The sequence below is a fragment of the Streptococcus sp. FSL E2-3494 genome, assembly GCF_038007085.1.
GTDB classification, from domain to species: domain Bacteria; phylum Bacillota; class Bacilli; order Lactobacillales; family Streptococcaceae; genus Streptococcus; species Streptococcus thermophilus.
Genome location: NZ_JBBOWN010000001.1, coordinates 1038088 through 1095758 on the forward strand (window position 1 = coordinate 1038088; position 57671 = coordinate 1095758).

55 protein-coding genes, 10 pseudogenes and 1 other annotated feature (2 of these 66 only partly in view) are annotated in these 57671 nt (G+C 37.4%); of the genes and pseudogenes, 56 read left to right on the forward strand and 9 right to left on the reverse strand.

All coding sequences use genetic code 11. The features are described from left to right. The 6 genes from NST05_RS05405 to NST05_RS05430 all read left to right on the forward strand — a co-directional run. A protein-coding gene (locus tag NST05_RS05405) for a hypothetical protein (RefSeq protein ID WP_223899678.1) crosses the window boundary here: on the forward strand, positions 1–240 show its end. 573 nt of this gene lie to the left of the window's left edge; the window shows 240 of its 813 coding nt (coding positions 574–813); its start codon lies beyond the left edge, outside the window; its stop codon occupies positions 238–240. Between the two features lie 14 nt (positions 241–254). Then, complete coding sequence (gene galE / locus NST05_RS05410; protein ID WP_014621668.1) at positions 255–1268, forward strand: UDP-glucose 4-epimerase GalE; 1014 nt, start codon at positions 255–257, stop codon at positions 1266–1268. 187 nt (positions 1269–1455) lie between these two features. After that, positions 1456–1692, forward strand: a complete 237-nt coding sequence (locus NST05_RS05415; protein WP_002946959.1) for a DUF1146 family protein — start codon at positions 1456–1458, stop codon at positions 1690–1692. Positions 1693–1761: 69 nt separating this feature from the next. After that, positions 1762–3033, forward strand: a complete 1272-nt coding sequence (gene murA / locus NST05_RS05420) for a UDP-N-acetylglucosamine 1-carboxyvinyltransferase (RefSeq protein WP_082308982.1) — start codon at positions 1762–1764, stop codon at positions 3031–3033. A 1-nt stretch (position 3034) separates the two neighbouring features. Beyond that, positions 3035–3223: a DNA-directed RNA polymerase subunit beta gene (locus NST05_RS05425; protein ID WP_011226090.1), complete on the forward strand. Its 189-nt coding sequence runs from the start codon at positions 3035–3037 to the stop codon at positions 3221–3223. Positions 3224–3284: 61 nt separating this feature from the next. Continuing rightward, positions 3285–4166, forward strand: coding sequence for a DNA/RNA non-specific endonuclease (locus NST05_RS05430; protein ID WP_084828863.1), 882 nt, complete (start codon positions 3285–3287; stop codon positions 4164–4166). A 70-nt stretch (positions 4167–4236) separates the two neighbouring features. Here the strand turns inward: NST05_RS05430 and NST05_RS05435 are convergent, their stop codons facing one another. From NST05_RS05435 to NST05_RS05450, 4 genes are read right to left on the reverse strand one after another with little or no spacing between them, the layout of a single operon-like run. Continuing rightward, the gene (locus NST05_RS05435; protein ID WP_014608375.1) at positions 4237–4887 is read right to left on the reverse strand and encodes an amino acid ABC transporter permease; all 651 of its coding nucleotides are present in this window, start codon (positions 4885–4887) and stop codon (positions 4237–4239) included. An 11-nt stretch (positions 4888–4898) separates the two neighbouring features. Next, positions 4899–5597, reverse strand: coding sequence for an amino acid ABC transporter permease (locus NST05_RS05440; RefSeq protein WP_014608374.1), 699 nt, complete (start codon positions 5595–5597; stop codon positions 4899–4901). A gap of 17 nt (positions 5598–5614) precedes the next feature. Next, positions 5615–6448 (reverse strand): transporter substrate-binding domain-containing protein, encoded by an 834-nt coding sequence (locus NST05_RS05445; RefSeq protein WP_011681208.1) that lies wholly within the window; start codon positions 6446–6448, stop codon positions 5615–5617. Between the two features lie 11 nt (positions 6449–6459). After that, the gene (locus NST05_RS05450; protein WP_011681207.1) at positions 6460–7227 is read right to left on the reverse strand and encodes an amino acid ABC transporter ATP-binding protein; all 768 of its coding nucleotides are present in this window, start codon (positions 7225–7227) and stop codon (positions 6460–6462) included. Positions 7228–7753: 526 nt separating this feature from the next. Between NST05_RS05450 and yycF the strand changes: the two genes are divergently transcribed. The 4 genes and pseudogenes from yycF (at position 7754) to NST05_RS05470 (ending at position 11041) form a co-directional block, all read left to right on the forward strand. Then, positions 7754–8461, forward strand: coding sequence for a response regulator YycF (gene yycF / locus NST05_RS05455; RefSeq protein WP_011681206.1), 708 nt, complete (start codon positions 7754–7756; stop codon positions 8459–8461). Next, on the forward strand, positions 8454–9794 hold the full coding sequence (gene vicK / locus NST05_RS05460; RefSeq protein WP_084828862.1) for a cell wall metabolism sensor histidine kinase VicK: 1341 nt from the start codon (positions 8454–8456) through the stop codon (positions 9792–9794). The genes yycF and vicK overlap by 8 nt, the downstream gene beginning before the upstream one ends. Before the next feature lie 8 nt (positions 9795–9802). Further along, positions 9803–10612, forward strand: a complete 810-nt coding sequence (locus NST05_RS05465) for an MBL fold metallo-hydrolase (protein ID WP_100262465.1) — start codon at positions 9803–9805, stop codon at positions 10610–10612. Between the two features lie 76 nt (positions 10613–10688). Further along, positions 10689–11041: pseudogene (locus tag NST05_RS05470) on the forward strand (YbaN family protein). A gap of 51 nt (positions 11042–11092) precedes the next feature. On the opposite strand, the gene NST05_RS05475 reads toward NST05_RS05470, so the two are convergent. Continuing rightward, positions 11093–12307 (reverse strand): aminoacyltransferase, encoded by a 1215-nt coding sequence (locus NST05_RS05475; RefSeq protein ID WP_084828861.1) that lies wholly within the window; start codon positions 12305–12307, stop codon positions 11093–11095. Between the two features lies 1 nt (position 12308). Beyond that, positions 12309–13118, reverse strand: a complete 810-nt coding sequence (gene yidA, locus NST05_RS05480; RefSeq protein WP_011226081.1) for a sugar-phosphatase — start codon at positions 13116–13118, stop codon at positions 12309–12311. A 207-nt stretch (positions 13119–13325) separates the two neighbouring features. Here yidA and NST05_RS05485 point away from each other — a divergent pair. The 4 genes and pseudogenes from NST05_RS05485 (at position 13326) to NST05_RS05500 (ending at position 18489) form a co-directional block, all read left to right on the forward strand. Beyond that, positions 13326–14240 (forward strand): annotated as a pseudogene (locus NST05_RS05485) (GNAT family N-acetyltransferase). 57 nt (positions 14241–14297) lie between these two features. Beyond that, entirely contained in the window at positions 14298–14684 is a 387-nt protein-coding gene (locus tag NST05_RS05490) for a DUF1934 domain-containing protein (protein ID WP_084828860.1), read from the forward strand. 265 nt (positions 14685–14949) lie between these two features. Continuing rightward, positions 14950–17634, forward strand: coding sequence for a calcium-translocating P-type ATPase, PMCA-type (locus NST05_RS05495; RefSeq protein ID WP_084828859.1), 2685 nt, complete (start codon positions 14950–14952; stop codon positions 17632–17634). A gap of 108 nt (positions 17635–17742) precedes the next feature. Then, the gene (locus NST05_RS05500; protein WP_064355898.1) at positions 17743–18489 is read left to right on the forward strand and encodes an NADPH-dependent oxidoreductase; all 747 of its coding nucleotides are present in this window, start codon (positions 17743–17745) and stop codon (positions 18487–18489) included. Positions 18490–18512: 23 nt separating this feature from the next. On the opposite strand, the gene NST05_RS05505 is transcribed toward NST05_RS05500, so the two are convergent. Next, complete coding sequence (locus NST05_RS05505) at positions 18513–19370, reverse strand: metallophosphoesterase (protein WP_023909690.1); 858 nt, start codon at positions 19368–19370, stop codon at positions 18513–18515. A gap of 93 nt (positions 19371–19463) precedes the next feature. On the opposite strand from NST05_RS05505, the gene queG reads away from it, so the two are divergent. From queG to NST05_RS05555, 10 genes are all read left to right on the forward strand, one after another. Further along, on the forward strand, positions 19464–20582 hold the full coding sequence (queG, locus tag NST05_RS05510; RefSeq protein ID WP_002953100.1) for a tRNA epoxyqueuosine(34) reductase QueG: 1119 nt from the start codon (positions 19464–19466) through the stop codon (positions 20580–20582). 52 nt (positions 20583–20634) lie between these two features. Further along, a protein-coding gene (prfB, locus tag NST05_RS05515; RefSeq protein WP_144239083.1) for a peptide chain release factor 2 occupies positions 20635–21733 on the forward strand; the annotation gives its coding sequence in 2 pieces (ribosomal slippage) (positions 20635–20706 and positions 20708–21733; 1098 coding nt in all). A gap of 87 nt (positions 21734–21820) precedes the next feature. Then, entirely contained in the window at positions 21821–22513 is a 693-nt protein-coding gene (gene ftsE / locus NST05_RS05520) for a cell division ATP-binding protein FtsE (protein ID WP_084829221.1), read from the forward strand. Continuing rightward, complete coding sequence (gene ftsX / locus NST05_RS05525; protein WP_084828856.1) at positions 22506–23435, forward strand: permease-like cell division protein FtsX; 930 nt, start codon at positions 22506–22508, stop codon at positions 23433–23435. The genes ftsE and ftsX overlap by 8 nt, the downstream gene beginning before the upstream one ends. Positions 23436–23590: 155 nt before the next feature. After that, positions 23591–24073: an NUDIX hydrolase gene (locus NST05_RS05530; protein WP_011226072.1), complete on the forward strand. Its 483-nt coding sequence runs from the start codon at positions 23591–23593 to the stop codon at positions 24071–24073. Positions 24074–24083: 10 nt separating this feature from the next. Then, positions 24084–25262, forward strand: coding sequence for an AI-2E family transporter (locus tag NST05_RS05535; protein ID WP_023909688.1), 1179 nt, complete (start codon positions 24084–24086; stop codon positions 25260–25262). Continuing rightward, positions 25252–26481 (forward strand): tetratricopeptide repeat protein, encoded by a 1230-nt coding sequence (locus tag NST05_RS05540; RefSeq protein WP_340742911.1) that lies wholly within the window; start codon positions 25252–25254, stop codon positions 26479–26481. The genes NST05_RS05535 and NST05_RS05540 overlap by 11 nt, the downstream gene beginning before the upstream one ends. A 122-nt stretch (positions 26482–26603) precedes the next feature. Beyond that, on the forward strand, positions 26604–27161 hold the full coding sequence (gene lepB / locus NST05_RS05545; RefSeq protein WP_084828854.1) for a signal peptidase I: 558 nt from the start codon (positions 26604–26606) through the stop codon (positions 27159–27161). Positions 27162–27367: 206 nt separating this feature from the next. Beyond that, a complete protein-coding gene (gene pepT, locus NST05_RS05550) occupies positions 27368–28591 on the forward strand; it encodes a peptidase T (RefSeq protein WP_340742912.1) in 1224 nt (407 codons plus the stop codon). Between the two features lie 56 nt (positions 28592–28647). Further along, positions 28648–29148 carry an EbsA family protein gene (locus NST05_RS05555; protein WP_084828852.1) on the forward strand — a complete coding sequence of 167 codons (501 nt, stop codon included), beginning with the start codon at positions 28648–28650 and terminating at the stop codon, positions 29146–29148. On the opposite strand, the gene NST05_RS05560 is transcribed toward NST05_RS05555, so the two are convergent. After that, entirely contained in the window at positions 29132–29329 is a 198-nt protein-coding gene (locus tag NST05_RS05560; RefSeq protein WP_011681189.1) for a ferredoxin, read from the reverse strand. The two genes, NST05_RS05555 and NST05_RS05560, sit on opposite strands and share 17 nt — an antisense overlap. Positions 29330–29374: 45 nt before the next feature. Here NST05_RS05560 and NST05_RS05565 point away from each other — a divergent pair, with 45 nt between their 5' ends. The 7 genes and pseudogenes from NST05_RS05565 (at position 29375) to NST05_RS05595 (ending at position 33313) form a co-directional block, all read left to right on the forward strand. Next, the gene (locus tag NST05_RS05565) at positions 29375–30004 is read left to right on the forward strand and encodes an SAG1386/EF1546 family surface-associated protein (RefSeq protein WP_084828851.1); all 630 of its coding nucleotides are present in this window, start codon (positions 29375–29377) and stop codon (positions 30002–30004) included. Positions 30005–30024: 20 nt separating this feature from the next. Beyond that, complete coding sequence (gene cmk, locus NST05_RS05570; protein WP_014621653.1) at positions 30025–30705, forward strand: (d)CMP kinase; 681 nt, start codon at positions 30025–30027, stop codon at positions 30703–30705. Between the two features lie 23 nt (positions 30706–30728). Further along, positions 30729–30851: a sequence feature (ribosomal protein L20 leader region), on the forward strand. Between the two features lie 13 nt (positions 30852–30864). Further along, positions 30865–31395 (forward strand): translation initiation factor IF-3, encoded by a 531-nt coding sequence (gene infC, locus NST05_RS05575; protein ID WP_084828850.1) that lies wholly within the window; start codon positions 30865–30867, stop codon positions 31393–31395. A 38-nt stretch (positions 31396–31433) separates the two neighbouring features. Then, positions 31434–31634, forward strand: coding sequence for a 50S ribosomal protein L35 (gene rpmI, locus NST05_RS05580; protein WP_011226064.1), 201 nt, complete (start codon positions 31434–31436; stop codon positions 31632–31634). A 56-nt stretch (positions 31635–31690) separates the two neighbouring features. Then, a complete protein-coding gene (rplT, locus tag NST05_RS05585; protein WP_002885090.1) occupies positions 31691–32050 on the forward strand; it encodes a 50S ribosomal protein L20 in 360 nt (119 codons plus the stop codon). A gap of 166 nt (positions 32051–32216) precedes the next feature. Beyond that, a pseudogene (gene tnpA / locus NST05_RS05590) lies at positions 32217–32686 on the forward strand (IS200/IS605 family transposase). A 154-nt stretch (positions 32687–32840) separates the two neighbouring features. Then, positions 32841–33313, forward strand: a pseudogene (locus NST05_RS05595) (GNAT family N-acetyltransferase). A 75-nt stretch (positions 33314–33388) separates the two neighbouring features. On the opposite strand, the gene NST05_RS05600 reads toward NST05_RS05595, so the two are convergent. Next, entirely contained in the window at positions 33389–33574 is a 186-nt protein-coding gene (locus NST05_RS05600; RefSeq protein ID WP_002950885.1) for a 4-oxalocrotonate tautomerase, read from the reverse strand. A 229-nt stretch (positions 33575–33803) separates the two neighbouring features. Between NST05_RS05600 and pepV the strand changes: the two genes are divergently transcribed. The 25 genes and pseudogenes from pepV to NST05_RS05720 form a co-directional block, all read left to right on the forward strand. Further along, entirely contained in the window at positions 33804–35210 is a 1407-nt protein-coding gene (pepV, locus tag NST05_RS05605; protein WP_340742913.1) for a dipeptidase PepV, read from the forward strand. Positions 35211–35246: 36 nt separating this feature from the next. Then, positions 35247–35831, forward strand: a complete 585-nt coding sequence (locus tag NST05_RS05610) for a uracil-DNA glycosylase family protein (protein ID WP_340742914.1) — start codon at positions 35247–35249, stop codon at positions 35829–35831. Between the two features lie 356 nt (positions 35832–36187). After that, positions 36188–36502, forward strand: a complete 315-nt coding sequence (locus NST05_RS05615) for a hypothetical protein (RefSeq protein WP_011681183.1) — start codon at positions 36188–36190, stop codon at positions 36500–36502. A gap of 799 nt (positions 36503–37301) precedes the next feature. Then, positions 37302–37559: a hypothetical protein gene (locus NST05_RS05620; RefSeq protein ID WP_011681181.1), complete on the forward strand. Its 258-nt coding sequence runs from the start codon at positions 37302–37304 to the stop codon at positions 37557–37559. A 290-nt stretch (positions 37560–37849) separates the two neighbouring features. Further along, positions 37850–38530: a ribose-5-phosphate isomerase RpiA gene (gene rpiA / locus NST05_RS05625; protein WP_002950867.1), complete on the forward strand. Its 681-nt coding sequence runs from the start codon at positions 37850–37852 to the stop codon at positions 38528–38530. A 125-nt stretch (positions 38531–38655) separates the two neighbouring features. After that, positions 38656–39867: a phosphopentomutase gene (locus NST05_RS05630; RefSeq protein ID WP_002948787.1), complete on the forward strand. Its 1212-nt coding sequence runs from the start codon at positions 38656–38658 to the stop codon at positions 39865–39867. 1 nt (position 39868) lies between these two features. Further along, positions 39869–40376: pseudogene (locus NST05_RS05635) on the forward strand (DUF1697 domain-containing protein). Between the two features lie 20 nt (positions 40377–40396). Further along, positions 40397–41206: a purine-nucleoside phosphorylase gene (locus NST05_RS05640; protein WP_011681179.1), complete on the forward strand. Its 810-nt coding sequence runs from the start codon at positions 40397–40399 to the stop codon at positions 41204–41206. A 3-nt stretch (positions 41207–41209) separates the two neighbouring features. Next, positions 41210–42459: pseudogene (locus NST05_RS05645) on the forward strand (chloride channel protein). Continuing rightward, positions 42456–43171, forward strand: a pseudogene (locus NST05_RS05650) (type 1 glutamine amidotransferase). Before NST05_RS05645 ends, NST05_RS05650 begins: the two co-directional pseudogenes overlap by 4 nt. Before the next feature lie 338 nt (positions 43172–43509). Continuing rightward, entirely contained in the window at positions 43510–44220 is a 711-nt protein-coding gene (deoD, locus tag NST05_RS05655) for a purine-nucleoside phosphorylase (protein WP_084828847.1), read from the forward strand. 343 nt (positions 44221–44563) lie between these two features. Next, positions 44564–46024 carry an LCP family glycopolymer transferase CpsA gene (cpsA, locus tag NST05_RS05660; protein WP_014621641.1) on the forward strand — a complete coding sequence of 487 codons (1461 nt, stop codon included), beginning with the start codon at positions 44564–44566 and terminating at the stop codon, positions 46022–46024. Continuing rightward, positions 46025–46756 carry a capsular polysaccharide biosynthesis protein Cps4B gene (gene cps4B / locus NST05_RS05665; RefSeq protein ID WP_014621640.1) on the forward strand — a complete coding sequence of 244 codons (732 nt, stop codon included), beginning with the start codon at positions 46025–46027 and terminating at the stop codon, positions 46754–46756. An 8-nt stretch (positions 46757–46764) separates the two neighbouring features. Next, entirely contained in the window at positions 46765–47457 is a 693-nt protein-coding gene (locus tag NST05_RS05670; RefSeq protein ID WP_340742915.1) for a capsular polysaccharide biosynthesis protein, read from the forward strand. A gap of 9 nt (positions 47458–47466) precedes the next feature. Then, on the forward strand, positions 47467–48207 hold the full coding sequence (locus NST05_RS05675) for a tyrosine-protein kinase (RefSeq protein WP_340742916.1): 741 nt from the start codon (positions 47467–47469) through the stop codon (positions 48205–48207). A gap of 56 nt (positions 48208–48263) precedes the next feature. Continuing rightward, complete coding sequence (locus NST05_RS05680; RefSeq protein ID WP_014608348.1) at positions 48264–49631, forward strand: sugar transferase; 1368 nt, start codon at positions 48264–48266, stop codon at positions 49629–49631. 32 nt (positions 49632–49663) lie between these two features. Next, positions 49664–50836 carry a beta 1-4 rhamnosyltransferase Cps2T gene (gene cps2T / locus NST05_RS05685; RefSeq protein ID WP_260224000.1) on the forward strand — a complete coding sequence of 391 codons (1173 nt, stop codon included), beginning with the start codon at positions 49664–49666 and terminating at the stop codon, positions 50834–50836. A 2-nt stretch (positions 50837–50838) separates the two neighbouring features. Beyond that, positions 50839–51984, forward strand: a complete 1146-nt coding sequence (locus NST05_RS05690) for a glycosyltransferase family 4 protein (protein ID WP_340742917.1) — start codon at positions 50839–50841, stop codon at positions 51982–51984. 44 nt (positions 51985–52028) lie between these two features. Beyond that, positions 52029–52668: pseudogene (locus tag NST05_RS05695) on the forward strand (DUF1919 domain-containing protein). 24 nt (positions 52669–52692) lie between these two features. Then, positions 52693–52782 (forward strand): annotated as a pseudogene (locus NST05_RS11070) (glycosyltransferase); the annotation flags it as partial. Next, positions 52769–52921, forward strand: a complete 153-nt coding sequence (locus NST05_RS05700) for a hypothetical protein (RefSeq protein WP_223899719.1) — start codon at positions 52769–52771, stop codon at positions 52919–52921. The pseudogene NST05_RS11070 and the gene NST05_RS05700, both read left to right, overlap by 14 nt. Before the next feature lie 545 nt (positions 52922–53466). Next, positions 53467–54447 carry a glycosyltransferase gene (locus NST05_RS05705; RefSeq protein WP_340742918.1) on the forward strand — a complete coding sequence of 327 codons (981 nt, stop codon included), beginning with the start codon at positions 53467–53469 and terminating at the stop codon, positions 54445–54447. Between the two features lie 180 nt (positions 54448–54627). After that, positions 54628–55320 (forward strand): annotated as a pseudogene (locus tag NST05_RS05710) (stealth family protein); the annotation flags it as partial. A 287-nt stretch (positions 55321–55607) separates the two neighbouring features. After that, a complete protein-coding gene (locus tag NST05_RS05715; protein ID WP_340742919.1) occupies positions 55608–56537 on the forward strand; it encodes a glycosyltransferase in 930 nt (309 codons plus the stop codon). A gap of 101 nt (positions 56538–56638) precedes the next feature. Further along, positions 56639–57671: the 5' portion of a hypothetical protein gene (locus NST05_RS05720; RefSeq protein ID WP_340742920.1), read on the forward strand. Its footprint extends 347 nt past the window's final position; only the first 1033 of its 1380 coding nucleotides appear in the window; the start codon lies at positions 56639–56641; its stop codon lies off the right edge, out of view.

Genomic DNA, 57671 nt, shown 5'->3' on the forward strand with positions numbered 1-57671 from the left:
GAAAGGGTTTTTCAAGCCCAACAACTTGAGTGTCGTTTGTCTGAATTGCTTCCAGATCAAACAACTGAACTTAAGGCAAGTTTCGCCTATTCCAAAGATCAGAACTATCAAGTGAAGCTAGGAATTCTATCTCCAATGACACAAGTGCCTTCTGTTCATTTTGCCATGAATGGTTTCGAAGGAGAAGTTATGCCTAAATTAGCAACGATTCAAAAGGATCAAAAAGGCACTGACAAGTAAGAAAGGAATAATAAATGTCTATTTTAATTACAGGAGGAGCTGGCTATATCGGTAGCCACACAACCGTCGAACTCCTTAATGCAGGTTTCGATGTAGTCTTAGCTGACGACTTTTCAAATAGTTCGCCAGCGGTACTTGAACGTTTGGAAAAGATTACGGGTAAAAAGTTTCCATTTTATCAAGGTTCCATTTTAGATACTGATTTTTTGGATAAGGTTTTTACAAATGAAGATATTGAGTTAGTCATTCACTTTGCAGCCTTTAAAGCAGTGGGTGAATCTGTTCAAAAACCTTTGAAATATTATAAGAACAACATCAATGGTACCATTACTCTCCTTGAAAAAATGAAGGAATACGATGTGAAAAACATTGTCTTCAGTTCAAGTGCAACAGTTTACGGTACCAATAATCCTTCCCCAATGACCGAAGATATGCCAACGTCAGCGATTAATCCATACGGTTATACAAAGTTGATGATGGAACAAATTCTTACAGACGTAGCTGCCTCAGACCCTTCATGGTCTGTCACAAATCTTCGTTATTTCAATCCTATCGGAGCTCATGAGAGTGGTTTGATTGGTGAATTGCCAAACGGTATTCCAAACAATCTTATGCCATATATTACACAAGTTGCTATCGGTAAACTTCCTGAGCTTAATGTCTTTGGTGATGATTATCCGACTCCGGATGGTACAGGTGTCCGTGACTACATTCACGTTCTTGACTTGGCATCAGGTCACTTGGCTGCCGTCAAATATAATTTGAGCCACAAAGGTGCTGAGATTTTCAACTTGGGTACTGGACACGGTTATAGTGTTTTGGATCTCGTTAAGACATTCGAAGGTGAAAATAAGGTTGCTATCCCTTACCGTATTCAAGGGCGTCGCGCTGGTGATATTGCGACTTGCTATGCGTCTCCTGAAAAGGCCAAAGAAGTTCTCGGCTGGGAAGCTAAGAAGACTTTGAAAGATATGGTCAGAGATTCTTGGCGTTGGCAAACAACAAACCCAAATGGTTATGAAGACTAAACTTAGTCTAGGAAATCATAGCCTATAGAGAGTAGGACAAGCACTAGATTTTTTTAAGCAACCCTAATCTAGTCGCCTCAGAAATAAAGAGAAGAGGTGTGAAAACAGTCACTAAATGATTATAGGTTTAGAACTGTCTCACCCTCTTTTTATGTTTTAGACTAGCTTTCTATGGTATAATGAAATCATGACTATTATTAATCAATTCGTCACTTTGACGAGTCACCTAGTATTTATTGGATTGAGCTACCATATGCTGATTAGCCTCTTTGATTGGGCAAAATTGATCAAAAATCCTATCGAGAATACTGGTAAGTTGAAACTTTTCTTGCTTTTTATTAGCATTGCCTTAGGCTATCTTGTCAGCTCCTTTATTCTGTCAGTTTTAGCTTTTGGACAGAATATGGCTAGCTCGATTTCTTAAATTAGTGATTTTAATTGTGTTTTGATATAATACAAAAAAATACGAAATTAATCCTTGAAAGGAATCCTTATGGATAAAATTATTGTGAAGGGTGGCAACACTCGATTAAGTGGTGAGGTTGTCATTGAAGGTGCTAAAAACTCTGTCCTTCCTTTGTTGGCGGCGACTATCTTGGCCTCAGAAGGTCAAACAACCTTAACTAATGTTCCAATCTTGTCAGATGTTTATACGATGAATAATGTTGTCCGTGGTTTAGATATTGCTGTAGACTTTGACGAGGAAAACAATACCGTTGTAGTTGATGCTAGTGGAGAAATTCTCGATCAAGCACCATATGAGTATGTCAGCAAGATGCGTGCGTCTATCGTAGTACTTGGCCCTATTCTTGCTCGTAATGGTCATGCTAAGGTCTCAATGCCTGGCGGTTGTACGATTGGTAGTCGTCCTATTGACCTCCACCTTAAAGGTTTGGAAGCGATGGGTGCTAAAATTATCCAAGTTGGTGGTGATATCACCGCGACAGCAGAAAAACTTAAAGGTGCAACTATTTATATGGACTTCCCATCAGTTGGTGCTACTCAGAACATTATGATGGCAGCCACTTTAGCTGATGGAGTCACTACCATTGAAAATGCTGCGCGTGAACCGGAAATCGTTGACTTGGCTATTCTTCTTAACGAGATGGGGGCAAATGTCAAAGGTGCTGGAACTGAAAAACTCGTGATTAAAGGTGTTAAATCTCTTCATGGTACGCAACATGCGGTTGTTCAGGACCGTATTGAAGCAGGTACTTTTATGGTAGCAGCAGCCATGACTTCTGGCAATGTTCTTATTAAGGATGCTATCTGGGAACATAACCGTCCTTTGATTTCTAAATTATTGGAAATGGGTGTCGACGTTAAGGAAGAGGCCAGAGGCATTCGTGTTAAATCTGATGTTTCGAAATTGAAACCTGTAGCTGTTAAAACCCTACCTCACCCAGGTTTTCCAACTGACATGCAGGCTCAATTTACGGCTCTTATGGCAGTTGTGAAAGGTAAATCAAGCATAAGTGAAACAGTCTTCGAGAATCGTTTCCAACATTTAGAGGAAATGCGTCGTATGGGGCTTCATTCTGAAATCCTTCGTGATACTGCAATGATTCACGGTGGTTTGCCACTTCAAGGAGCGCGAGTTATGTCTACTGACCTTCGAGCTTCTGCAGCCCTTATCCTCACAGGGATGGTTGCTGAAGGAACAACAACTGTTGGGAAATTGACACACTTGGATCGTGGTTACTATAAATTCCATGAGAAACTGGCTAAACTAGGAGCCCAAATTTCACGTGTAAGTGAGGCATAGTATGGAAACTGGTAAAGGCTATGTTTTTCGTCAATTATTACTTGTTTTGATTGTATGTTTAATTAGCCTTGCTTCTCTAGCTATCGGTTTAATGATTGGCTATTCCGTATTGGGTGAAGGCAAGGATCCTATTAGCATCTTAAAACCAGAATCCTGGCAGGCAATTATTGCTAAATTTACAGGAAAATAAGGGGGAGTGGGCAGTCGCCCCACTCCTTTCGTCATGACATTTTTATCAAAGAAAGAGAAGAATGGCAAAAGGAAAAACATCTTTGACAAATAAACAGAAACGTCAGTTCGTCACATTAATAATAGCAGCTTTGATAGCTGTTTTAGGTTACCTAGGAACCAGCAACAAGCTCTCGCCTGATAATCCTATCAGACAAGTAGCAAGCCTAGTTTCAGGAAAATCTAATAAATCCATTAAATCTAATTATTTAACAAATAGTCAGTCTACACCACAAGAGCAGCTTGCTGAGACAGTAATGACTAGTTCAGTCAAAAGCCAACTGGGTAATTCCTTGGAATGGAATGGAGCTGGAGCCTATATTATTAATGGAAATAAGACGAATCTAAATGCTAAGGTATCAAGCCAACCTTATGCTAATAACCAAGTCAAAACGGTTCAAGGACAAACTGTTCCTACAGTTGCTAATGCCTTATTAAGTAAAGCAACTAGACAGTACAAAAATCGTCAAGAAACAGGGAATGGTTCAACCTCTTGGACACCAGCTGGATGGCACCAGGTTCAAAATTTATCAGGAGAGTATAGCCATGCCGTAGATAGAGGCCATTTGCTAGGTTATGCACTGATAGGTGGTTTGAAAGGATTTGATGCCTCGACTTCAAATCCAGAGAATATTGCTGTTCAAACTGCTTGGGCAAATCAAGCATATAGCGATAATTCTACAGGTCAAAACTATTATGAAAGCCTAGTACGAAAAGCTCTGGATAAAAACAAACGTGTTCGTTATCGTGTGACCTTGATTTATGAAGGAGAGAACCTCATTCCATCAGGAACACATCTTGAAGCTAAGTCAGCAGACGGATCACTTGAGTTTAATGTCTTTGTTCCAAATGTACAAGAGGGAATAACCCTAGATTACTATTCAGGAAAAGTAACGGTGAATTGAAGAAAAACGACTCCGAGTGGAGTCGTTTTTAGTATCTAGACAAATAAAAAACCACCCCAAGGTGAGTTTTTTATTCACTAGCTTGCTCCCAATGTTTAGAGAGGTAGCGAGAGTAGCTAGAGATAGCAAAGTTAACCACGAAATAGGCTAAAGCCAGAATACCGTATAAAGTAAAGATTTGGCTTGGTTCGTAGTAACCACCCATCAGAATCTGGCTCTTACCAAACAATTCTTGCAAGGCGATAACAGAGTAAAGGAAAGAAGTATCCTTGACAACCGTTACGAATTGAGAAATGATAGATGGTAACATTTTACGAATAGCTTGTGGGAAGATAATATAAATAAAGATTTGTCTGTTGTTAAATCCTTGAGACAAGCCGGCTTCCGTTTGTCCAGGGTCGATAGAGTTAAGTCCTCCACGAATGATTTCCGCCAAGGCAGCTGATGTGAAGACCGTGAACGAGGTAATACCTGCCGCTGTAGACTTGAGTTGGAAGACCAAGAAGATAATGAAAATCCAAAGCAAGTTAGGAACGTTACGAACGAACTCAATGTAGATAGAAGCAATCCAACGAAGAATAGGATTCTTTCCGTTACGCATGACCGCGAGAATAGTTCCAAATAAGGTAGACAGCACAATGATGAAGAAAGACAAGTAAAGGGTTGTCCACATTCCTTGTGCCAAGAATTTAAGGTTAGTAGCTGATAAAACTTCTGACATAATGGACCTCCTTAGTAAGCTTTCTTATTTTGTTCTTCTTTACGACGTGCCCATGTGGCTAGAGGGAAACACATGATAAAGTAGAGGAAAGCAGCCCCAGCAAAGGCGGGCACGTAGTTAGTTGTATCATAAGCCCAAGCCTTAGCAGTGAACATGATATCTGCTCCAGAAATAATGGCAACCGTAGAAGTGTTTTTAATCAAGTTAACCACTTGATTGGTCAATGGTGGCAAGATAGTACGGACAGCTTGAGGTAAGATAATGATACGCATGGTATCAGCGTAGGTGAACCCTTGAGATAAAGCTGCTTCTGTTTGACCTTTAGGAACTGCCTCGATACCTGTACGAATAATTTCAGAAATATAAGCTCCTGTGTAGACTCCTACACAAAGGATAGCCGTCAAGGAAGTTGGAATCATGACATTACCGTCAGTCAAAATCGAAATGCCATAAAAGACAACTACGAATTGTACTAGCAAAGGGGTATTTTGGAAGATTTCGACATAAACACGTGAAATACCACGAAGTACCTTGTTGCGAGTCGAACTCATAGCACCAAAAATCAATCCAAGTAGAAGTGCTACAATCAAGGCACCAATAGAAATGCCAAGGGTATATAAGAATCCTTTGGCAAATTGGCCAAAGTTAGCAAAGAAAGCAGCCCAACGTTCGAGAGCGAAAGGACTAACCGTTTCAGTTAAAAGATACATAAATTCAGGACTCCTTTCTATTTATTTTCAGCCTTAGCAGGTTTCAAATTATATTTATCGTAGAGTTTTTGAAGACTTCCATCTTTTTGCCATTTAGCTATCAAATCGTTGGTATAGTCAATCAACTCTTGGTTAGACTTGCTTGAAGCAATACCATAATCTTGTGTTTTGAAACCTTCGTTCAATATTTTAGTTTTCTTACTTTCATATCCAGAGAGGATAGATTTATCCACTGAGAAAGCATCCACACGGTGGGCGTAAAGAGATACAGCCAATTCCGGGTAAGAACCAAGTTGAACGTAGTTGAACTTAAGATTATGGGCTGAGGCATATTCTTGCAAGGCGGCTTTAGTTGATGCCCCTTGAGCAACCCCGATAGTCTTACCATTCAAATCAGAGATTTTGTTAATACCTGAATCCTTTAGGACTAAGAAACCAATTTGATCATGGTAGTAAGGATTTGAGATGGCATAAGAAGCCTTACGTTCATCATTGATAGTATAAGTACCGATAAGTAAGTCAATAGTACCGTTATCCATAAGAGGTTCACGGGTTTGTGTCGTTACTGGAATGTAATTCACTTTTACTTTCAACTCATCAGCAATCTTTTTAGCAAGGTCAACTTCCATACCTTCGTATCTATTGGTCTTAGCAGAATAGTAACCAAAGTTAGGGACATCTTGTTTAACACCAACATTAAGTGTTCCTCGATTAACGATCTTTTGGACGGCCTTACTATCTAGGAGTTTGCTAGTATCTTCTGCCTCAGTTTTGTGAATTGTGATCAGAAAAACAGTAGCAATCACCAAGCTTACGGCTGTTAGGTAACGTAAGATTTTTTTGAAAATCATAGGCCACCTCCTTAGGCATCCACTGAGACTTTATCAGAGTGGTGGTTGATAATATTAGAGAGGAACTTAGCTGCACGAGGTTCAGTTGGATTGTCGAAGAAGCCATCGACATCCGTAGTGTCTACAAGGACCTGACCTTCAGCCATGAAAATGATACGGTCAGCCACACTACGAGCAAAGCCCATTTCGTGGGTAACAACTACCATGTTCATACCACCTTTGGCAAGTTTTTGCATAACAGCAAGAACATCACCGATAGCCTCTGGGTCAAGAGCTGATGTCGGTTCGTCAAAAAGCAAAAGTTCAGGTTTCATGGCAAGACCACGAGCGATGGCGACACGTTGTTTTTGCCCACCAGAAAGCATACTAGGATAAGAATCTTTCTTGTCCCACATGTTAACGTAGCGAAGGAATTTTTCAGCTGTCTTCTCCGCCTCTGCCTTACTAATTCCGAGAACCTTGATTGGTGCTAAGGTTACATTTTCAAGAACGGTTTTGTGAGGGTAGAGGTTGAAGTGTTGGAAGACCATACCTACTTCCTTACGCAATTCTACCAAGTCCTTAGCAGATGCCTCAGTAACATTATGTCCGTTAACGATCAGGGTACCCTCGTCGATTGGTTCCAAAGCATTGATAGTACGGATAAGGGTTGATTTCCCAGAACCAGAAGGTCCCAAGATAACCACAACCTGTCCTTTTTCAATTTCTAAATTGATATCACGAAGAGCATGATAGTCTCCGTAATATTTATTGACATTTTTAAATTCGATAAGTGCCATAAGAGCCTCCTATAATGGATTTGCTTGTTAGATTTTCTAACATGTTCATAATTTTAGTTTAGCATAAGATGAGTTTAAAGTCAAAAAAATACGAATATTTTTGCGAAATGCTCGGTTTTTATGATATGGTTAACCAATTTTACGATATAGATATAGAAAAAAATCGGCATTAGGATGAGTACTGCCTTCACTAGCTTGTTACCATTGTTTGCTGGGGTAACGAGAGTTGTTAGAGGTGGTAAAGTTAAGTACGAAACAAGTTAAAACGATGGTTAATTTCATATTTTGTAACTAAATGTACTAGAACTATTTATTCTACTGTAGGTGTTGTAAAAGTCAGAAATATTTAGTCTAAGGAAGGTTGGTGATTGCTCATTAATAAAAATGTAAAGAAAGCTTATATATCAGCCACAAAGGCATACTCGAAACTTGGTCCTTGACCTATTTTTTGGTATAATATGTTTGATATGTAAAGTTTTTGGCTTTACTAAATTGAATGACTTAAGAAAACCGATGAGGTGTTTATATGAAAAAAATTCTAGTTGTTGATGATGAAAGACCAATCTCCGATATCATCAAGTTTAACCTTACTAAGGAGGGTTATGAAGTGGTTACGGCCTTTGATGGGCGAGAAGCTTTGGAACAATTTGAAGCTAAAAAACCAGACTTGGTTATTCTGGACTTGATGTTGCCTGAACTGGATGGTTTGGAAGTTGCCAAGGAAATCCGTAAAACGAGCCACACACCGATTATCATGCTTTCAGCTAAAGATAGTGAGTTTGATAAGGTTATCGGATTAGAAATTGGGGCAGACGACTATGTGACTAAGCCATTTTCTAACCGTGAATTGTTGGCACGTATTAAAGCCCACTTGCGTCGTACAGAAACGATTGAAACCGCAGTAGAAGAGAGCTCTAACTCTGGCAAACAAGAAATTTCAATTGGTGAGTTGGTTATTGTTCCGGATGCCTTTGTTGCTAAAAAACGTGGAAACGAAGTTGAGTTGACCCACCGTGAATTTGAGTTACTCTTCCATTTGGCAACTCATATGGGACAAGTTATGACGCGTGAACATTTGCTTGAAACCGTTTGGGGCTATGACTATTTTGGGGATGTTCGTACTGTGGACGTAACGATTCGTCGTCTGCGTGAAAAAATTGAAGATACACCTAGCCGTCCTGAATATATCTTGACGCGTCGTGGTGTCGGTTATTACATGAAGAATTATGACTAGTATTGGCTTAAATATTACAAGCTTTGAACTAGCCTTACTCTTTACGCTCCTCTTTGTTGCTTTCTATTTCATTTTTCTAGCTTATCGTGATTATCAACAGGTCAAAAATATCCGAAAGTTGACTAAGAGAGTCAAATCCCTTATGGCAGGTAATTATAATGAAAAATTACGCATAAAGGGAGATTCAGAGCTTTTAGAGCTAGCTAATAGCTTGAATGATTTGTCGGACGTCTTTCGTTTGACACATGAAAATCTAATCCAGGAAAAAAACCGCTTATCATCTGTCCTTTCGTACATGAGTGACGGGGTTATTGCGACCAATCGCCTTGGTCAGATTACTATGATTAATAGTACTGCCCAACGCTTGTTGAATTTAGATCGCGAAACTGCGACTCAGATGTCTATTTTGGATATATTAGATGGTGAGAATCCCTATACCTATAGTGAATTGTTGTCTAAGACACCCGAAATCCATCTGTCGCGTCGAGATGCTAACGATGAATTTGTGACGCTACGTGTTAATTTTGCATTAATTCGTAAGGAATCTGGTTTTATTTCAGGTCTGGTAGCCGTTCTTCATGATGCCACTGAGCAGGAAAAAGAAGAGCGCGAACGCCGTCTCTTCGTATCAAATGTTAGTCACGAATTGCGGACGCCTTTAACTTCTGTGAAATCCTATCTTGAAGCGCTTGATGATGGTGCTCTCAACGAAGAGATTGCTCCAAACTTTATCAAAGTTTCTTTAGATGAAACCAACCGCATGATGCGTATGATTTCTGACCTCTTGGCATTATCTCGAATTGACAATAAAAGCACACAGCTTAATGTTGAAATGACAAACTTTACAGCCTTTATGACCTATATCTTGAATCGATTTGGTCAAATTAAGAGTCAAGAAACTAATCCAGGTAAGTCTTATGAAATCATTCGAGATTACCCAGTAAACTCTATTTGGGTGGAAATTGATACTGATAAGATGACCCAGGTCGTAGATAATATACTTAATAATGCCATCAAGTATTCTCCTGATGGTGGGCAAATTACAGTATCTATGAAAACGACAGACACTCAGTTGATTGTTTCTATTTCTGACCAAGGTTTAGGAATTCCTAAAAAAGATTTACCTCTGATTTTTGACCGTTTTTACCGTGTTGATAAGGCCAGAAGTCGTGCTCAGGGTGGAACAGGACTTGGCTTGTCCATAGCAAAAGAAATTGTTAAACAACATAATGGCTTCATTTGGGCTAAGAGTGAGTATGGTAAGGGGTCAACTTTTACAATTGTGCTTCCATATGACCAGGACGCAATGATGGTCGATGAATGGGAGATGTAGTAGAAATGATCTCAGAATTAGGGTTTAAATATAGTATTTTGGCTTCAGGGTCAACCGGGAATTCCTTTTATTTGGAAACTCCAGAAAAGAAGATTCTAGTGGATGCTGGTTTATCAGGAAAAAAAATTACAAGTTTGCTAGCGGAGATTGACCGTGATCCAAGTGATCTTGATGCTATCTTAGTAACACATGAACACAAGGACCATATCCATGGTGTAGGTGTTTTAGCTCGTAAATATGGCATGGATATATACGCCAATGAGAAAACCTGGCAAATTATGGATAGTAAGAATATGTTAGGTAAGGTTGATAATAGTCAGAAACATATTTTTTCTCGCGGTAAGCTTCTAACCTTTGGTGATATCGACATTGAATCTTTCGGAGTTAGTCATGATGCTATTGATCCACAATTTTACCGCTTTATGAAAGACGGAAAGAGCTTTGTCATGTTGACGGATACAGGCTATGTTTCAGACCGTATGGCTGGTCTTATTGAAAATGCTGATGGCTATCTGATTGAATCTAATCATGATATTGAAATCTTGAGAGCAGGTTCTTATCCTTGGTCAACCAAGCAACGTATCCTCTCTGATCAGGGTCACTTGTGTAATGAGGATGGAGCCGATGCTATGATTCGTACCATCGGTAATAAAACTAAAAAGATTTATCTGGGTCATCTTTCCAAAGAAAATAATATCAAGGAATTGGCCTACATGACGATGGAAAATCAGTTGGCTCGCGCTGACTTTGGTGTTGGAACTGACTTTAAGATTTTTGGTACCTCACCAGATACGGCGACCCCACTAATAGATATTTAGAATAATAGCAGAAGAGCTGCACTAATAGTCTAATAGTTTAGTGTGGCTTTTTAAAAGGATAGTATATGTGAAAATAATGTATCTCTCGCTAGGGATGGTGTCGCTTGGTTTGGGAATTCTTGGAATTCCTCTACCTATCTTACCCACAACACCTTTTCTACTTTTAGCCATCGCTTGTTTTGCTAGAAGTTCCAAACGTTTTGAGAAATGGTTATATAATACCAAACTTTACCAAACTTATGTCGCCGATTTTCGAGAAACAAAATCGATTGCCAAAGAACGAAAGAAAAAATCATTATCCAAATCTATGTTTTGATGGGAATATCGATAGTTTTCGCGCCTATTATTTAGGTGAAAATTGTGCTCTTTTTCCTGATGCTCTTTATCACTTATTGCTTGTTTAAGGTTATTCCTGATAAAGACGGATAAAAGATAAAAAATGAGGCTTCCAAAAGGAAGTCTCATTTTAACTACTATCCATTAATGTTTGCTGCGTAATTTTTTACGGACTTTATAGGCAAAGTTGGCTAGGCCATAGAATGGGCTAACAGGAAGGTTGAATTCCCCAATAAATTGTTCAATGCGTGGGTTAAATTTTGACTTGAAATTGTACAAGCCGCCATCTAGAGAATTTTCAATTCCTCCCATGTTTTGCCACTCGGCACCGCGTTCGAAAGCGTGATTCGCAGTTTCAAACCATGTCAAAATGGCAGGTTGGTAACGACGATAGTCTTCGTCCATTCCCGCATATATATTCTCAGATGTATTTCCAAATTCCAGAACTAAGGTACCTGAGAGTGGAACAATCTTGTTACCAGCATCAACCTTTTCTTGAAGGAAGGCGATTTCTTCTGAAAGTCTCTTGTACTCTTGTTTATTGTTCTCAATTTTTCCAGGTTTGGTTTTTTCTGTAAACTTGGCAGCGTCGGCAATATTCATTTCAAGTTGTTTATTAAGATCTTTGAGGCGAGCTGGCAAATCTAGTGTTGAGAGTGTAATGTAAGAAGATTCTGGGTAAGTAGTTAACAACTTTTCATAGTAATCAATCCCACGAAGATGAATGTTCTTACGAGCCTCTGTTTTTTTCATTAGATCTGCAAATTGGTCTAGCAGCTCAGTGCCACCAAATTGAACTGAAATGCCTTTGTTTCGAGCAGTGCGAATAGCTTGCTTAGTACTCTTAGATAGCTGTTCCTCAGTAAAATCTTCCTTATAAATATTTGCCTGGAAGCGTGGTTGAATATTTTCAGCCATATCTTCGGTGAGACCAGTCCATTCAACGCCCAGAGCTTGGATATCTTTGGCAATTGACAAAGTATCTTCATTGATGTTAACTTCTTGAGAAATCAAATTTTTAGTGACAAAGAGACTTGGATCAAATTTAACAAAGAGAGCACGTTTTGTTTTGGCATATTTTTTAAGTGAAGTTATGACAAAAGCTAACAACTCTTTATCCTGGTAGTCCATGATAGGACCGCGTGGAATGTAAATCATAGAGAATCCAAGAGGTAGTGGTTGAATAAGAACACTAGCGACGGCAACAAGTTTGTCATCTTGATAGAAACCTAGACGATCATTGCCCCAACTATCCTTGATTTTTGCCCATGAGCTACTTTGTAATAAGTTGGTTTGAGGACTATCAATAACAAAGCGGTCATGCTCAGAAGTGCTGAGTCCAATTTTATAGGTAAACATATTAGTCTAGAACCCACTTTCTAATAGCGTAAGCGACACCGGATTCATCATTTGATTTTGTGATGTATTTAGCAATTTTCTTGATTTCTGGATTTCCATTTTCCATAACGACAGGAGAACCGACGACCTCCAGCATGGCACGGTCATTTTCTTCGTCTCCAATAGCCATTGTTTCTTCTTTAGTGAGACTAAGTTTTTCAGCAAGGTGTGTAACCGCGATCCCTTTATTGGCTGTTTTCTTGAGAATTTCTAGGTAAAATGGCGTTGATTTTACGATTGTAAAGCGATCATAAAATTCCTGTGGAAGTTTGGCAATGGCTGCATCAAGAATTTCAGGTTCGTCAATATACATGGCCTTAACAAACTCCTTGTCAGCCACCTCTTCAGGTGTACGATAGTAAATCGGCATATGAACAAGGGTAGACTCATGAACAGTGTAGCGACCAATGTTTCGATTACTTGTGTAGATACCATCTTTAGTAATAGCATGAGAATGAACGCCAAGCTTGTTAGCTAAAACTTCAATATCAAGGTAGTCTTCGTATGAAAGCGTCTCGCGAATCAATTCATTACCAGTAGAAGTCTCTTGAACGAGCCCTCCATTAAAGGTGATGACATAGTCGCCATCTTGGTTAAGATTAAGTTCCTCAAGAAGTGGAAGTACGCCAGGAATAGGACGGCCAGTCGCAATAACGACCTTTACCCCAGCAGCCTTGGCATCTTGAATTGCTTGAAAGACTTCAGGTGTGACTTGACGTTGGCTATTCAAAAGAGTTCCATCAATATCAACTGCAATTAGTTTAATAGACATAATAAGTACCTGTTCCGTTTAGTTAATTTCCCTTCTATTTTACTAAAATTTAGCCGCTTTGTCATAGTTCTTCCTAAGAAAAATAATAGTGATGAGTCATCAGTAACAGATCAAAGCTCAACCTTAAAGAAAAACCACCTTAACTAAGAATTGCTCAAATGATTTTTAATTGGTAAAATAAGGTCAGACAAATAAAGGAGAGCTAAAATGATTCGAGCAACCAATCAATTGACAGAAAAAGAACGGAAGGATGCAAAAAAACATTGATTGTCAGCTGCCAAGCCTAGGACCGAACCTATCGAGAACCTTATCTCTCCAATATGCTTAATTTCGATTTCAACACGCTAGCCTTTTTCCTTTATTATCAAAATGGAGGTTGCTTGGTTTATTAACGGTTTATGCGGATAATGAAGATGTTGAACTAAGCATCCTAGTTCATTCCAATAATCGTCGTCAGGGCATTGCGCGTGCCTTGTTTAAGAGTTTCGAAAAAGAAACGGCATCTTATCCTATTCAATCAGTGACTTCTCAGACAGAGCGTGTTTTTCTAAATCGTCATCCTAGTCTGGCAAGCCATTGGGGGGTGATTGAGGATGAGGAGACGGAAACTTGGCTAGGGAGAGGTAGATTACCATATGCTCTGGAATTCCCGTTTAGATGTTAAGGTGCTCTTAGCAGAACCCTCTTATCTTGAAGAAATTACTCAACATGACTGTTGAAAAAGTCTATTTCACCACCAAGCCTTTTCTGATGCGGAAGAAACTCTTGAGGTTACCCACAGATATATCGCTGAGGCCTTGAAAGATTCCGATAGCTTGCTTTACATCCTGCTCAAAGAAGGTAAGATCATTGGAGTTTGTACTGTCGATGTATCTGGGAATAGCAACTACCTCTACGGTCTTGCGATTGCTGAAGCTTATCGTGGACAGGGCTATGGAAGCTATCTGGTAAAATCAGTCGTCAACCAACTCATTGCGCAAAATGACAAGGCTTTTCAAATTGCAGTAGAAGATAGCAATATTGGAGCCAAACGTTTGTATGAAAATATCGGCTTTGTCAAACAAACCCAGGTGGTTTACTTGAAATAGAAATGGTAGACGCAATACTGATACTCTCTTTTAGTATAGAGTTGCTATTATCTTAAGTAGAAAAATAGTTTTAGAATAGAAGGAATACTTAATGGAAATTAAAATTAAAAACAAAATAAAAGTAGGCGATCAAACGGAGATTATCGAAGAAATCCACACTTGTGAGGTTATGGAAAAAGGAGATTATACCTATCTTGTTCACCATAATTCGGAGAAAGAAAAAGTGGTTATTAAGTTGAACAAGGAAGAGCTGGTGATGACACGCTTTTCTAATCCAAAATCCATTATGCGTTTTTCTGCTAAAGCACCTACCTTGCTCCAAATTCCGACACCGCTTGGTGTCCAGCATTTTCTGACAGATACTAGTCTATTTGCTCATGACCCAAATGGACAAACAGTTGATGTTCATTATCAATTGAAGCATCCAGAAACAGAAGATGTTTTTGCCGATTATGAATTAGAAATTTCATGGTTTTAATTTGTTTAGAAATAGAATCATTTTGCTTGAAATAATGTTGAATTATGTTAGAATGTAAAGGAAAAATCAAGGGAGTAGCAGGCGACTTTAATCATGAGATTTGATTAAAGATTGCGATTATGTCGTCATTACGAAATTTTACATTTCCGGCATATTCTTAAACAGCGAGACTTGTTTTTAATTAAACAGGTCTCTTTTGGTATGATTTTTTATATAAAAAGAGTCTTGTTAGCCATATTTCCCTATTTAAAAGGAGGAGACTATTTTGTCGAAAGAACAAAGTAAAGCCTTGTTTTACACGCAAGGAGTGGAAGAAGTCCTAAAAAGCTTGGACACTTCCGTTGATGGTTTGTCTACTGCACAAGCCAAGGAACGTTTAGATGCCTATGGCTATAATGAGTTGGATGAAGGTGAAAAACGTAGCCTTTTATCAAAATTCATCGACCAGTTTAAAGATTTGATGATCATCATCTTGCTTGTCGCTGCTGCCCTTTCTATCATTACAGAAGGCAGGCATGGTTTGACGGATGCCTGTATTATTTTTGCCGTTGTTGTTTTGAATGCAGCCTTTGGTGTTTATCAAGAGGGGCAAGCAGAAGCGGCTATTGAAGCTCTTAAAAACATGTCAAGTCCAATGGCACGTGTGCGCCGTGATGGCAATGTGGTTGAAATTGATTCACGTGAATTGGTTCCAGGAGACATTGTTTTGCTTGAAGCAGGTGATGTTGTTCCGGCAGATATGCGTTTGATCGAAGCTGCCTCACTTAAGATTGAAGAATCTGCCCTTACTGGTGAATCCGTTCCAGTTGAAAAAGATATTACCGAGACGGTTGAAGCAGAAGCCGGAATTGGTGACCGTGTGAATATGTGTTACCAAAACTCAAACGTTACTTACGGTCGTGGTACTGGTGTAGTAACCAATACTGGTATGTATACTGAAGTTGGTAAGATTGCTGATATGCTAGCTAATGCGGACGAATCACAAACGCCGTTGAAGCAAAGCTTGGAGCAATTGTCTAAGACTTTGACTTACCTTATTATTGCTATTGCCTTGGTGACATTCTTGGTTAGTGTATTTATTCGTGGCGAACAGCCCCTTGAAGGTTTGATGGTTGCAGTTGCTCTTGCCGTTGCAGCTATTCCTGAAGGATTGCCTGCCATTGTAACGATTCTCTTGTCACTTGGAACAACGACTCTTGCCAAACGCAATGCGATTGTTCGTAAATTGCCAGCAGTTGAAACCCTAGGTTCAACTGAAATTATCGCATCTGATAAGACTGGTACCTTAACGATGAACCAGATGACTGTTGAAAAAGTCTATACAAACGGTCAATTGCAAAATGCTGATACAGAACTTGGTGCTGACAATACGACCCTTCGTATTATGACCTTTGCTAATGATACAAAGGTGGATCCAGATGGTAAATTAATCGGGGACCCAACAGAAACAGCACTGGTACAGTTTGGTTTAGATCACAATTTTGATGTTCGTGAAGTCTTGAAATCAGAGCCTCGTGTGGCAGAGTTACCATTTGACTCTGACCGTAAGCTCATGTCTACTATCCATAAGGAACCAGATGGTTCTTACTTTGTAGCCGTCAAGGGTGCACCTGACCAATTGATCAAGCGTGTTACTCGAATTGAAATCAATGGGGAAGTTCGCCCAATTACGGATGAAGACAAACAAGCTATCCTTGCTGTCAACAAAGACTTAGCAAAACAAGCCCTTCGTGTCTTGATGATGGCTTATAAGACAACAAGTGAAATTCCTACTTTGGAATCTGAAGTTGTTGAGTCTGATTTGATTTTCTCTGGTTTGGTTGGGATGATTGACCCAGAACGTCCTGAAGCAGCAGAAGCTGTCCGTGTCGCTAAAGAGGCGGGAATCCGTCCAATTATGATTACAGGTGACCACCAAGATACAGCGGAAGCAATCGCTAAGCGTCTCGGTATCATTGATCCAAATGATACGGAAGATCGTGTCATTACTGGGGCTGATCTTAATGAGCTTTCTGATGAGGAATTCCAGAAAGTCTTCAAACAGTACTCAGTTTATGCGCGCGTGTCTCCTGAACACAAGGTTCGTATCGTTAAGGCTTGGCAAAATGAGGGCAAGGTTGTTGCTATGACAGGTGACGGGGTCAATGATGCGCCATCACTTAAGACAGCTGATATTGGTATCGGTATGGGGATTACAGGTACAGAGGTTTCTAAGGGAGCTTCTGATATGATTCTTGCCGATGATAACTTTGCGACAATTATCGTTGCTGTAGAAGAAGGTCGAAAGGTCTTCTCCAATATTCAAAAATCAATCCAGTACCTCTTGTCAGCTAACATGGCCGAAGTCTTTATTATCTTCTTTGCTACATTATTTGGATGGGATGTGCTTCAACCAGTGCACCTTCTCTGGATTAACTTAGTAACGGATACCCTTCCAGCCATCGCTCTTGGTGTTGAGCCAGCTGAACCAGGTATTATGACTCACAAACCTCGTGGACGTCAATCAAACTTCTTTGATGGTGGGGTCTTTGGTGCTATCATGTATCAAGGTGTTTTCCAAACTATCCTGGTTCTTGCAGTATATGGTTGGGGTCTTGTTTTCCCAGAACATCATACACAAGCAGAAATTCATGCAGATGCCCTTACAATGGCCTATGCAACACTTGGATTGATTCAGTTGCTTCATGCCTTTAACGTTAAGTCTGTTTATCAATCAGTCTTTAAAGTTGGTCTCTTTAGAAACAAGACATTTAACTGGGCAATTCCAGTTGCCTTCATCCTCTTGATGGCAACTATCGTGGTTCCTGGGTTTAATAATCTCTTCCATGTGTCACATCTAAGTTTTACACAATGGCTTGCGGTTATTGTAGGTTCATTCTTGATTGTGGTTTTGGTTGAAATAGTCAAAGCTATTCAACGTGCCCTTGGTAAGGATAAAGACGCTATTTAAGATATAAAGTCAGAGACAATGGTCTTTGGCTTTTTCCTATCACATCTTGAATTCATTAGCTGTCTTGTTTATAATGAAAGGAACTAATCATAAGTTAAGGAGAAGGTCATGAACGAAACTATTAAGACACAACTCAATCACCGCAGTATTCGTCAGTTTAAACCTGTGGCTTTGGCACAAGAAGAGGTTAACCTCCTGGTTGATGTTGCCAGACATGCACCAACAAGTAATTTTAGACAGGCTTATTCGATTATCAGTATTACTGATGAAAAATTGAAGGAACAAATTGCAGAAATTGCCAACCAACCCTATATTCCTAATACTGGGCACCTCTTTGTATTTGTTGTGGACCAAAGACGTAATACCTTGATTGCAGAAGCTAAGGGAGCCAAGGCTTTGGTACAAGGTAGTCCTGAACGCTTTATTTCAGCTTTTTCAGATGCTATGATTGCTGCGCAAAATATGGTGGTAGCTGCTGAGAGTTTAGGTGTGGGAACAGTTTATTTGGGCAGTATTTTAAATGATAATGCTAAACTTTCAGAGCTCCTCAAACTTCCAAAGTATGTCTATCCAGCAGTTGGTTTAGCAGTTGGTTGGCCAGACCAGGAACCGCAGCTTAAACCTCGTTTGCCACGTCATGTCATCCATATGGAAAATTACTATAAAGATTTGGAAAATCCCTTGGCGGAGCTAAAAGACTACGACGCTGAAGTCCATGAGTATTATGATCTTCGCGATCTCAATAACAGAGTTGATGAATTTACGACTCAAATTGCCAAGACCATGGACAAATCCGTTGCCAATCGTGCTAACACCTTGAAGGATCTACAAAAGCAGGGATTTTTCATCGACTAAAAAACGACTCTCAAAGAGTCGTTCTATAAATCGAATAATGTCATAGATGAAAGGAACTCATTTGCTAGTTCCTTTTTTTCGTAATCTAAAAACTCTGGCCGTTTCTTGACTAGGTTGTAACGTTTGGAGAGGTTCCATGTTCCAGTAGGATTGAGTTCAGGGTGATTGGAAACAAAGTCAATGGTTAAATCCCATTCACGTCGGTATCCAAGAGGACGCGAGTGATAGGTTACACCGTCAATCGTTACCGTCCCATAACTTCGGTGGGCATGACCGAAAACAACATCTTTAACGCTGTGCTTGACGAAAATCTTATGGAATTGTTCAGATCCTAAAAAAGCGTTAAAAGGTTTAAAACGCTCGTGAGTCATGGTGAAACGATTGTGAGGAACAAAATGCATGGCAACTATAAGTTTGCTAGTGTCCAAATCATTTAGAATATCGTCTAGCCTCTTGAGACCATTGTGACAGATTTCTGGATCGTTACCCAATCGCTTGAGGCGTCTGTCGAACCAGAGTTGCTTCTTACGTTTGAGAATCTTATCCAACTTTTCACCAGAATAGGAATAATCATACCATCCATGAAAGGCCAATAATGTCATACTTCCTAAATCAATTACCTGAAAATCCAGATTATCAATAAGGTCATCCTCTAAATCAAGCATATCATGATTGCCTAAATTAGAGGTAACCTTGACCTCCTTAGAAAGTTTGTGTAGAAAAGGTTTCGTGTCGATAAAATAATGGTTAGAAATATCACCAGCGATATGGAGGTGGGTGACCTTTTGATCTTTTAGACACTTTATAAGAGTATCAATTTCATATGTCTCAAAATGATTTAAATCAATATGTAAATCACTCATTACTGCAAGTCTTGTCATAGAAACATTGTAACAAAAAGGTCGTACCTTGTCCTTAGACGAAGATGATAAAAAATACTTGCCCTTGGGCTCTGTTTTCATTATGATAAGAATATGAATATCAAGTTAGAAATACAAAAGATGGCCAAGGAAATTGGCATTTCAAAAATTGGTTTTACAACCGCCGATGATTTCGACTATCTGGAAAAATCCCTTCGTCTTGGTGTCGAAGAAGGGCGAACAACAGGATTTGAACATAAAAATATTGAAGAGCGTATTTACCCCAAATTGAGCTTGGAATCAGCTAAAACCATCATATCTATTGCTGTGGCCTATCCGCATAAGTTGCCGCAACAACCCCAAAAAACAGAATTTAAGCGTGGCAAAATCACTCCAAATTCATGGGGCCTAGATTATCACTATGTTTTGCAGGATAAACTGAAACGTCTGGCAAAAGGTATTGAAAAACTAACGGAAAACTTCGAATATAAAGGTATGGTGGACACTGGAGCCTTGGTTGATACAGCAGTGGCTAAGCGAGCTGGAATAGGCTTTATCGGAAAGAATGGACTCGTTATCTCGAAAGAATACGGGTCTTACATGTATCTTGGCGAGCTTATCACTAATCTAGAGATTGAACCAGACCAAGAAGTTGACTATGGTTGTGGGGATTGCCGTCGTTGTCTGGATGCCTGTCCGACATCTTGTCTCATTGGTGATGGTACGATGAATGCTCGTCGTTGCCTATCCTTTCAAACCCAAGATAAGGGGATGATGGATATGGAGTTTCGAAAGAAGATAAAGACTGTTATCTATGGTTGTGACATCTGTCAGATTTCCTGTCCATATAACAGAGGTATCGACAATCCCTTGGCTTCAGACATTGATCCTGAGCTTGCCATGCCTGAATTGCTCCCATTTCTAGAGCTGACTAATAAGTCCTTTAAGGAGACATTTGGGATGATTGCCGGTTCCTGGCGAGGGAAGAATATTCTTCAACGTAATGCCATTATTGCCTTGGCTAACCTACATGATCGCAATGCTATTGTCAAACTGATGGAGATAATTGATAAGAATAATAATCCTATTCATACGGCAACGGCTATTTGGGCTCTCGGTGAGATTGTTAAGAAGCCCGATGAGGCTATGTTAGACTATATGAGGGGACTCTCACCAAAGGATGAGCACTCCCAAGCAGAGTGGGAGCTTGTGTGTGCAAAATGGCAAATTTAAGTGATTTATGCTAGAATTAAGCATAATACTATAAAATGGAGGAAACCTATCCATGGAAGTGGCAGAAATTCGCCAAAAAATCTCTGAAAATCAAGAGAAGCTCGTGAGCTTCGGGAGGTCTCTTTGACTTAGATCGTTTGGAAGAGGACATTGCGCTCCTTGAAAACAGAATGACTGAGCCAGATTTTTGGAATGATAATATTGCGGCTCAAAAGACCTCTCAAGAGTTAAATGAGCTCAAAATGAAATATGAAACTTTCAACAACATGAAAGAGCTCTCTGACGAGACAGAGCTTTATTTGGAAATGTTGGAAGAAGATGATAGCGTTCAAGAGGAACTCGAAGAAACGCTTGAAAAACTTGATAAGATTATGACAAGTTACGAGATGACGTTGCTTTTGTCTGAGCCATATGACCATAACAATGCCATTCTTGAAATTCATCCAGGATCTGGTGGAACTGAAGCTCAGGACTGGGCAGAAATGTTACTCCGTATGTACCAGCGTTATGGAAATGCCAAAGGTTTCAAAGTTGAGACTTTGGATTATCAGGCTGGTGATGAGGCTGGAATCAAATCTGTAACTCTTGCTTTTGAGGGACCTAATGCATATGGATTCCTCAAGTCAGAAATGGGTGTTCACCGTTTGGTTCGTATCTCACCATTTGACTCTGCTAAGCGTCGTCACACTTCATTTACATCAGTGGAAGTCATGCCTGAATTAGATGATACCATTGAAGTCGATATCCGTGATGACGATATCAAGATGGATACTTTCCGATCAGGTGGTGCAGGTGGTCAGAACGTCAATAAGGTTTCTACCGGTGTGCGTTTGACTCACATTCCAACAGGTATTGTTGTATCTTCTACGGTTGACCGTACACAATACGGAAACAGAGACCGTGCTATGAAGATGCTTCAAGCTAAGCTCTATCAAATGGAGCAAGAAAAAAAAGCAGAAGAAGTGAATGCCTTGAAAGGTGATAAGAAAGAAATCACTTGGGGAAGCCAAATTCGCTCATATGTTTTCACCCCATATACCATGGTTAAAGATCACCGTACAGGCTATGAAGTTGCCCAGGTTGATAAAGTAATGGATGGGGATATTGAAGGTTTCATCGATGCCTACCTCAAGTGGCGTATGGAAGAATAGTAAGGATATACTGTTTTAAAGTATTAAGATACTCTATCTCAATGAAAGGAAGACTTTCAGCTATTTTAGTAGTTGAATAGTGATATTATGGCTCTTATTGAATTAAAAGACGTTACTAAGAAGTATGATAAGTCAACAACAGCCCTCAGACATATTGATTTATCTATCAATTCAGGGGAGTTTGTTTACTTGGTCGGTCCTTCTGGTGCAGGTAAATCAAGTCTAATCCGCTTGTTCTACCAAGAAGAAAAATTGACGAGTGGTTCTATGAAGGTTGGGGAGTTTGATTTAACTCGTCTTCGTAAGAAAGATGTACCACTCTTGCGACGTTCTATTGGAGTTGTTTTCCAGGATTACAAACTTCTTCCAAAGAAAACAGCTTTTGAAAATGTTGCCTATGCCATGGAAGTTATTGGTGAGAAACCTCGTCATATCAAGAAACGTGTGACAGAAGTCCTCGAGTTGGTTGGTCTCAAACACAAGATGCGTTCATTCCCAAATCAATTGTCTGGTGGTGAGCAACAACGTGTCGCTATTGCGCGTGCCATTGTTAATAATCCCAAGGTTTTGATTGCAGATGAACCAACAGGAAACTTGGACCCAGAGATTTCTTGGGAAATTATGCAGGTCCTTGAACGTATTAACTTACAAGGGACTACCATTATAATGGCAACCCATAACTCAACTATCGTTAATAATCTTCGACATCGTGTCGTAGCGATTGAGGAAGGTCGTATTGTTCGTGATGAAGAGAAAGGAGAGTACGGTTACCATGATTAGACGCTTTTTCCATCACTTAGGAGAATCTATTAAGAACCTCAAACGTAATTTATTGTCGACACTTACGGCAGTATTTTCGGTTATGATTGTCCTTTCGCTTTTAGGTGTATTTGGTTCTGTTATTCTTAACACGCAAAAATTGGCTTCAGATATTGAAAAGAATATTCAGGTCAATGTTTACTTGGATCCAGATTCAACAGATGCTTCAGAAACAGTCAAGGAACTTTCTGGACAAATCGTTGCCAATAAGGACTACCATAAAATTTATAATGCTTTGACTAAAATCAAAGGTGTAGATAAGGTTACTTTCTCTAGCAAAGAAGAACAAAAGAAACAACTCATTGAAACAATGGGGTCAAGTTTCGAGACTGCTACTGGCGATGCCAACCCTCTGTCAGATGTTTACATCGTTCAAACTAAATCACCAGATGATGTTAGTCGTGTTGCCAAGGAAGCAAAAGCTATTCAGGGCGTTGATAATGCTAACTTTGGTGGATCAGATACCGAAATTTTGATGGCTACTATGAAACGTGTTCAATTTTGGGGAATCATTGCTACAGCTCTCTTAACTATTGTAGCTGTCCTATTGATTTCAAATACCATCCGTATTACCATTATGTCACGTGCGACTGAAATTCAAATCATGCGTTTGGTCGGTGCGAAAAACTCATACATTCGTCGTCCTTACTTGATGGAGGGAGCTTGGATTGGAGCACTTGGTGCCATCATTCCTTCTGTCCTTATTTATGTTTTGTATCACATGGTTTACTCAACCTTAAACCCCGATTTTGTTAAAGGTGGTATTTCTATGTATGATGTAGACTGGTTTGTCTATGCAGTCATTGGCACCCTCTTCGCAGTCGGTATTATTATCGGTTCGATCGGGTCACGTATGGCCATGCGTCGTTATTTGAAATATTAAAGAAGTCTAGAGAGAACTAATTTGGTTCTCTTTTTGTTTTGTCAAGAGAATCAGAAAAAGCAGATTTCCACTTATATCTCAAAATCATGGCTCAAAGTCCAAAATCAATCCTAGATTTGGTATAATGTTTAAAAACATTGGAAAAGAGATGCATTATGACAAAGTTAGCTACCATTTGTTATATTGACAATGGGAAGGAGCTTTTGCTCCTACATCGTAATAAAAAGCCTAATGATGTTCATGAAGGAAAGTGGATTTCTGTTGGGGGAAAACTAGAAGCGGGAGAAACGCCTGACGAATGTGCTCGTCGTGAAATTTTCGAGGAAACTCATTTGACAGTGAAAAAGATGGACTTCAAAGGTATGATTACCTTCCCAGAATTTACTCCGGGCCACGATTGGTATACCTATGTCTTTAAGGTGACTGATTTTGAAGGAAAACTCATTTCTGATGAGGAATCTCGTGAAGGGACACTTGAATGGGTACCATATGATCAGGTTTTAACTAAACAAACCTGGGAAGGTGACTATGAGATTTTTAAGTGGATTCTAGAAGATAAACCTTTCTTCTCTGCAAAATTTAGCTACGATTGTAACCAAAACTTGATAGATAAAACTGTAACATTTTATGATAAATAAAGGAGTAACTATGAGCTGTAAAAAGACAGAAAAATTTTCAGAAACATGGTTTTTTAAGTGGATTTTGAATAATCAGGCGGTAGTGTCCTTTCTAATCTTACTCTTGATTGGTTTGACGGTCTTGATTTTTACCAAAATTAGTCCAATTTTTTCACCAGTTATTCAATTTCTGACCATTATTATGTTGCCTCTGGTTATTTCCATGCTTCTTTATTATTTGATAAAACCTTTGGTGCTATTAGTTGAAAAAATTGGCTTAGATCGAACCATGGCTATCTTGGTTATCTATGCTATTCTTGCCTTACTCTTAGTTTGGGGAATTTCGACAGCTATTCCTAACTTACAAGATCAAATTTTGATTTTGCTTAAAAATGCCCCATCATACATTTCTCGTGCGAACAGTGAAACGGAACGTTGGTTGAAACTTCCTATTCTTTCCAATTTTCATGGTGATTTAGAGGCCATGCTTAGCGATTTTTCAGCGAGAATGGTCAATTATGCCGAGAACTTTTCTACTTCAGCTCTTAGTTGGATTGGGACCTTTGCTAGCACAGTTGCAAGAGTAACAGTTGCTATCATTTTGACACCATTCATTCTTTTTTATCTCTTAAGAGATAGTCAAAAGCTGAAACATAGCTTTGTCTCAGCTTTACCGACGCGCTTTCGGGAAACGACTGTCCGTATGCTTTCAGATATCAATAATCAGCTTGAATGTTATGTTCGAGGTCAAGTGACAGTAGCGATTGTCATAGCAATTATGTTCTGTATCATGTTCAAGATTGTTGGGCTTCGTTATGGCATGACTTTTGGTATTTTAGCAGGATTTCTAAACATGATTCCTTATCTTGGAAGTTTTATAGCTATGGTACCGGTTGTTATTATGGGATTGGTTCAAGGCCCTACTATGCTAATCAAGGTTCTCATCATTTTTGTTATCGAGCAAACTATTGAAGGACGTTTTGTTTCTCCACTTGTTCTGGGAAATAAACTAAGTATTCACCCTATTACCATTATGTTCATTCTTTTGACAGCAGGTTCTCTTTACGGTGTTTGGGGAGTACTGTTGGGTATTCCAATTTACGCTTCTGTCAAGGTTATTGTTAAGGAGATTTTTGATTGGTACCGTTCTGTAAGTAATCTTTACCAAGATGACATTGAAATTAAAGGACAAAAATACGATGTTAAATAGTGAAAAAATGGTTGCTTCTATTGAGAAGCAAGATTTACACCATGCGGATAAATATTTAAAAAAAGCTTTAAATGAGGATCCAGCAGAGGTTCTTGTTGAGTTGGCCGAATATTTAGAGTCTATTGGCTTTTTACCACAGGCACAGGAAATTTACGAAAAAGTTCGTTTTGATTTTCCAGAGGTCAATGTTAACTTAGCACAAATTGCAGCCGAAGATGGTAATATTGAAGAAGCGTTTCTCTATTTAGATGCTATTCCTGAGGAGTCTGAGGACTATTTGTCTGCGTTGATTGTAAAGGCAGACCTTTACCAAATGGAGGGCTTAACGGATGTAGCCCGTGACAAGTTGTTGGAAGCAAGTCAACTATCAGATGACTCATTGATTATTTTTGGTTTGGCTGAGATGGAGTTTGAACTCGGAAACTTTGAGCAAGCCATTCAATACTATGCCAAACTGGATAATCGTGATCTTCTTGCAACAACTGGCGTTTCTACTTATGAGCGTATCGGTAAGTCTTATGCCAGTCTTGGTAAATTTGAAGCTGCTCGTGAATTTTTGGAAAAAGCCATTGAAATTGAATACAATGACACCATTGCTTTTGAATTAGCCACTCTACTATATGATCAAGAAGAGTATCAAAAAGCTAATTTCTACTTTAAGCAGATAGAAACCATGTCTTCCGATTTTGAGGGTTATGAGTATAATTACGCTCTATCGCTTCACGCTGAACATCGAACAGAAGAAGCTTTACGTATGACGCAGCAAGGCATTTCAAAGAATGCTTTTGATGTTCAATTACTTTTGTTAGCATCACAGTTATCCTATGAATTACATGACACCCAGTCGGCTGAATCCTATTTGAAGCAGGCTTTACCGCTAGCAGAAGATAATGATGAAATCGTCTTACGTTTAAGTGCTCTTTATTTGGAAGAAGAACGTTTCGATGATCTTGCAGCTTTAGCTGATTACGAGGTTGATTCTGTTTTGGCTCGTTGGAATATCGCCAGGGCTTATCAAGCACTTGATGATGGAGAAGAAGCCTTTCAAATCTATCAAGATTTGTCTAAAGATTTGGCTGATAATCCTGAATTCTTACAGGATTATGCATATATTCTAAGAGAATTTGGTTACAGAGACCAGGCGCGTGTAACAGCAGAAAAATACCTTGCCTTGGTGCCAGACGATGTCAATATGCAAACGTTTCTTGAAGATTATTAAGCTTTAAAATGCTATAATTAGTGGTTTATAGAGAAAAAGGGGAGCGCGAATCTTACTCAACTTCCTCTTTTTTTATTTGTCTATTTATGTTATAATTTTATTGGAACCCATAAGGAGTAAATATGGTTAAGAGAGATTTAATTCGAAATATTATCATAGCAGTTCTTGCCATTGTAGTGATTTCATTGTTAAGAGTTTTTGTGTTATCAACACACCGTGTAACCGAAGGTCAGGCGAATGACTATATTCATGCAGGTGATTATGTTACTTTCAATAAAAAGGTTGAACCGCATAATAAGGACTTTATCCTGTATACGGTTAATGGTAAGGAATATACCGGCCGTGTCATTGCAGATGAAGGTAAGAGTGTAACAGCTATGGATGATTTTCTTTATGTTAATGATAAACCAGTTGAAGAAACCTATATCAGCAAAGATAAGTCAGCTTATTTAGCAACCGTTTCACCTGGGAATTTTTTCACAGATGATTTTTCAATTGGAACATTGACTGATAATAAGCAAACTAAAATCAAGAAGGGGCAGTACCTTGTATTGAACGATAATCGTCGTGATACTGAAGATAGTCGTAAGTTTGGTCTTATTGAAAAAGACCAAATCAAGGGAGTTATCTCTTTCAGATTGTACCCTCTATCTCGCTTCGGTTTTGTTGATGTGGATTAATATTTCAATACCACTAAAAAAGCTGGAACTTATCAAAAGTCTCCAGCTTTTTTAGTGGTATTGGTTTTAGCGAATGCTATTGTGGAAGAAATTAAGGCTTACTACGAAAAAGAATCTAAAGTTTAAGTTATACGGTTAACCCATCAATATGATGGGTTTTTATGCTATAATCGAGGTAAATAGTAAATACAGTAAAAGGAGCGCTTATGGCCTACGACCTACTCTTAGAGCGTTTTCTACGCTATGCCAAAATTAATACACGTAGTGATGAAAATGCAACAAGGACGCCAACAACACAAAGCCAGGTAGATTTTGCTTTGAATATTCTAAAACCAGAATTGGAAGAACTAGGGTTAAGTAACATCCATTATTTGGAAAGTAATGGTTACCTAGTGGCAACCCTGCCGGCTAACGATGACCGATTAACACGTAAGATTGGTTTCATCTCTCATATGGATACTGCAGATTTTAACGCAGAAGGAGTATCACCCCAAGTTATTGAATCCTATGATGGGGGTATTATTCCTCTTGGAACTTCAGGTTATAACCTAGCTCCAGCTGATTTCCCTAATCTCCAGAATTACATCGGTCAGACACTTATTACGACAGATGGCACCACTCTTCTTGGAGCTGATGATAAATCCGGTATTGCTGAGATTATGACAGCATTGGCTCATTTGAAGGCAAATCCTGAAATCAAACATTGTGAAATTCGTGTAGGCTTTGGTCCTGATGAAGAAATTGGAATTGGCGCAGATAAATTTGATGTTGATGATTTTGATGTCGATTTTGCCTACACTGTTGACGGTGGTCCATTGGGTGAATTGCAGTATGAAACCTTCTCTGCCGCGGGTGCAGAGCTGATATTTCATGGCCGTAATGTTCACCCTGGAACAGCAAAAGGTCAGATGGTCAATGCTTTGCAATTAGCAATTGATTTTCATAATCAGTTACCAGCAGAAGATCGTCCAGAGTTGACGGATGGTTATCAAGGTTTCAACCATCTTCAAACAATGACAGGTACTGTTGAAGAAGCAAATTCATCATATATCATTCGTGATTTTGAGACAGAGTCTTTTGAAAATCGTAAAGCAGCCTTCCAAAAGATTGCCGATGAAATGAATAAAACTTATGGTCAGACACGAGTTGATTTGGTAATCAAGGATCAATACTATAACATGCGTCAAGTCATTGAAAAAAATATGATGCCTGTTGAGTTGGCTAAGGAGGTTATGGAGGACCTAGGAATTGTTCCAGTGATTGAGCCAATACGTGGTGGAACAGATGGTTCAAAGATATCCTTCATGGGCATTCCAACGCCAAACCTTTTTGCAGGTGGTGAAAATATGCATGGTCGTTATGAGTACGTTTCTTTGCAGACAATGGAAAAAGCTGTAGATGTTATTCTTGGAATTGTCAGTAAATCTTAATTGTGCTTGCTAAAAGCTGATTTTATGGTAAAATTAGAAGTAATGGAGGTGCTGAGATGATTAAAATTTTCGGCAAGTATCGTTACCATTGGCAACCCGAATTATCTTGGCTTATCATTTATTGGTCTTTAGCCATCACGCCAATCTTTATTGCAGGGGTCCTTCTGTTCGAGTTGTACTCGGTGCCCTCACATATTTTGATGCTTTTCACTATTTTTGTTGCTTTATTTGGTCTAGGGTTTCATCGTTACTTTATTATTGAAGATTATGGAATATTGCGTATTGTTTCTTTCAATATTTTTAAACCGCGTAAGGTGCAGATTAGTGATATTGAAAAAGTGGAAGTTATCAAAACCGGCTTGTGCCTCATTTTTAAAAATGGAAAGAAATGTCAGTTTTATATGAGAAAGTGGCCTAAGAAATATTTCTTAGATGCTTTAGCGCTTCATCCTAATTTCAAAGGTGAGGTAGAACTAATGGATTATATGACTAATTTTGATTATTTTGCATTTTATGAGGAACCAAAAAAAGCCCTCAAGATTAAACTTCGCAAATAAGGGCTTTAGTAGGACAAGATTTGACAGCTGTCAAAGTCTCGGGGCTATTTTCAATCGTTCTACTAAGTTGGTCGCTATCTTTAAACCTAACGATTCCTTCGTCATCATAATCAAAGACGGGAGAGTAGGTTTGGCACAAACCACAAGCGATACATTTTTCTGGAATTAATGATACTTTCATAGTATTATTTTAAAATAGATTTATTGTTTTTACAAGGAGAAAATCATGAGTAAAAAACCATGGGAAGATAAGGTTTCTGAAGAAGAGTCGGAAGAAGTAGTTGATGCTGATTTTCTAGATGATGAAGATGAGTTTGAGGATTTTGAAGAAGAGGGAAACACTTCTTCAGATGAGGATCAAGAAAAAAGTAGCTTCATTAATTCGTCATTCTTGACAGTCTTGCTTAGCTTGTTCTTTATTATTGTTGTATGTATTTTGTTCTTTGTTTTCTATACATCAAATATTGGAGGAAGTAAAACTGCGGCGTCTAAGGAATCTTTAGGTTTCTCTTCAACTTCAACTAGCAAAGTCGTTAAATCTTCATCAAGCAAAAAAGATTCAAGTATGGGTGAAGATAGTGAGAAGTCAACTAAAGAGAAATCATCATCAACGAAAGCATCCAGCTCTTCTAAACATGTTGAAAAAGGCTATGCAACTGACTCAGCTGCAACAACACCATCAAGTGCTACAGCAGCAACTGACGGTTCATCAATCGTTGTTCAACCTGGCGAAGGTGCAGCTTCTATCGCAGCTCGTGCAGGTATCTCTGTAGATGAGTTGCAACGTCTGAACCCAGACCACATGACAAATGGATACTGGTTTGCTAACCCAGGAGATGTTGTTAAGGTTCAATAATTTAAAAGCAAAGGAACATCATGAAAGATATTAGAATTGCTATTGATGGTCCTGCGTCAAGTGGAAAAAGTACAGTAGCCAAGATTATCGCAAAAAATCTTGGCTATACTTATCTTGATACAGGAGCTATGTATCGTTCTGCAACTTATCTAGCTTTGCAGAATGGTTTGACTGAGGAAAATGTACCAGAAATTTTAGATCAACTCTCGCAACACCCTATTTCATTTGGGAAAGCGGCAGATGGTAGTCCAAAAGTTTATGTTGGTGATGTTGATATTACACATCCAATTCGTGATAATCAAGTTACAAATAACGTCTCTTGGGTAGCGGCTATTCCAGAAGTACGTCAAGAACTCGTTTCACAACAACAGCGTATTGCTCAGGAAGGTGGTATCATCATGGATGGTCGTGATATTGGTACAGTGGTTTTACCTGATGCAGAACTCAAGATTTTCATGATTGCTTCTGTTGATGAACGTGCAGAACGTCGTTATAAGGAAAATATTGAAAAAGGTATTCCTGCTGATCTCGAGACACTTAAAAAAGAAATTGCTGAACGTGACTATAAAGATAGTCACCGTGAGGTATCACCTCTTAGACCAGCTGAAGATGCCATCACTTTTGATACTACAGGTGTGTCTATTGATGGTGTTGTGGAATTTATTCAAGAAAAAGCAAAAAAAATTATTGACAAAGGATGACTCACTTGTTATACTAATAGCAATGAGAAAAGCAGAAGTGAGAACTTCTCGCCTTGCGACTTAGGTTGTCTGGCCCAACATGTCAAATCCTTAAAGGGATATTATGTGTGCGGGCTTGTATATCAAGTCCGCTTTGTTTTTCTCTAAAAAAATAAAGAGGTGAAGATCATAGCTAAGAAAGATCTATTCATTAATGATGAAATTCGCGTTCGTGAAGTTCGTCTTGTTGGTCTTGATGGTGAACAATTGGGCATCAAACCATTGTCAGAAGCACAGGCTATTGCAGATGATGCAAATGTTGACCTGGTTCTTATCCAACCACAAGCTACGCCACCTGTTGCGAAGATTATGAACTATGGTAAGTTCAAATTTGAGTATCAAAAGAAACAAAAAGAACAACGTAAGAAACAAAGCGTTGTTACTGTTAAGGAAGTTCGTTTGAGTCCAGTTATCGATAAAGGTGACTTTGAAACAAAACTTCGTAACGGCCGTAAATTCCTTGAAAAAGGAAACAAGGTAAAAGTTTCTATCCGATTCAAAGGCCGTATGATTACTCATAAAGAAATCGGAGCTAAGGTATTGGCGGAATTTGCTGAAAAAACACAAGATATTGCGATTATTGAGCAAAGAGCTAAGATGGATGGACGTCAAATGTTCATGCAACTTGCACCAATTCCTGACAAAAAATAATTGTCAAATTAACACTATTTTAAGAGGAGAATTTTAAAATGCCAAAACAAAAAACACACCGCGCATCAGCTAAACGTTTCAAACGTACAGGTTCAGGTGGATTGAAACGCTTCCGTGCCTTTACATCTCACCGTTTCCACGGTAAAACTAAAAAACAACGTCGTCACCTTCGTAAAGCGTCAATGGTACATTCAGGTGACTTTAAACGTATTAAATCAATGGTTTCACAAATGCGTTAATCCGCTACAAGCATTTCAAATTAACTAAACTAGAACTAATTCGGAGGAATATATAAATGGCTCGTGTTAAAGGTGGCGTTGTATCACGCAAACGTCGTAAACGTGTATTGAAACTTGCTAAAGGTTACTATGGTGCAAAACACATCTTGTTCCGTACTGCAAAAGAACAAGTAATGAACTCTTACTACTATGCATACCGTGACCGTCGTCAAAAGAAACGTGATTTCCGTAAACTTTGGATCACACGTATCAATGCGGCAGCTCGTTTGAACGGTTTGTCATACTCACAATTGATGCACGGTTTGAAATTGGCTGAAATTGAAGTTAACCGTAAAATGCTTGCTGATTTGGCAGTTAACGATGCAGCAGCTTTCACAGCTCTTGCAGATGCAGCTAAAGCAAAACTTGGTAAATAGTGATTAAGATGGGTTTTACCCATCTTTTTTTGTCTCACGAAAACCATTAGCTGTGCTAGTGGTTTTCGAAAAGCTTTTAGCGATGTATCAAATAATCCTCCAACTAAAGTGTTTCATTAGATAAGGTTTTCCGACCATTAATTAGTATATTAAAGGAGGATTCTTGATAAGACAGAATAATAGTTTAGCACATACTACATGGAATTGTAAGTATCATATTGTATTCGCCCCGAAATATAGACGTCAAATAATCTATGGGAAATACAAAGCAAGTATTGGTCAAATCTTCCTATTATTATGTGAAAGAAAAGGCATTGAAATTCATGAAGCAGAAGCCTGCCCAGATCATATTTACATGTTGGTGAGTATACCACTGAAGCTAAGTATCTCCTCATTTATGGGATATTTAAAGGGTAAAGTAGCTTAATGATATTCGACCGACACGCTAATTTAAAGTATAAATATGGGAATCGCAAATTTTGGTGTCGAGGGTTTTATGTTGATACGGTTGGGCGAAATCAGAAGCGAATTGAAGCATATATTCGTAATCAATTACAAGAAGACGTGATAGCAGATCAGCTCAGTCTTTTCGAGGAATATGATCCGTTTACAGGTGAGAAGAATAAAAGAAAGTAGTCTAAAATAGACCCGCTAGTCGGGTCAGCTAGCAAAGGTGGTGCTGAAGGGAAACCATTCAGTAGGCCTTTAGGCCTCGGCTGGTAGCAGAGGCTTTCAGCCAAAGAGCAAACCACCCGTTCTCACGGGTGGTTTTGATTAAAAGGAGTTAAATATGATTTGTTTGGAAAAGATAGAAGATATTCCAAGACTACAGGAACTTTTCGCGCAAATCCTAATCGTTCATCATCAAGCTCGTTCTGATGTCCTTAAAGTAAAAGGAAGTAAGTTTACGGATAAAGAGTTAGAAGGAGTAATAGGGGATGCAAATAAACCTGTATTTGTCTATGAAGATGAGGCTGGAACGATCTTGTGTCATCTCTTCTTGATAATTAAAGAAGTATCTGAAAATGATGGTCCTCAAAAACCTATTAAACTCTCTTCATTGATGATCTTTGTGTTGAAGAAAAAGCTCGTGGACAAAAATTAGGAGAGAAGCTTTATCAATTTGCTTTGGACTATGCTACGGAGCAAGAATGTTATAATGCAACACTTCACGTATGGAATGATAACCAAGGTGCTCTAGATTTTTATGAGCATTTGGGAGCGAAACCGAGATATACAGAAATGAAAACTATCCTAAAATAGTAGTTTTTCACGAGATGAATTCAACTTATTTTTTATATCAAAAAGCAGCCCACAGATGTGACTGCTTCTTGATGATTAGTTTTTCTTTTTCATTTCACCATGTGGGTAGTAAGTCCCTTCTGGCATATCGTTAATGAAAACATGGATAGCTTCCTTGGGAGCTTTTGCAACACGTGATACAACTTCAGTAACTTCGCGAGCAAGTTCAATTTTTTGTTCTTCTGAACGACCTTCAAAGAGATCAATTTTTACAAATGGCATAATGCATCTCCTTAGTTTTGATACTCCTATTATAGCACTAATTAAGAGAAGATTCTAAAGTTTTTGGAAATTCTCGAAATAATGCTAGACTATGAATTAATTTGAAAGTAGTAGGTGCCTTATGATCTTAAAAACCTGTTTGCATTTTAAATTTAGCATATTCAAAGAGTTGAAAACCCTTACTAAAAATGCTAAAATAGTGCTAACTAGAGACAGTAAGGAGTAAACTATGACAATTGATTTTCACGCCGAAGTTGATAAACGTAAAGAAGCTTTGATGGAGGACCTTTTTGGTCTTTTGCGTATTAATTCAGAACGTGATGATAGTAAGGCTGATGAAAAGCACCCATTTGGTCCTGGTCCAGTGAAAGCTCTAGAACATTTTCTTGCTTTAGCTGAACGTGATGGTTATAAGACTCGTAATATTGATAATTACGCTGGTGACTTTGAATTTGGTCAAGGTGATGAAGTCTTGGGTATTTTTGCACACTTGGATGTGGTTCCAGCGGGTAGCGGATGGGACACTGATCCTTATGAACCAGTAATCAAAGAAGGAAAGCTTTATGCCCGTGGTTCATCAGATGATAAAGGGCCAACAATGGCTTGTTATTATGCTTTGAAAATTATCAAAGAGCTTGAGCTTCCAGTATCTAAGCGTGTTCGCTTTATTGTTGGTACAGATGAAGAATCTGGTTGGGGTGATATGGATTATTACTTCGCTCATAATGGATTGAAAGATCCTGATTTTGGCTTTTCTCCTGATGCAGAATTTCCAATTATCAATGGGGAAAAAGGAAATATTACTGCCTATCTTCATTTTGAAGGACAAAACGATGGTGACTTTAGCCTCGTAAGCTTTAATGGTGGCTTGCGTGAAAATATGGTCCCTGAATCTGCAAGTGCAGAGTTTACGGCACCTATCACTTTACAGGAACTTGAGTCTAAACTTAATGACTTTGTTGCTGATCAAGCAGTAACCGGTCAAGTGACTGAAGAAGCAGGTGTTTTCCATGTGACTATTCATGGTAAATCAGCTCATGGTATGATGCCTCAAAATGGTATCAATGGGGCAACATACTTAGCACTCTTCCTTAGCCAATTTGACTTCAAAGCTAATGCTAAGACTTATTTGGATTTAATTGCTGAAACACTTCATCAAGATTTCTTTTCTGAAAAGACAGGTCTTGCCTATACAGATTCTAAAATGGGTGAGTTAACTATGAATGCAGGTGTCTTTACCTTTAACAAGGAATCTGAAGATAATACCATTGCTTTGAACTTCCGCTACCCTCAAGGGGTTAATGTAGATGGTATTAAGGCTGGCCTTGAAAAACTTGAAGGACCTAAGGCGGTCAGTCTTTCAGAACATGGTCATGTGCCGCATTACGTACCAGTTAGTGATCCTATGATACAGACACTTCTTTCGGTTTATGAGAAACAGACAGGTCTTAAAGGTCATGAACAAATCATTGGTGGTGGTACCTTTGGACGTCTCCTTAAACGTGGTGTTGCTTATGGTGCTATGTTCCCTGGTTATGTCAATACCATGCACCAAGCAAATGAATTTACTGAAGTTGAGGACTTATACCGTGCAGCTGCCATTTATGCAGAAGCTATCTATGAGTTGATCAAGTAAAAAAGAGACATTTTGTCTCTTTTTTTGGAGGAAAATATGGAAACACTTGAAGAATTGACACAAGCTATTATGGCTGACGAACAAAATAAAACGTATACTGAACAAGGTATCAAACCCTTGTTTAGTATTCCAAAAACTGCGAGGATTAATATCGTAGGACAAGCTCCTGGTATCCGAGCTCAAGAGTCTGGACTTTACTGGAATGACCCTAGTGGAGATAATCTACGGGATTGGATGGGTGTGTCGCGAGAAGAATTTTATGAATCAGGTCTGTTTGCCATTGTACCAATGGATTTTTATTTCCCGGGGCATGGAAAATCTGGAGATTTAGGGCCCCGCAAAGGTTTTGCTGATAAATGGCATGAGAGAGTTCTAGATTTATCTCCAAATATTCAATTAACTATACTTGTGGGAAACTATGCTCAGCATTACTATTTGCATCAAAAATCATCAACTAAATTAACAGATACAGTTAAACATTACAGAGATTATCTTCCAGATTATTTTCCTTTAGTGCATCCGTCACCACGAAATAATATCTGGCAAGCGAAAAATCCATGGTTTAAGAAAGAACTGCTTCCAGATTTAAAAGAATTGGTTCAAAAAATCTTGAGTCAATGAATTCAGATATTTGACCTTGAATAGTCACTAGTGATTCGTAATAGGTCAATGAGGAACCATGGGGATACTCGAATATTGTTAAGATTTTTGCCCTTTGGGGCTTTTTTGGTGTTATAACAAAATCTTTTGAAAAATACAATTAACAATATCTTAAGTCTAAACTTATTCATTGCAATCTATTTCTAATTTTAAGAGGAGGTAACATATAAAATTAAGATAGCTATTTTAGACTAAATAAATTATTATACTATGATTAGAAACAAGATGACAAATGAAAAATTTCGAAAACATTAATACAATTACTATTGGAGAAAATTTAACGGTGTTAGGCTTCACTTGTTAAGAAAATTTGTGATATGGGAAGAAGAGATTCGCAATGTTTTTCAATCATAAAGTATAGCTTTGGAGATGCCTATGTTCTTTTGGGTACAACCATTCTTGTGATGGAAGCGGTTGGTGTACAGCATTTTAAGGTTTCAACTTCAGCTGTCACTGATACGCCACTCAGTGTTTCTGTGCTAACAGATACCGCTGTCAATTCATCAACTGTTAATCATTCAGAGAAGCAAGTTGTTTCTGTCAAAGAAGACGGAAATATCACTTTCCCAACAAGTGTTGTTACAACTGATATTTTTGAAGATGCTAAAGCCTCTGCGATAAAAAAGGGGTAGAAGTCGAAGAAACTACATTTCAATCACATACATCTTTAGAGAGTGCTATTGCTGACAATCATGCACAATTAAAAGAGATTAATACAGTTGGTTATGGTTAACAGAAAGTAAAAGAAGACCACAAAAAAGATTTAGCTGATTATGATAAAGCAAAGGCTAAGTATAATGCTAAAGTGGCTGAAAAGCAGCAGCGGATAAAGTAAACTCTGCTTCTAAAGCATAGTATGATACTGATTAAGCTACTATGAAAAAGATATAGCTAAATATCAAGCTGATAAAAAACTTATGATGCAGTATTGTAAGAATGTAATAATCAAATATTGACTTATGGTTCTAAAGTATTCGAAAAAGCATCAGCAGATAAGACGACGGCTGAAACTAAAGGTAAGTATTATGCAGAAATATCTGTTTATAATATATCTAAAGTGTGCAATACGATAAAGATTTACAATAAAACTAAGCTAAGAAAGTACAGTATGATAAAGATAAAATAGCCTATGACAAGCTTTTGATATTAAGGATGAAGAAGACGATGCTAAAGCTCAGTATGAAGTTTATCTTATGAAATACAATATAGACCTAGAGCAATACGCTAAATAAGCTTATGATAAGTACATGAATGATAATGGTTTCCAAGATCTAAAAGATGTAGAAACTGTTCAAAATTTGACCTTTCAACGTGAAGGTGGGGCTTCTGATATTGTAGCAACCAGTCCTTAGTCTAATAATGAGACTGAATTCATTCAAATTACATAGGTGACAAATTTGTTGTCACCTATGTAATTTGAATCAGTCAAGCATGCGTGAATATACGGATATGCATTTAATTAAGCATGTGATTAACTGTTATGAGATTTTGAGCCTTTCATCAAATGATGGCAAATGGGTTGTTGCAGTAGGTACGGACCTAACTACTCCAACACCAAAAGTGGTTGAAGTTCCAGCTAGACCGGTTGAACCAAAAACACCAGAAAAACCAACTGTTGTATGGCATAAGAATTATGTTATTGAGAGGGTATCATTTTTTACCACCTACACCACTGACTCCAGATACTGAAGTTCCTCAAGCTGAGTTGCCACAAACTGGTGAGCACACAAGAAATGCAGGATTACTTTGATTTATTTCGATGATTTTTTTCAGCTTTCGTAGGATTCTTCAAACATCGTAAAGAAGACTAAGTGATGCTACTATATTATTTCTACCTTCAAATTTGATTCTAATTTTAGGGTCTAGTTTTATTGTTTTAAAGTTTTTGATAGCCTTTTCATACTTATCGTTGCAATTTGAAGAACACTCATGTTATAATAAATTTGAATGACTATATAGAAAGATGTAAGGAAATCTGCATGGATGAATTAAAAAAGCTCGCCGGTGTATACGCTGCTGGATTTGTTGAAGATGGCATGGTTGTTGGACTAGGTACTGGCTCAACAGCTTATTTCTTTGTAGAGGAGATTGGTCGTCGAATAAAGGAGGAAGGTCTCAGTGTAGTAGGTGTAACGACGTCTACTCAAACAACGAAGCAAGCTGAAGGTCTAGGTATTCCTTTGAAATCAGTGGATGATATTGATAGTATTGATGTTACCGTTGATGGCGCCGACGAAGTAGATCCTCAACTCAACGGCATTAAAGGTGGCGGTGGTGCCCTCTTGATGGAAAAAATCGTTGCCACACCTACGAAAAAGTACATCTGGGTAGTTGATGAGTCTAAGATGGTTGATCAACTTGGTGCTTTTAAATTACCAGTCGAAGTTGTTCAATATGGCGCTGATCGCTTGTATCTCGACTTTGAATCTAAGGGCTATAAGCCATCATTCCGAGTAACTGAACAAGGTGATCGCTTTGTTACAGATATGAAGAACTTTATTATTGATTTGGATCTCGGTAAAATTAATAACCCAGTTGCTTTAGGTGACGAACTAAAAGCTATGACTGGTGTTGTTGAACATGGCTTATTCAATGGAATGGTTAATAAGGTTATCGTCGCTGGAAAAGATGGTGTTAAGATTGTTGAGGTTAAGGATTAGTCCTGTTTAATTTTTCTTTTAAATTGTAAATGAATAAAGTAACCTAATAGTGATGTTATCACTAGATTATTATATAGAAAGAAAAGAGGTAATTTCGAAAGATTTTAGCTCTTTGTGGTGTTGTTATGTCCAAATTTAATCGAATGCATTTAATCGTTCTTGATTCAGTAGGTATTGGTGCAGCTCCAGATGCTAATAATTTTGTCAATGCTGGTGTTCCTGACGGAGCTTCAGATACCCTTGGACACATTTCTAAAACTGTTGGTTTGAATGTGCCAAACATGGCTAAACTTGGTCTTGGAAATATTCCTCGCGAACAACCCTTGAAAACTGTTCCAGCTGAAAGCAATCCAACTGGTTACGCAACTAAGTTAGAAGAAGTCTCTCTTGGAAAAGATACCATGACAGGTCACTGGGAAATCATGGGACTTAATATTACAGAACCTTTTGATACTTTCTGGAATGGATTCCCAGAGGAAATTCTTACTCAAATTGAAGAATTCTCAGGGCGTAAGGTTATTCGTGAAGCCAATAAACCTTATTCTGGTACAGCAGTTATCGATGACTTCGGACCACGCCAAATGGAAACTGGTGAGTTAATTATTTATACATCAGCTGACCCAGTTCTTCAAATCGCAGCTCACGAAGATATTATTCCTGTTGAAGAATTGTATCGTATTTGCGAATTTGCTCGTTCTATCACTTTGGAACGTCCAGCTCTTCTTGGTCGTATCATTGCTCGTCCTTACGTTGGTGAGCCTGGGAACTTTACTCGTACATCTAACCGTCGTGACTTGGCTATTTCACCATTTGCTCCAACTGTTTTGGACAAATTGAACGAAGCAGGAATTGACACTTACTCAGTTGGTAAGATTAGTGATATCTTCAATGGTGAAGGTATCAACCACGATATGGGTCATAACAAATCAAATAACCACGGTGTGGACAATTTGATTAAGGCTATGACATCAGAAGACTTTAAACATGGTTTCTCTTTCACAAACTTGGTAGACTTTGATGCCCTTTACGGACATCGTCGTAATCCACAGGGCTACCGCGATTGCTTGCATGAATTTGACGAGCGCTTGCCTGAAATTATCGCTGCTATGAAAGAAGATGATCTCTTGATGATCACTGCAGACCATGGTAATGACCCAACTTATGCTGGTACAGACCATACTCGTGAATACATCCCATTCTTGGCTTACAGCCCTTCCTTCAAATGTAGTGGCTTGATTCCAGTTGGACATTTCGCTGATATCTCAGCAACAATTGCGGATAACTTCGGTGTTGAGAAAGCGATGATTGGTGAAAGTTTCTTGGATAAACTTGTCTAAAATGAAACGTTGTACTTTTCTGGTTCGTGGGATAAATGTCGGCGGTCGTAATAGGGTAGTCATGGAAAAATTCTGCCATGACCTTGAGAAACTAGGTTTTAAGAATGTTTCTTCCTTTATTAATAGAAGAATTACTTTTAGCCATAGAAGAATTTCTGAATAAGTCTTACGCCTTTATTAATGTCTTTTCCCTTTTTACACTAGAGGAATACCAAAATGAGTGTAAATATCTACCGAAATGGTAGGAAAATGATTTGTACAGAAAAGATGTCCTCTTTTATACAGTTCAATTAGACAAGGATGAATTGAAGAGAGTAATAAATTCTTTTGATTTGGCAGATGAGACTCTTCATTTTGGGGAATTAGGAGTCTACTGGGGGAAACATGATAAGACAAGCTACAATCAAACGGTTTATCATAAAAATCTATTAAAGTCATCATTTTATTCTTATATTACGATTCGAAATGCAAGAACTTTTTCAAACATTGGTCATTGTTTGAAAAAATAAGGAACTAAAGGAGATTTAGAATGTCACTACTTGAAAAAATTAGAGTTACGCAAACCTTTTTGGAAAGCAAAGGAATTGAAAAACCTGAGTTTGGTTTGATTTTGGGTTCTGGACTTGGAGAATTGGCTGATGAGATCCAAGATGCTATTGTAATCGATTACGCAGATATTCCAAACTGGGGGAAATCAACAGTAGTCGGTCATGCAGGTAAACTTGTATATGGTACTTTGTCTGGACGTAAGGTATTGGCTCTTCAAGGACGTTTCCATTTTTATGAAGGAAATCCTCTTGAAGTGGTAACTTTCCCTGTACGTGTTATGAAAGCTCTTGGTTGTGAAGGTGTTATTGTAACTAATGCTGCTGGTGGTATTGGCTTCGGTCCTGGTACTTTGATGGCTATTACTGACCATATCAATATGACTGGTCAGAACCCATTGATCGGTAAAAACTTGGATGACTTTGGCCCACGTTTCCCAGATATGTCTAAAGCTTACACTCCAGCCTACCGCGAAATTGCTCATAAAGTGGCTGATAAACTTGGAATCAAGTTGGAAGAAGGGGTTTATCTTGGAGTAACTGGTCCAACTTATGAAACTCCTGCTGAAATTCGTGCCTTCAAGTCATTGGGGGCAGATGCTGTTGGTATGTCAACAGTTCCTGAGGTTATCGTCGCAGCACATTCTGACTTGAAAGTTCTGGGTATTTCATGTATCTCTAACTTTGCAGCTGGTTTGCAAGAAGAATTGAACCACGAAGAAGTTGTAGAAGTAACTGAACGCATTAAGGGAGACTTCAAAGGATTGCTTAAAGCTATTTTGTCGAAACTCTAAGAAATGATTTCTCAGGTAAGGAAACGTTTAAGGTTGTTACCAAAATCCCTTAAGCTGAGTTTAGCCGTTATTGGAACTGGGATTGCTTCAGGTTTTATTGGAATTTTTTGCCACTACCTTCTAGAATTTATACAAGTTATTGTGTTTGGTAAAGATAAAGGGAACCTCTAGTTACAGTTTCAATCAGTGAGTGCTTTTCGAAGACTCTCAGTCTTACTTGTTGTTGGGATTTTATCTAGTTTATTTTGGTATTTTCTTCAATGACGTGTCACCTTACTTTCCATTAGCAAAGCTAAGAAACTCGTTGGTAAAAGGAACCTAAATTTCCTCTAGGTCAGTCTTCTACATGCATTAGTCCAGGTGGCAATCGTTGCTGCTGGAGCCTCAATAGGCAAAGAAGGAGCACCTCGAGAATTGGGTGCTCTCTTTGGTGGGAGTCTTTCTAAAGGATTGCATTTATTCATTTCCGATAGACAATTATTAATTGCTTGTGGTGCTGGCTCAGGGCTAGCATCTGTTTACCAAGTGCCTTTTGCTAGTGCTTTGTTTGTTTTGTAAACCTTAGGAGTCTGTTAGAAACTAAAGAATATCATTATTATTCTTGCGACCACTTATGTATCTGCTTATTGTACCAAACCAATTGTTGGTGGACACGCTTTATATATAATAGATAAAGTGACTATTGATTCTTCCAGTTTTATACAGGCAATCATCTTAGCATTATTTGTAACAGCACTTGCCATAATATTTGGATATTTTGCAAAGAAGGCCAGTAAACATCATATTACAGGTAAAGAAATTCTTTGGACGTTGTCCTTTACCTTTATGATTCTTGGTGGACTGTCAGCTTACCTTCCAATTTTTATGGGAAACGGACAGGTTTTAGCTCAATGGATTTTTTCTGGAAACTCTTCAGCATATCTTCTTGTCATTCTCATCATCAAATGTCTATTAGTCTGTCTACTTTTAAGGAGTGGTGCTTATGGTGGAACTCTGATGCCATCGTTTGCTATAGGTGTAGGTACGGGTTATCTGATAACGGTGCTTCTTGGAAATTTTGGTTTTTCTCATAGTCTTAGTTTAGGAATGTTACTAGGGGCAACCGTATTTTTAGGGACAATGCTTGATCCCCCCTAACAGGAATAGCCTTGGTTGTTGGTTTTACAGGTATAGGAGGAGTTATCGTATTCCCACTTATACTAGCAAGTATCCTATCAAGGATGATAAACAATAAATGGAAAGAAAGATTATGAATATTCATTTTATCTTACACGAAAAATTTGAGGTTCCAGGAGCTTATTTGAAATGGGCTCAAAAGCGTGGACATCATATTTCGTCAACAAGGGTTTATGAGGAAGAAGAACTTCCAGAAACTGTTGATGATATTGATTTCCTTATAGTAATGGGCGGACCTCAGTCACCTGATGAAGATCGTCAAGTCTTTCCATACTATGATCCAAAGGCTGAAATTGCATTAATTCAAAAAGCAATTGATGCTGATATCTATATTGTCGGGGTATGCTTAGGGGCTCAACTTTTATCTGTAGCTTATGGTGGAAAATATGAACATAGTCCAGAACGTGAAATTGGCGTTTTCCCTTTGACCTTAACTGATGAAGGATTAGCTGATGAGCACACATTAAAAATCTTGGTTCTACTTTAAACACGGGTCACTGGCATGGTGATATGCCTGGTTTGAGCGACAAGGCAGTTGTTCTTGCGACTAGCAAGGGCTGTCCACGCCAAATAATTTGCTTTAGCCCTGAACATTATGCCTTCCAAGCACATTTAGAGTTTGACCTTGAAGCGATTGATTTACTGATAGCTGCTGATGGTGAAGAGCATTTGTACCAGCAAAATAAACAGTTAGATTTTGTTCAAACACCAGAACAATTGCATAATCATGATTATTCTCAAATGAATAAAAAATTATTTGCTTTTCTAGATTCACTAACCCAGATCTAAACATTTAAGTAGCTCATATACTATTTATATAGTAGTAGTAGAAAACTTTAAAAAATATAACTTAAGGATTGCGGAGCAGGTATTTATATTTGAAAATGAGTGGAGAGTTTGGGAAATAGCTAACCTGCTTAGACGCGTAGAGCTATGTCAGCTTCCTTATTTTCAATTACTTTCTAGTTGCTCTTTAACCTTTATAAATTAATAGAAAGGATGGGTTAACCGTATTCAATGAACTGAATACGGGCGGAGAAGAGTGAAAAAGATAAACTGAATAGCATTGGCAATCTTCGTAAGTTTTTTATTTTTACTTCGTCTCTGTCGCCCTTTATAGATTAATTATGTCTATCCATATTGCTGCTAAGCAAGGTGAAATTGCTGATAAAATTCTCCTACCTGGAGATCCTTTACGAGCGAAATTCATTGCCGAGAATTTCCTTGAAGATGCTGTATGTTTCAATGAAGTTCGTAATATGTTTGGTTACACAGGAACATACAAAGGTGAACGTGTCTCAGTAATGGGAACTGGAATGGGGATGCCATCTATCTCTATCTATGCTCGTGAGCTTATTGTTGACTACGGGGTTAAAAAATTGATCCGTGTGGGAACTGCTGGTTCTTTGAATGAGAATGTTCACGTTCGTGAGTTGGTTCTAGCACAAGCAGCAGCAACTAACTCTAATATTATTCGTAATGACTGGCCTCAATACGACTTTCCTCAAATTGCAAGTTTTAATCTCTTGGATAAGGCTTATCACATCGCCAAAAATTTTGGTATGACAACACATGTTGGTAATGTTCTATCTTCTGATGTTTTCTACTCAAATTATTTTGAAAAAAATATTGAACTTGGGAAATGGGGCGTGAAGGCTGTCGAAATGGAAGCAGCAGCACTTTACTACCTTGCAGCCCAACACCAAGTAGATGCTCTGGCTATTATGACTATTTCTGATAGTTTGGTAAATCCAGATGAGGACACAACAGCTGAGGAACGTCAAAATACTTTCACTGATATGATGAAAGTTGGTCTTGAAACACTAATTGCAGACTAGTTTGTAAAAGGACGCCATTTGGTCGTCCTTTTGTGTTGTAGCTAATATCTGTTCGAAGTGATAATAAGTTAAAATTTTTCAAACTACTAGAAAAAATAAAAATATTTGGAAGAAGAAGACTTTTAATAAATAGGTAAATATCTGACAATTTAAAGTTTAACTACTAAAAATGTGAAAGATAGTTCACAATATAATGGAAAACGATATAAATTAAATGATTGATATCATAATGAAAACGTTTTTTTGTTTTTTTTTTTGAAAAAAATGACAATTGAAATGAAATTGTATTAATGTTACAATAATAATGGGGAATACTTAATTTTAATTTTTAGGAGCAATTTATATGAGTTCGCGTACGAATCGTAAGCAAAAACGTACGGGTAATAGATCATGGGGGATGGTCAACGTTGGATTGACCATTCTGTATGCTATTTTAGCATTGGTCTTATTATTCACCATGTTCAATTATAATTTCCTATCCTTTAGGTTTTTGAACATCATTATCACTATTGGTTTGTTGGTAGTTCTTGCTATTAGCATCTTCCTTCAGAAGACTAAGAAATCACCACTAGTGACAACGGTTGTATTGGTTATCTTCTCGCTAGTTTCTCTGGTTGGTATTTTTGGTTTTAAACAAATGATTGACATCACTAACCGTATGAATCAGACGGCAGCTTTTTCTGAAGTAGAAATGAGCATCGTGGTTCCTAAGGAAAGTGACATCAAAGATGTGAGCCAGCTTACTAGCGTACAGGCACCTACTAAGGTTGATAAGAACAATATCGAGACCTTGATGTCGGCTCTCAAAAAAGATAAAAAAGTTGATGTTAAAGTTGATGATGTTGCCTCATATCAAGAAGCTTATGATAATCTTAAGTCTGGCAAATCTAAAGCTATGGTCTTGAGTGGGTCTTATGCTAGCCTACTAGAGTCTGTCGATAGTAATTATGATTCAAATCTAAAAACAATCTATACTTATAAAATTAAAAAGAAGAATAACAATTCTGCAAAACAAGTAGATTCAAAAGTCTTCAATATTTATATTAGTGGTATTGATACCTACGGTTCAATTTCAACAGTGTCACGTTCAGATGTCAATATCATTATGACCGTTAACATGAACACACATAAGATTCTCTTGACGACTACTCCACGTGATGCATACGTTAAGATTCCTGGTGGTGGGGCAAACCAGTATGATAAATTAACCCACGCAGGTATTTATGGCGTTGAAACATCTGAACAAACTCTGGAAAATCTTTATGGTATTAAGATTGATTACTATGCCCGAATTAACTTCACATCTTTCCTTAAGTTGATTGACCAACTTGGTGGTGTGACAGTCCATAATGATCAAGCTTTCACAAGTCTTCATGGGAAGTTTGATTTCCCAGTTGGAGATATCCAAATGAATTCAGAGCAAGCACTTGGATTTGTTCGTGAACGCTATAGTTTAGATGGCGGAGATAATGACCGTGGTAAAAACCAGGAGAAAGTCATTTCTGCGATTGTAAACAAGTTGGCTTCTCTAAAGTCTGTATCAAACTTTACTTCAATCGTTAATAATCTCCAAGACTCTGTTCAGACAAATATTTCTTTGGATACCATTAATGCTTTGGCTAATACACAACTTGATTCAGGCTCTAAATTTACAGTAACGTCTCAAGCAGTAACTGGTACAGGTTCAACCGGACAATTGACCTCTTATGCGATGCCAAATTCTAGTCTTTACATGATGAAACTAGATAATTCGAGTGTGGCAAGTGCCTCTCAAGCTATCAAAAATCTGATGGAGGAAAAATAAGTGATTGACGTTCACTCACATATTGTTTTTGATGTTGATGATGGTCCTAAAACTTTAGAAGAAAGTTTAGACCTCATTGGTGAAAGTTACGCCCAGGGGGTACGTAAGATTGTTTCAACATCCCATCGTCGTAAGGGGATGTTTGAGACTCCAGAGGATAAAATTTTTGCCAACTTTTCTAAGGTAAAAGCAGAAGCAGAAGCACTTTATCCAGACTTAACTATTTATTATGGAGGTGAACTTTATTACACCTTAGACATTGTGGAGAAACTTGAAAAGAATCTCATTCCGCGCATGCACAACACTCAATTTGCTTTGATTGAGTTTAGTGCTCGCACATCTTGGAAAGAAATTCATAGTGGGCTTAGTAATGTTTTGAGAGCGGGGGTAACGCCTATTGTTGCTCATATTGAGCGCTATGATGCCCTCGAAGAAAATGCTGATCGTGTTAGAGAAATCATCAATATGGGCTGCTATACTCAAGTCAATAGCTCACATGTCCTCAAACCAAAGCTCTTTGGAGATAAAGATAAAGTAAGAAAGAAACGTGTTCGCTTTTTCTTGGAGAAAAATTTGGTTCATATGGTTGCTAGCGACATGCATAATCTTGGGCCGAGACCACCATTTATGAAAGATGCTTATGAAATTGTTAAAAAGAACTACGGCCCCAAACGTGCTAAGAATCTTTTTATTGAAAATCCCAAAACATTACTAGAGAATCAATATTTATAGGAGATATTATGAATCAAGATAACACTAAAAGTGTTGAAATCGACGTACTTGCACTATTGCAAAAACTTTGGACTAAAAAAGTATTTATTCTATTTACAGCCTTTTATGTTGCTGCTTTCAGTTTCTTAGTTACTTATTTCTTTATCCAACCAACATATACATCAACAACGCGTATCTATGTTGTTAATCAGGCAACAGATAATAATAATCTTTCTGCTCAAGATTTGCAAGCTGGTACCTATTTGGCAAATGACTATAAAGAGATTATTACATCAAATGATGTATTATCAGAAGTTATTAAAGATGAAAAATTGAATTTGAGTGAGGCAGAACTGTCTAAAATGGTTTCAGTTAATATTCCTACTGATACTCGTCTTATTTCAATTTCTGTTAATGCTAAAACTGGTCAAGATGCGCAAACACTTGCTAATAAGGTTCGTGAAGTTGCTTCAAAAAAAATCAAGAAGGTGACAAAAGTTGAAGATGTCACAACGCTCGAAGAAGCTAAATTGCCAGAGTCACCATCTTCACCAAATATCAAACTTAATGTGCTTCTTGGGGCAGTGCTTGGAGGATTCCTTGCAGTGGTTGGTGTATTGGTACGTGAAATCCTAGATGATCGTATTCGCCGTCCAGAAGATGTGGAAGATGCCCTTGGAATGGCACTTCTTGGAATTGTCCCTGATACAGATAAAATTTAAGGAGAAGAAATGCCTCTATTAAAGTTAGTAAAATCTAAAGTAAACTTTGCCAAACAAACAGAAGAGTATTACAATGCCATTCGCACAAATATTCAATTTTCTGGTGCTCAGATTAAAGTGATTGCGATTAGCTCTGTTGAAGCTGGTGAAGGAAAATCAACGACATCTCTTAACTTGGCGATTTCATTTGCTAGTGTTGGGCTCCGAACACTTCTGATTGATGCTGATACTCGTAATTATGTTTTTTCAGGTACATTTAAATCAAATGAGCCTTATAAAGGCCTTTCAAATTTCCTTTCTGGAAATGCTGATCTAAATGAAACGATTTGTCAAACTGATATTTCTGGTTTGGATGTTATTGCATCTGGTCCTGTTCCACCTAATCCAACAAGTCTTTTGCAAAATGACAATTTTAGACATTTGATGGAAGTTGCTCGTAGTCGTTATGATTATGTCATCATCGATACACCACCAGTTGGTTTGGTCATTGATGCTGGTATTATTGCCCATCAGGCTGATGCCAGTCTTTTGGTTACAGCAGCTGGAAAAATTAAACGTCGTTTCGTAACTAAGGCAGTCGAACAATTGGAACAAAGTGGTTCTCAGTTCTTAGGTGTCGTCCTTAATAAAGTTGACATGACAGTTGATAAGTATGGATCATATGGTTCTTACGGATCATATGGTGAGTATGGAAAAAAATCTGACCAAAAAGAAGGTCATTCAAGAGCACATCGTCGTAGAAAAGGATAGCATTAATGGGGATGATGCGGCTCCTTATACCTTAACAGATTAAAAAGGGGTTTAGAGTGAAAGAAAAACAAGAAATTCGTCGCATTGAAATTGGTATTATACAGTTGGTTGTGGTTGTTTTCGCAGCCATGGTAGCTAGTAAAATACCATATACAGAGATTACCCAAGGAAGTATTGTCCTTTTAGGTGTCGTACATGTAGTGTCTTACTATATCAGTAGTTATTATGAAAATCTTAAGTATAGAGGCTACTTGGATGAACTCATTGCAACTGTCAAATATTGTTTCATATTTGCTCTAATTGCAACATTTCTCTCGTTTTTTGCAGATGGAAGTTTTTCAATCTCACGTCGCGGACTTCTTTACGTCACCATGATTTCAGGTGTTCTCTTATACGTTACAAATACTGTTCTTAAGTATTTCCGCTCATCTATTTATACACGTCGTAAAAGTAACAAGAATATTCTCTTGATTTCTGATCAGGCACGTCTTGATAATGTTTTATCTCGTATGAAGGACAATATGGATGGTAGGATTTCAGCAGTTTGTGTCTTGGATAATCCTTATTTCACTGATCCATTTATCAAGAGTGTTAAACCTGAAAATTTGATTGAATATGCGACACACTCAGTAGTAGACCAAGTTTTGATTAATCTGCCAAGTGAGCAGTACAAGATTTGGGATTATGCGTCACCATTTGAACTTATGGGGATCCCAGTATCCATTAATTTGAATGCCCTTGAATTTATGAGTCAGGGTGAAAAACATATCCAACAATTGGGTCCTTTCAAAGTTGTTACGTTTTCTACGCATTTTTATAGCTATGGAGATATCTTGGCGAAACGCTTCCTCGATATCTGTGGAGCTCTAGTTGGTTTGGTGCTCTGTGGTATTGTAGGAATCTTCCTTTATCCTCTTATTCGTAAAGATGGGGGACCAGCTATTTTTGCTCAATACCGTGTGGGTGAAAATGGTCGTATCTTTAAGTTTTATAAATTCCGTTCTATGCGTGTTGATGCGGAAGAAATCAAGAAGAATTTGATGGCACAGAATCAAATGTCTGGTGGTATGTTTAAGATGGACAATGATCCACGTATTACCAAAATTGGACATTTCATTCGTAAAACAAGTCTTGATGAACTTCCACAATTTTGGAATGTTCTAAAAGGTGATATGAGCTTGGTAGGAACACGTCCACCAACATTGGATGAGTACGAATCTTATACACCGGAACAAAAACGTCGCCTCAGCTTTAAACCAGGTATTACTGGTCTTTGGCAAGTAAGCGGTCGAAGTGAAATTACTGATTTTGATGAAGTTGTAAAACTAGATGTTGCTTATATGGACGGATGGACAATCTGGCGCGATATCAAAATCTTATTGAAAACAATTAAAGTAGTAGTAATGAAGGATGGAGCAAAGTGATGGCTTTCTCCATTTCTTTTAATGGTGATTAAATGACAAAAACAGTTTATATCGTTGGTTCTAAGGGAATTCCAGCAAAATATGGTGGATTTGAGACCTTTGTTGAGAAGTTGACAGAGTTCCAACAAGACAAAGATATCCAATATTATGTAGCTTGTATGCGTGAAAATTCTGCTAAATCAGGAATTACAGCAGATACTTTCGAATATAACGGTGCTAAATGCTACAACATTGACGTTCCAAATATCGGGCCTGCACGTGCCATCGCTTATGACATTGCAGCTCTTAATAAAGCCATTGAAATTGCTAAGGAAAATAATGACCAAGCACCGATCTTTTATGTTTTGGCCTGCCGAATTGGTCCATTTATCTCAGGTATTAAAAAGAAAATCAAGGCTATCGGTGGTACCCTTATGGTTAACCCGGATGGACATGAATGGCTTCGTGCAAAGTGGAGTCTTCCGGTTCGTAAGTATTGGAAAATTTCAGAACAACTCATGGTTAAACATGCAGATCTCTTGATTTGTGATAGTAAAAACATTGAATCTTATATTCAAAATGATTATGCGAAATATCGACCTCAAACAACCTATATCGCCTATGGAACTGATACAACTAAATCTCGATTGACTAAGGTTGATGATAAGGTACGCACATGGTATTTTGAAAAGGGGGTCATTGAAAACAATTATTACCTTGTTGTAGGACGCTTCGTGCCTGAAAATAACTATGAGGCTATGATTCGTGGCTTTATGGCGTCTAACTCTGACAAGGACTTTGTTCTCGTTACCAATGTTGAAGAAAACAAGTTCTACGACAAGTTGCGTCAGGAAACTGGTTTTGACAAGGATCCTCGTGTGAAGTTTGTCGGAACTGTTTATGACCAAGAATTGCTCAAGTACATTCGTGAGAATGCCTTTGCTTATTTCCATGGTCATGAGGTTGGTGGAACCAATCCATCACTTCTTGAGGCACTTGAGTCTACTAAGCTCAATCTCTTGTTGGATGTTGGCTTTAACCGTGAAGTCGGTGAAGATGGTGCTCTCTATTGGAAAAAAGACCAATTGGCAAGTGTCATTAATCAAGCTGAACAATTGGATGAAGAAGCTATCTCAGGCCTCAATCAAAAATCAAGTAAACGTATCGAAGAAGCCTTTACTTGGGAAAAAATTGTTACAGACTACGAGAAAGTATTTAAAGGATAGAAATGCAGAAAATTTTATATCTTCACGCTGGTGCCGAAATGTATGGTGCTGATAAGGTTTTGTTGGAGCTTATTAAAGGATTGGATAAAGAAGCCTTTGAGGCTCATGTCATCTTGCCCAACGATGGCGTCTTAGTGGGTGCATTGGAAAAGGTTGGTGCTAAGGTAAAAGTTATCGATTATCCAATCTTGCGCCGGAAGTATTTTAATCCTAAGGGAATTCTTGAGTATTTTGGCTCTTATAATCGTTATTCAAAGCAAATTGCTAAATATGCTAAGGAAAATGGCATTACTCTTATTCACAATAATACGACTGCGGTACTTGAGGGAATTTATTTCAAACGTAAGTTGAAACTTCCTTTGATTTGGCATGTTCACGAGATTATCGTCAAACCAAAAGCAATCTCTGATTTCATCAACTTTTTGATGGGGTATTATGCTGATACGATTGTGACAGTTTCAAATGCTGTGGCCAACCACGTCAAGCAGTCTCGCTTTGTAAAAAATGACCAAGTTCAGGTCATCTATAATGGTGTTGACAATGCCGTCTATCATGAAATGGATGCCAGCGCAGTTCGTGACCAGTTTGGTATCGCACAGGATGCCTTGGTTATCGGAATGGTTGGTCGAGTGAATGCTTGGAAAGGTCAAGGCGATTTCTTGGAAGCAGTGACTCCAATCTTAAAGGCTAATCCAAAAGCAATAGCCTTTCTGGCAGGGAGTGCTTTTGAAGGTGAAGAGTGGCGTGTTGATGAGTTGGAAAAGGCAATATCAGACTCACCAGTAGCTGGACAAATTAAGCGCATCGATTATTATAGCAAGACGACAGAGCTCTATAATATGTTTGATATCTTTGTCTTGCCAAGTACCAATCCAGATCCTCTACCAACTGTAGTTCTCGAATCAATGGCTTGTGGCAAACCTGTAGTCGGCTACCGTCATGGTGGTGTCTGTGAAATGGTTAAAGAAGGCGAAAACGGCCTTCTTGCCACACCAAATCAGCCTGCAGAATTGTCTAAGGCCATCCAAGAATTAGCTGATAACACTGAGAAGAGAGAGCAATTTGGCAAGGCCTCTGTCAAACGCCAAAAAGAACTCTTCTCATTACAAAGTTATATTCGTAATTTCTCAGAACTATATAAAAAATAAAAAGAAGTACTAAGAAGTACTAAGAAGTACTAAGAAGTACTAGTATGAACAGCGAAACACTAAAAAATAAATTAAAACCAATCGTTTATCCAATTATTAATTTTATTCCTAGACGAAGACTTAAGAATAAAAATTTTACTATCATTTGTGATAATTGTTGGGCTGGAAAAGTCTATCAGGAATTGGGCTTACCTTATCAAACGCCATTTGTAGGGATGTTTGTTTTCTCTCCTGATTACATCAAGATGCTCAAGAATTTAAAACACTATTTGAGTGGAAATATCCCCTTGAAATTTGTTAAAAAATCGAAATACATTAAAGACTTTGATAATGCTTATCCACTTGCACTTCTTGACAATATTGAACTTCATTTTTTTGCATTATGCAGATGAAGAAGAAGCTACTCAAAAATGGAATCGTCGTTTAGAAAGAATACATTGGGATAATTTGTATTTCAAGTTTAATGATAATGATGCCTGCACTTATGAGCTGATGAAAGAGTTTGAAGAACTTCCATACAAGAGTAAGGTTATTTTCTCTTCGAAGAATTACAGTGACCTACCTTCATTGGTCCACTTTAAATCAGCTGAGAAGCAAGGACATGTTGGAATTGATTTAAAAACTTACCACCGCTATTTTAATGCTGTTACCTGGTTGAATAAGGGTGGTGAAGATTTAACATAAAATAAAAATTTAGGTGAAGAATCCATGAAACCACTTTTAACTGTTGTCATTCCAGTGTATAATGTCGAAAAGTATTTAAAACGTTGTGTAGAAAGCGTTCTTGTCCAAGAGTGGCATAATTGTAAACGATATTCCTTCTGTTCGAGATTATGTTGATGAATCTAGTGTTCTTTTCTATAAATCAGAGGACTTTAATCAACTTGCTTCCATTATAGATGAATTTGATGTTAATGATTTAGAAACTATTCAATGAGCAGATAAAGCTAAAATTTTGTATTTTAATAAGTATACTTCTAAAAAACTTATGGATAGGTTGATAGAAATTTAGTAGGTGAGAAATGACTAATGTAATTGATTTTGTTGTTACATGGGTAGATGTTAATAATGAAATTTATTCGAATAATTCGACTAAAATCAATTACAACTTACATGTTTTCTTGACATTGATATTTGTCACTTTTCGTTTAGAAGATTTGCTGAGATAGAGACGAAACATTATTATTGGTCTGAAAAGACTATTCATGAAATTGTTGAAATTGAAGATGAAAAGCTAGTTTTCGAACATCTATTATATGCTCATTTTCAAAAAAGGACGATTGAGTTTCCAGAGTTTAAGGGATTTGATTCCTTTTATGTTGTTCCTAATAAACTAATCATTGTCGATTCTTTGTCATCTAATGAAATTAGGGATTATGCTAGAAATGAATTTAAATGTGTATATTAAAATAGGAATCTTCTCAGTAAATAAAAAAAGAAATATAGCAATGATTTTATTTGCAATAAGTTAAGGATGAAGAAATGAAAAAAGATGTATTATTAACAGTAGTTATACCTGTCTATAATGTCGAAAAGTATTTAAAACGTTGTGTAGAAAGCGTTCTTGTCCAAGAGTGGCATAATTATGATATTTTACTTGTAGATGACGGAAGTACTGATAGTTCTCCTCAAATCTGTGATGATTATGCTAAAGTTTATGACTTTATCTCAGTGATTCATAAAAAAAATGGAGGGCTCTCTGCAGCTCGTAACACAGGTATTTCTAATGCTGAGGGAGAATATGTTTATTTCCTAGATTCAGATGATTGGATTGAACCGAATACCTTTAGTGATTTAGCTGAGGTTATTGAATCAGATCAATATGATATTATTTCCTTCAATCAAGAATTTGTAAAGAGTGAACATGATATTATAAAATCCGATTCAAAACGGACTAAACGATTAACTGGAAAAGAAGCTCTTATAGATATGTTTTCTTATGGCTTTGTTACTGGTTTTGCCACTGATAAGATATATCGAAAAGCATTGTTCACTAAGAATACTATCCAGTTTCCAGTTGGCAAGTATTATGAGGACCTTGGTACCAATTACAAACTCTTTCTTGCTGCTAAGAAGGTCTACGCGACAAATCAAAAGTACTACCATTATCTAATTGATAATCCAGATTCAATTACCAAATCATGGAATGAGCAAAAATTTGAAAACATGATTAGCTTCTATAAAGAATTATATTATTCGGATGATGTTCGCTCAAAACTTGATTCTAGTGAATTGGCAATTGCTAAGATATTTTTTGTCAATGGTATGACTCATATTTTGGCATGTTTATATAAATCTAAATTAGATAAAAAATATATAGACATTACTAATGAAGTAAAACAAGAATTAGTTAAGAATAGTGTTTCTCTTTCTCAAATGAAAGACCAACCAAATAAGTTAAAATATATACTGTTTAGACTTAAATTGTTAAAACTAGCCTTCAGTATACAAAATGTTTTTTGATGTTATTTTAAAAAATCATTCTGAGATTCTTAGGCAAATGGGGGTTGGACTATTTTATTTAATAAAGAAAAGTAACATATTTTTTTGGTCTTTCTTCTTTTTGGTGTATGGAATGATGTACTTTTAACTAAAAATTTTATATAGCTAGACTTGGTAAACAATTATTTTATAGGTAATTTAATATGGAAAAAAATTGATTTCGTTGTACTTTGGGTTGATGGAAACGATTCAGAATTTATTAGAGAAAAAAATAAATACACACCTCACAATAGGAAAATCGATAATGATGAAGATAATGTGCACCGTTATCGTGACTATGGCACATTCAATTATTGGTTTCGAATGGTAGAGAGGCATGCACCGTGGGTAAATAATATTTATCTTATTACTAACGGTCAAAGACCGAAATGGTTAAATGTAAATCATCCTAAACTTAAATGGGTTAGACATGAAGAATTTATTCCAAAGGAATATCTTCCAACATTCAATGCTTCTGCAATTGAGATGAATATACATCGGATAGATGGTTTATCTGAAAATTTCGTTCTGTTTAATGATGATATGTACCTAATCTAAGATGTTAAATATAGTGATTTTTTTGTCAATGAAAAACCCAAGTTGTTAGCTGTTTATGAAGCCTTAGTTCCATGGTCTAGTTTTTCAAAAATTTATTTTAATGATGTACTTGTTCTTTATAGGCATTTTCCAAATAAAAAAGCCTTGAGACAGTCACCATTTAAGTTTTTTAATATTTAATATGGCCAATTGATGCTAAAAAATAGGCTCCATAATTTCCATGGTGGGTTTACCCACTACAGAAATTATAGAGCCAAAATTGGAAGACATATTTGGTTTTTCGAAGGAAATTTTTTATTCACAAGCGGTACAAAGTGTTTTCAATTCATCTGAGTTAAAAATATTGAATTGTTTTTATACAGATAATCTTATCTATGTTCTTACAATTTTATATAAAACGAATTTATCAGAAGAGTGTAAGCAACTAACTATGGATGTTAATTCAGAACTAAGGAAGAATGGAGTATCGTTATTAAGGTTCAAAAAACGTATAAATTTCAAGAAATATGTGCTGTACAAGCTGGGCTTGTTGAAGTTAGTTTTTGACTTACGATTAAGAATGGAGAGATACCGATAGAAATATTATGAGAAAAACACTACTACTACTGGAGCAAATTGATTCCTTTGAGCAATTTTTTGCGAAAAGTGTGTCGCTTCCTCAAGTCGAGGTTTCAACACCTTATAAGAAAGTTCATTCACAGATGGCGCACAAAATACGGGCTATATCAAAACGTCTACCGTTTGCTTCTTTACATCAATTTTGGATTGCAGAGTGGCAAAAACGAATAGATGATTTTGACACTATAGTTGTTTTTGATAATGCAGTATCGCAGAAACTATTAGAATTTATTAAGTCTCGGATAACGAAGCGAACAAAATTAAAAATTTGGCTTTGGAATGTTCCCAATGAGAGAATTGAATATTTGAAAGAAAATTTTGATGTTTATTGTTTTGATCAGAATTATTCAAAGGAGTATGGGCTAACCTTTTTGGAACAGTTTTACATTTTGGATAGTGTTAATCTTGATGAAAAAACAGATGTCTTGCGAGATTTTTATTTTGTTGGAGCTGATAAAGGTCGTATACAGCAACTGGATCAATTAGCTGGAATGATAGAGGAATCAGAGTTGACCTATCAGTTTGATGTTTTTAGTGACGATAAACAGTCCAATCGTAGTGGAATAAATTATCTTGATAGTAAAATTACCTACCCTGAAATTATCAAGAAAATTCAAGAATCAAAAGTGATTGTAGAAATTAATAAAGACGGGCAAGTAGGTCTGACTTTACGAGCTTTAGAATCGTTATTTTTCCAAAAAAAATTGATTACCAATAATGTTCACATAAAAAATTATGATTTTTACCATCCAAATAATATTATGATTTGGGAACACGGAAATTTAAAAGAGTTAGAAAAATTAACGAATTTTCTGGGTGAACCATATCATCAATTACCGACAACAGTAACAGATAGATATTCATTTAGAGCATGGATAAAAAGAATAAATGGTTAAATGGTATTTTGCCATTAAATAGTTATTGTAGAGAATTGCAAAGGAAAGAACAATTAAATTATTTATGAACATAAAAATAATTTAATGAATGCAGGTGAAAAATGTATAAAATAAAATTTTATAAATCAGACATAATTATTATAGTATCTTTTTTATTAATGATATTAACTTATTTTTATCCGCTGGCTCAAATTGGCTGGTTTATGTTTGGGTGTTTTTTAATTGCTTTAGTTTTTAGCTGGAAAGCTCCGAAAGAGTTAATATACCTACAACTATTTTTTGTATTACAGTTTCAACATTATGTTAGTAGTCAAATTTTACCAAATACTGTTTCATATTTTACTGATGTAGTGACATTAATTATTTTTCTACATCTTGTCAGAGAAGTTCCTAAAAACAGGTTTAATAAACTTGAAAAAGTGATTATTTTCTCATCTATATTATTCATTTTCCTGGGTTTCATGTCTAATTATTATTATAATTTTGATATTTTGAAATACGCTTGGGCAGTAAGGAATAATATCAGAATATTTATTTTTTTTGTGGCCAGCTCATACTTCATAGATTTTAGTATGGTAAACAAAGCGAATAGACTTTTAAGAATTGCATTCACTTTTAATACTATAATGGTACTGATACAGTTTTTTACATTACCATTCGCAGCTGATTTAATAGGAGGTATTTTTGGACATTCAGTAGGCGTTGCTAATACTTATATTCATATCCTTCTCCTATATTTCTTATGTTATTCGCTTGTAAACTATTTGAATAGGCAAATTTCAGTTATTACACTACTTTATTATTTGATACCGATATTTTTAATTTCGGCTGTAGCCGAATTAAAAATTTTATATGTCGAAGCTGTGATATTATTCATTATTATTAACTTATTTTCAAAAAAGTCCATTCAATCAGTACTTAAGTTCTTACTGACAGGAATAATGTTGTTGGTTGGAACTATAGTCACGCTTCCTATATTGGTTCAAATCTCACCATTTTTTAAAGATTTTTTTAATATTGAGAATATATTAAAAATTGCTGGAGGGTCATATACCGGTCAAGATGATATTAGTAGATTGAAGGCTATTAGCTATGTTCAAACTCGATTTTTTCATAATGATGTAATCAAAAATT

Coding starts and splice junctions, on each gene's coding strand:
- galE (WP_014621668.1), top strand. CDS start 255: ATGTCTATTTTAATTACAGGAGGAGCTGGCTATATCGGTAGCCACACA.
- NST05_RS05415 (WP_002946959.1), top strand. CDS start 1,456: ATGACTATTATTAATCAATTCGTCACTTTGACGAGTCACCTAGTATTT.
- murA (WP_082308982.1), top strand. CDS start 1,762: ATGGATAAAATTATTGTGAAGGGTGGCAACACTCGATTAAGTGGTGAG.
- NST05_RS05425 (WP_011226090.1), top strand. CDS start 3,035: ATGGAAACTGGTAAAGGCTATGTTTTTCGTCAATTATTACTTGTTTTG.
- NST05_RS05430 (WP_084828863.1), top strand. CDS start 3,285: ATGGCAAAAGGAAAAACATCTTTGACAAATAAACAGAAACGTCAGTTC.
- NST05_RS05435 (WP_014608375.1), bottom strand. CDS start 4,887: ATGTCAGAAGTTTTATCAGCTACTAACCTTAAATTCTTGGCACAAGGA.
- NST05_RS05440 (WP_014608374.1), bottom strand. CDS start 5,597: ATGTATCTTTTAACTGAAACGGTTAGTCCTTTCGCTCTCGAACGTTGG.
- NST05_RS05445 (WP_011681208.1), bottom strand. CDS start 6,448: ATGATTTTCAAAAAAATCTTACGTTACCTAACAGCCGTAAGCTTGGTG.
- NST05_RS05450 (WP_011681207.1), bottom strand. CDS start 7,227: ATGGCACTTATCGAATTTAAAAATGTCAATAAATATTACGGAGACTAT.
- yycF (WP_011681206.1), top strand. CDS start 7,754: ATGAAAAAAATTCTAGTTGTTGATGATGAAAGACCAATCTCCGATATC.
- vicK (WP_084828862.1), top strand. CDS start 8,454: ATGACTAGTATTGGCTTAAATATTACAAGCTTTGAACTAGCCTTACTC.
- NST05_RS05475 (WP_084828861.1), bottom strand. CDS start 12,307: ATGTTTACCTATAAAATTGGACTCAGCACTTCTGAGCATGACCGCTTT.
- yidA (WP_011226081.1), bottom strand. CDS start 13,118: ATGTCTATTAAACTAATTGCAGTTGATATTGATGGAACTCTTTTGAAT.
- NST05_RS05490 (WP_084828860.1), top strand. CDS start 14,298: ATGGAAATTAAAATTAAAAACAAAATAAAAGTAGGCGATCAAACGGAG.
- NST05_RS05500 (WP_064355898.1), top strand. CDS start 17,743: ATGAACGAAACTATTAAGACACAACTCAATCACCGCAGTATTCGTCAG.
- NST05_RS05505 (WP_023909690.1), bottom strand. CDS start 19,370: ATGACAAGACTTGCAGTAATGAGTGATTTACATATTGATTTAAATCAT.
- queG (WP_002953100.1), top strand. CDS start 19,464: ATGAATATCAAGTTAGAAATACAAAAGATGGCCAAGGAAATTGGCATT.
- ftsE (WP_084829221.1), top strand. CDS start 21,821: ATGGCTCTTATTGAATTAAAAGACGTTACTAAGAAGTATGATAAGTCA.
- ftsX (WP_084828856.1), top strand. CDS start 22,506: ATGATTAGACGCTTTTTCCATCACTTAGGAGAATCTATTAAGAACCTC.
- NST05_RS05530 (WP_011226072.1), top strand. CDS start 23,591: ATGACAAAGTTAGCTACCATTTGTTATATTGACAATGGGAAGGAGCTT.
- NST05_RS05535 (WP_023909688.1), top strand. CDS start 24,084: ATGAGCTGTAAAAAGACAGAAAAATTTTCAGAAACATGGTTTTTTAAG.
- NST05_RS05540 (WP_340742911.1), top strand. CDS start 25,252: ATGTTAAATAGTGAAAAAATGGTTGCTTCTATTGAGAAGCAAGATTTA.
- lepB (WP_084828854.1), top strand. CDS start 26,604: ATGGTTAAGAGAGATTTAATTCGAAATATTATCATAGCAGTTCTTGCC.
- pepT (WP_340742912.1), top strand. CDS start 27,368: ATGGCCTACGACCTACTCTTAGAGCGTTTTCTACGCTATGCCAAAATT.
- NST05_RS05555 (WP_084828852.1), top strand. CDS start 28,648: ATGATTAAAATTTTCGGCAAGTATCGTTACCATTGGCAACCCGAATTA.
- NST05_RS05560 (WP_011681189.1), bottom strand. CDS start 29,329: ATGAAAGTATCATTAATTCCAGAAAAATGTATCGCTTGTGGTTTGTGC.
- NST05_RS05565 (WP_084828851.1), top strand. CDS start 29,375: ATGAGTAAAAAACCATGGGAAGATAAGGTTTCTGAAGAAGAGTCGGAA.
- cmk (WP_014621653.1), top strand. CDS start 30,025: ATGAAAGATATTAGAATTGCTATTGATGGTCCTGCGTCAAGTGGAAAA.
- rpmI (WP_011226064.1), top strand. CDS start 31,434: ATGCCAAAACAAAAAACACACCGCGCATCAGCTAAACGTTTCAAACGT.
- rplT (WP_002885090.1), top strand. CDS start 31,691: ATGGCTCGTGTTAAAGGTGGCGTTGTATCACGCAAACGTCGTAAACGT.
- NST05_RS05600 (WP_002950885.1), bottom strand. CDS start 33,574: ATGCCATTTGTAAAAATTGATCTCTTTGAAGGTCGTTCAGAAGAACAA.
- pepV (WP_340742913.1), top strand. CDS start 33,804: ATGACAATTGATTTTCACGCCGAAGTTGATAAACGTAAAGAAGCTTTG.
- NST05_RS05610 (WP_340742914.1), top strand. CDS start 35,247: ATGGAAACACTTGAAGAATTGACACAAGCTATTATGGCTGACGAACAA.
- NST05_RS05615 (WP_011681183.1), top strand. CDS start 36,188: ATGGGAAGAAGAGATTCGCAATGTTTTTCAATCATAAAGTATAGCTTT.
- NST05_RS05620 (WP_011681181.1), top strand. CDS start 37,302: ATGCGTGAATATACGGATATGCATTTAATTAAGCATGTGATTAACTGT.
- rpiA (WP_002950867.1), top strand. CDS start 37,850: ATGGATGAATTAAAAAAGCTCGCCGGTGTATACGCTGCTGGATTTGTT.
- NST05_RS05630 (WP_002948787.1), top strand. CDS start 38,656: ATGTCCAAATTTAATCGAATGCATTTAATCGTTCTTGATTCAGTAGGT.
- NST05_RS05640 (WP_011681179.1), top strand. CDS start 40,397: ATGTCACTACTTGAAAAAATTAGAGTTACGCAAACCTTTTTGGAAAGC.
- deoD (WP_084828847.1), top strand. CDS start 43,510: ATGTCTATCCATATTGCTGCTAAGCAAGGTGAAATTGCTGATAAAATT.
- cpsA (WP_014621641.1), top strand. CDS start 44,564: ATGAGTTCGCGTACGAATCGTAAGCAAAAACGTACGGGTAATAGATCA.
- NST05_RS05670 (WP_340742915.1), top strand. CDS start 46,765: ATGAATCAAGATAACACTAAAAGTGTTGAAATCGACGTACTTGCACTA.
- NST05_RS05675 (WP_340742916.1), top strand. CDS start 47,467: ATGCCTCTATTAAAGTTAGTAAAATCTAAAGTAAACTTTGCCAAACAA.
- cps2T (WP_260224000.1), top strand. CDS start 49,664: ATGACAAAAACAGTTTATATCGTTGGTTCTAAGGGAATTCCAGCAAAA.
- NST05_RS05690 (WP_340742917.1), top strand. CDS start 50,839: ATGCAGAAAATTTTATATCTTCACGCTGGTGCCGAAATGTATGGTGCT.
- NST05_RS05705 (WP_340742918.1), top strand. CDS start 53,467: ATGAAAAAAGATGTATTATTAACAGTAGTTATACCTGTCTATAATGTC.
- NST05_RS05715 (WP_340742919.1), top strand. CDS start 55,608: ATGAGAAAAACACTACTACTACTGGAGCAAATTGATTCCTTTGAGCAA.